The sequence below is a fragment of the Dactylosporangium sp. NPDC048998 genome (genome assembly GCF_043197855.1).
In the GTDB taxonomy this organism is placed as follows: Bacteria; Actinomycetota; Actinomycetes; order Mycobacteriales; family Micromonosporaceae; genus Dactylosporangium.
Map to the genome: position 1 here is coordinate 1 of NZ_JBICTV010000023.1, position 56,306 is coordinate 56,306.

Here is a 56,306-nt window from a genome sequence, read left to right on the forward strand (position 1 = left end):
GGCTGCCGCATACCAGCCAACTGGTGCGACAGCCACCACCTACGCCAATGGATCCGCGACCACGGCGAAACCAACATCGACAACCTCGTACTCCTGTGCCGATACCACCACGTGTGCATGCACGAACGCGGCTGGCAACTCCTCCGAGGACCACACACCGGCTGGATCTGGATCATCCGACCCGACGGACGACGATACGAACTCGGACCAAGCCAACCACGAGTCGACGAAACACCACCCCACAACCCGCGGCGTGAGTGACCGGCGTGGGTGATCAGTCCGGCGTGAACAGGCCCTGGAGGCCGACCAGGATCGCGATGATGCCGAACACCGCCAGCAGTAGCGCCGCGCCAGTCGGCGCCTCGGTGCCGCTCGGCGCGGGCCTCTGACGGCCGGTCAGGCGCTCCCACAGCAGCGCCACGCCCACGCCGATGCCCACGATCTCGAAGTGGAAGACCCGCGGCCCGGCCAGCAGGTGCGTGAGCAGATAGGCGCAGCCCACCGCGAGCGCGACGATGCCCACCACCCAGCCGTACGGCGCGGCGCGCTCGGCGAAGCGGCCGAGGTCCTCGCCGACCCGTGGCAGGCGGCGCAGCAGGCCGGCGGCGAGCAGAAACCCGCCGGCGATGTTGGCCAGGTCGAGCAGCAGCGCCAGGATCACGCCCGCAACCCTAGCGCCGAGATCGACGGACGCTCACCTCGCGTCCCGGATGGGGGCCCCGCGAAGCTCCCCCGGGCGCCGGTGGGCCTTGCGAAGATCGGCCAGACAAGATAGGCGCCAGAATTGTTGACAATCGTCCTCCAGCACTTCAAGTGCATATGTGCGTCGCTCGCCGGATTGTTGACAACCCACGGCGACGGCCTAGGCAGGAGGCCATGACGAGGACGGTGGTCGTGACGGGCCGCCGCGGGCGGACATCGCCGCGGCCGAGCGGCTCGGCGGGTTCGGCGTGGCCACCGTGCACGAGGCGCTCGGGCGGGCCGGCTACCTCGGGCCGGAGTTCCGCCCGGCGTGGCCCGGCGCGCAGGTCGGCGGCACCGCCGTGACCGTGCTGTGCTGGCCCGGCGACAACCTGATGATCCACGTCGCGGTGGAGCAGTGCCGGCCGGGCGACGTGCTCGTGGTCGCCACCGCCGCGCCGTCCACCGACGGGCTGTTCGGCGAGCTCTTCGCAGTGTCGCGGGGCACGCGGCGTGGTGCTGGCCACCGGCGTGCGCGACGTCGCCGCGCTGCGCGAGATGCGCTTCCCGGTGGTCCCGGGCGATCAGCGCGCAGGGCACGGTGAAGGCGACCGCCGGCTCGGTGAACCTGCCGATCGTGCTCGGCGGCCAGACCGTACATCCCGGCGACGTCATCCTCGGTGACGACGACGGCGTCATGATCGTGCCCCGCGCCGACGTCGACCGGGCACTGGTGGCCGCGCAGGCCCGCGTGGACAAGGAGGCGGCCAGCCGCGCCGCGTTCGCCGACGGCGAGCTGGGACTGGACCGCTACGGCCTGCGCGACCGCCTGCCGGGCCTCGGCATCGAGTACGTCAGCTACGACGAGTACCACTGCAATGGCTGACGGCTACGGCGCGGCGGGCGTGCGCTGCACCATGCTGCGCGGCGGCACCTCCCGCGGCCTGTATTTCGAGCCCGCCGACCTGCCCGCCGACCCGGCCGACCGCGACGACCTGCTGCTGCGCCTGATGGGCACCCCCGACCCGCGGCAGATCGACGGCCTGGGCGGCGCCACGTCGCTGACGAGCAAGGTCGCCGTCGTCGGCCCCTCGCGGCACCCGGACGCCGACGTCGACTACCTGTTCCTCCAGCTCGGCGTCGGCGAGGCCACCGTCAGCGACCGGCAGAACTGCGGCAACATCCTCGCCGGGGTGGGGCCGTTCGCGGTCGAGCGCGGGCTCGTGCCGGCCGGCGACGAGGAGACGAGCGTGCGCATCCGCATGTCAACTCCGGCAGCGTCGCGGTCGCCACCTTCCGCACCCCGGGCGGGCGGGTGGAGTACCGCGGCGACGTCGCGATCGCCGGGGTGCCCGGCACCGCCGGGCCCGTGGTGCTCGCCTTCACCGGCACCGAGGGCTCCGCGACCGAGGCCATGGCCGAGCTGGACGTGCCGGCGATGGTGCACGTTTCGGCGGTGACCAACCGTAACTTCCACGCCACCGGCTCGCACTACCTCAACGCCGACACCACCGCGTTCATGCAGCTGCTGCAGGCCGACCTGTTCGCCGAGTTCCCCGGCCTGCGGCTGGTGATTCCGCACGGCGGCGGCGCGGTGCCGTACCACTGGGGCCGCTTCCGCGGCCTCGCCGACATGCTCGGCCGCCCGCCGGTCGAGGAGTCGTTGCTGGGCAACGTCTTCTTCGACACCTGCGTCTACCACCGGCCGGGGATCGAGCTGCTGTTCGCCGTCGTCGACGCGGACAACATCCTCTTCGGCTCGGAGATGGTCGGCGTGGTCCGCGGGATCGACCCGCGGACCGGCCAACACTTCGACGACACCCGGCGCTATGTCGAGGCCCTGAATCTCGGCGACGAGACCCGCGCCAAGGTCTACGAGCACAACGCCCGCCGCGGCTACCCCCGCTACGCCGTGGGCGGCTGAACCGATGGGGCCGGGTACCCGGGCTGAACCTGCGGCACCGGGTAACCCGGCTGAACCGGCGGTGCCGCATAGCCCTGCTGAACCTGCGGTGCCGGGTAAACCGGCTGGACCGGCGGTGCCGGGTAACCGGGCTGGCCCTGCGGCGCGGACGGTGCCGGATAACCGCCCTGCACCGGCGCCGCCGCGTACGGGGCCTGCGGGTGACCAGGCTGCGGGTAAGCGGGCTGCGGCTGACCGGGCTGCGGCGCGAAGGCCGGCGCGCCCGGGACCTGCGGCGCGCCCTGGAACTGCGGCTGCGTGGACTCGTCGCGCCGCTTGAACGCGGCCCGCACGCCCCGGATCACCAGCAGCACCGGCATGATCAGAACCTTGAAGCTGATGAGGATCCAGCCGCCGAACAGCAGCACCCAGCCGGCCCAGATCGTCATGACCAGGCCGGCCACGATGCTGAACACCCGCCAGCCGATCTTGCTGCCCGGCAGCAGGCCGCTACCGATCGTGGCGAGGCCGCCGATTATGTAGAACAGGAGCAGCACGTCGCCGCCCGTACCGTTGAGATCCACGCCCAGTCCTCCCGTTGGGTCGATCCGCGACGTGAGACGGTACAAGACCTGGTCGCCGGCCGCTGTCCCGCGGCCGGCGACCCTCGAATCATCAGGACAGGCGGAAGTAGTCCAGGTTGAAGCCGCCGGTCTCGCAGTACACCGTGACGATCTGGTCGCCGGCCGGGAGCGTCACCGTGGCGTGCACCGACCGGTAGGCACCCCAGCCGCCGGTGTCGGGGACCGACGCCGTGGCGAGGACCTGGTTGCCCGCGTCACGGAAGGTGATCGCGTTCGCCGCATCGGCGCCGGTACCGTTGGCGACCCGCAACTCCAGGTCGTAGGTTCCCGCCTGGGCGACGTCGAGGCGGTACTGCAGCCAGTTGCCCGGCGCGGTCCAGCCCACGTTCTTGCCGCCGCTGGCCGCCGGGTTGTTCTCGACGAAGTTCGCCCCGCCGTCGGTCCAGCCGTGCTCGGCCACGTACGCCTCGGCCTCGACCTTCTCACCGATCGGCGCGCCGTGCGGGCGGACCGTGACGTGCACGGCGACCTCGTCGCTCGCCGCGCCGTCGGTCACCCGGAACTTCAGGTCCAGGCCGCCGGCGGTCGTCGGATGCAGGCTGACCTGACCGGTCGTGGCGTCGACGGTGACCCCGTCGGGCAGGTCGGCGGCGTAGAACGCGAGCGCGTCGCGGTCGCGGTCGGTGGCCCGCAGGCGGAACGTCGTGGTCGTGTACTGGTCGGCGACCACGTCCGGCACCGCGGCGAGCACCGGCGCGTGGTTGCCGCGCGGGCGCGGCAGGTCGGCGTGCCAGCGGAACGTCGCGTACGCCCCGGCCGGGACCGTCTCCACGAACTGCTTCCCGGCGAGCACGAACCGCACCGTGCGCTCGGCGGCGTTGGCGTTGCCGACGATCGCGACGAAGTCCTCGCCGTCACGGAACACGACGTTGCTCACCCCGCCGGAAGCGGCGCTGGACTCGACGCGGGTGTGCTGCGGCCCGAGGTACTTCGCGAACTGCCCCATGGCGTAGAGCTCGTCGCGCACCGAGTACGTGCGGGAGGTGGTGTCGACCTTCACCAGCCGGTCGGGCCACTTCGTGGTGGCCGCGATCTGGTCCCAGTCGACGTTGTTGTCCCGCAGCGGCGTCCAGTGCAGGGTGCCGCCGTCCTGGTCGGTCGCCTGCGCCCACAGCACGTAGGAGGAGGCGTCGAGCCGGAAGTAGCTCAGGATCGTGGCCGGCGACAGGTCGCTGGTCTCGGTCATGTGCACCGGCTTGCCGGTCTGCTCGTAGGCGTCGCGCATCACCGTGGGGTCGCCCCAGTAGGGGTGGAACGCGATCGCGTCCGCGGCCCGCCGCGCCGCCGGGTCGTTCAGGATGCGGTAGTAGTTCTTGGTCTGCGTGCTGTTCGGGTCGCGCCAGTCCCAGAAGTTGAAGTCGTGGATGTACAGCTGCACATCCCGCGGCAGATAACGCTTGATCGCGACGGCGAGCTTCTGCTGCTGTTCGACGCTGATGTCCATGGCCGGGTAGACCACGTCCATGCCGGGCTCGTTGAGCAGGGTCAGCGCGTCGACGCGGATGCCGTGGCGCGCGTAGGCCTCGACGAACTTCGCGTAGTAGCGGGCGAAGACGTCGATGCAGTCGTCGCGCAGCTTGCCGACCTGGTAGTGGTCGGTGGTGCTGCCCGGCTTGAGGGCGACCTCGCCGAGGAACTTGTTGTTCGTCTTCATCCACGCCGGGGCGCTCCAGGCCGAGGCGAAGAACGTGGCCCGGGGGTTGTACTTCTGGATCAGCTTGATGGTGTCGATGATGTGCAGGTCGACGTCGCGCTGGATGGAGAAGTACTTCAGGCCGAAGTCCTCGGTGACGCCGGCCGGCAGGTCGTCCTCGGACCAGAACGGCAGGTGCTCGATGAGGTCGGGGCTGCCGATGGTGAGCCGGAAGCGGTTCAGCCCGGCCCCGGTGCGGGGGTCGACGAGGAGCCGGACGGCGTCCTCGCGCTGCCGCGGCGTGAGCTTCCACAGGTTCGACACGCTCGTCTCGTCGAGCGAGAAGCCGATCCCGGCGTACCGCTGCCCGGTCCGGCTCGGATCGACGACGACCGTGACGTCGGCGGTGCTGCCCGAGGTGGCCGGCCCCTCCCCGACCCGGACCGCCGGCAGCGGCTGCCAGGCGTGTGCGGCGCCGGTCGAGTAGGTGCCGGTCACCACCTCGCCGCGGTGCGCCGGTGCCGCAGTGGCGGGCGCGGTCGCGACGAAGAGCGAGACCAATGCGGTTGAGGTCAGTGTGATGATGCGTCGCATGGCTTCCCCTGATGACGTGCGTGAATCCACTGGCGGGGTGGTGGGGTACCGCTAGAAAACACGTCGTGACAGGCGCATGTCAATGAATCGCTGTAACTTTTTTCGAGTCTTGGTGGAAGTTGTTTATGAAACACGCGTCAAACGGCGGCCGGCGCCGGCCCCGTGGAGCCGCGGACGACCAGGTCCGTGGCCAGTTCGACGTGCAGCGCGTCCAGCTCGTGGCCGGTCAGCATCCGGCTGAGCAGGCTCACCGCCATCCGCCCCATCTCGCCCAGCGGCTGGCGGACCGTGGTCAGGGCCGGGTGGGTGGCGCGGCTGACGTCGATGTCGTCGAACCCGGCCACCGATAGGTCGTGCGGCACCCGGATGCCGCGCTCGGCCGCGGCCTGCAGCGCCCCGACGGCCATCTTGTCGTTGAAGGCGACCAGCGCCGTGGGGCGGTCCGGCCGGTCCAGCAGCTCGGCGGCGGCGGCGCGGCCGGCCTCCACGGTCGGGTCGGACACCGTGCGTACCAGCTCGGGCGCCGGGTAGACGCCGACGCCGACCAGCGGGGCGGTGTAGCCGGCCAGGCGGTCGCTCATCGCCATCCAGTCCATCGGGCCCCCGAGCACGCCGACGCGGCGGTGGCCGAGCTCGACCAGGTGCGCCATGAGCCGCCGGGCGCCGGCGAAGTTGGCCGCCGACACCGCGGCGATGTTGCGCGGCGGCGCGGTGCGCGGGTCGACCACGACGAACGGGAACCCATGGTCGCGCAGCCGCTCCAGTTCCTCCTCCGGCTCCGGGGGCAGGATCAGGATCGCGCCGGTGACCTGGGGCCAGGCGGCGAGGGTGGGCAGCACCCCGGTGCGCCGCCAGGCGGACTCCCCGGCGTCGACGACCGCATGCATGCCGTGCACGTCGAGCGCCTCGGTGATCGCCGAGACGATGAGGCCGAAGTAGTCCGTCAGCACGTACGGGCAGCGCACGTAGACCCCGCTGTCGGCCTTCGGCACGCCGGCTCCCCGCCGCCGCGGCCCGCGCTGGCCCAGGCCGCCCATCGCCTGCAGCACGCGGTCGCGGGTCTGCGGCGCGACGTTGGCCCGGCCGTTGAGGACCCGCGACACGGTCGCGATCGACAGGCCGGTCTGGGCGGCGACGTCCCGGATCGTGACGCGCGTTGTTTCACTGCCGTGTTTCATCGACCGACAGCGTAACCCGCGCGCCGCGTTGAACCGTTCCGCCGTTTTGGCAGTACATCAGGTGTGACCGTCAGCCACGCCGACCTCGTCCGGCGCTACTACGACCGCAACACCGCCGCGTTCGACAAGCTGGGCCAGGGCGGGGCGTCCATCCACCGCGCGGTGTGGGGCCCGGGCGTGACGAGCCGGGCGGAGGCGTTCCACCACGTCGACGAGCTGATCCTGGCGGCGCTGCCGGAGGGCTTGAGGGGCGCGGACGGCACGGCCGAGCCGTTGGTCGTGGACCTGGGCTGCGGGCTGGGGGCCAGCCTGATGTACCTGGCCGGCCGGGCCCCGATCCGGGGCGAGGGCCTGACGATCAGCCCACGCCAGGCCGAGGGCGCGACCCGGCTGCTCGCCCGGGCCGGCCTGGCGGGCCGGGTCCGCTGCCGCGAGGGAAACTACCTGGACGTCCCCGACGACCTCGCGGGCTCGGCCGACCTCGTCTTCTCGATCGAGGCGTTCCTGCACAGCCCCGACGCCGGCGGGTACTTCCGCGAGGCCGCCCGCACCCTGCGCCCGGGCGGCCGCCTGCTGGTCTGCGACGACTTCCTCACCCCGGCGGCGGACTCGCCCACCCTCACGCCGCGCGCCGCGCGCCGCCTGGCCGAGTTCCGCGAGGGCTGGCGGGTCGGCTCGCTGCTGACCGTGGAGCGGGTCCGCGCCGCCGCGGCCGGGCACGGCCTCACCCTGGAGGACGACCTGGACCTCACCCCGCACCTGGAGCTGCGGCGGCCGCGGGACCGGTTCATCGCCGCCGTGGTCGCCGCCGGCCGCCCCCTGCGCCCGCGGGGCGAGTACTGGCGGATGCTCTCCGGCGGCGACGCCCTGCAGCGGTGCCTGCTCAACGGCGTGCTGAACTACCGTTTCCTGCGCTTCAGCCGCGGGTGAGCGACAGGATCGTGTCCATCGCCTTGAGCCGGTCGGCGCCCTTGCCGAGCAGGCCGTCGGGGACGATGAGCTCGTCGAGGCCGATCCCGCGGTACTCGGCGATCGCGTCGGCCAGCGCCTGCGGCGACCCGCCGATGACGGGCATCGGCATCTCCGGCAGCGGGCCGTCGACCACGACGAGGGCCTGGGCCGTGCGGGCGATCGCCTTCGCGTCGCGCCCCTGCGCGGCGCAGAACTCGTCGAGGACCGCGGACTTGTGCGCGATGACGCCCGGGTGGCCCCAGGTGTTCCAGACGTCGGCGTACCGCGCGACGATGCCCAGCATCCGCCGCTCGCCCCCGCCGCCGATGAGGATCGGCAGCGGGTCCTGGACCGGCTTGGGCTCGCAGACGGCGTCGGTGAGCCGGTAGTACTCGCCCTCGAAGGTGGTCCGCGGCCGGCGTAGCAGGCCGTGCAGCACCTCCAGCGCCTCGACGAACCGGTCCAGCCGCCGCTTCACCGGGGGCAGTTCGATGCCGTACTGCTCGTGCTCGTTGACCTGCCAGCCCGCCCCGACGCCGAGGGTGAACCGGCCGCCGGTCACGTGGTCGGCGGTCGCGGCCATGTTGGCGAGCACGGCCGGGTGGCGGTACGTGTTGCCGTACACCAGGCTGCCGAGCCGGACCCGGGGCACTGCGGCGCCGAGCGCGGCGAGCAGCGTGCCGCACTCCAGCATCGGGGCCATGGGGTCGCGGCCGGGCGCGTCGTTGGCCATGAAGTGGTCGGCGACGTAGACGCCGTCCCACCCGGTCGCCTCCGCGTGCCGGGCCACCTCGAGGATCTCGTCGTACCGCTGTCCGGCGCCGGGCCAGATCGAAAGTCGCATGCCTCCTCTATACCGCGACCGGACGGCCTGCGTCGGTCACCCTGCGGTGCGGCTCCGGCCTCGGCGGGGGGTTGTAACGTGGGTCGGGCTGTAGCGTGGGTCGAGCACGCCCCTTCTCCTGCCGTCGCGAAGGATGGTGTACGCCCGATGCTCCAACGTTCGCCCCGAATCCTCTCGGTGGTCTGGGGAACGATCGTCGCGGAGGACCTCGGCGCGGTGAAGGACCTCAAGGCCTGGCCCGGCGGCGCCCGCGAGTGGGACTGGGGCGAGACCGGGACGCGGCACTCCCCCGGCATCCAGCCCGCCGACGTCGAGGAACTGCTGGTCGCGGGCGCGACGACGGTCGTGCTGTCGCGCGGCATGGAGGAGCGCCTGGAGGTCGCCCCGGCGACGCTGGAGTTGCTGCGCGCAGGCGGCGTGGAGGTGCACGTCGCGGAGACCTCGGAGGCGGTGGAGATCTACAACGACCTGATCCCCACCGCCCCGGTCGGCGGCCTGTTCCACTCCACCTGTTGATCGAGGTCAGGACCCCAGGAAGATCGGGTTGGTCAGGGCCACCATCGTGTCGGCCGTGGTCGGGGTGGGCTGCTGGCGGCGGACCTCGGCCCGCACGTAGCGGGCGTTGCGCGCCGTCGTCGTCCACGTCACCGTCGCCGTGCCCTCGGCCAGCAGCATCGTCGCCAGGCGCTGGCCCTGGTCGGTGATGAACCGGGCCGCGCAGCCGGGTGCGCCGCTCACCTGCAGCGTCACGGTCACCGGCACGTCCTCGGCGACCCGCAGGCGCTGGCCGATGCCGGCGCTGCGGCCCCCGGCGGTGGCCGTGAACGACAGGTCGACGGCGGCCGACTCGGCGATCCACAGGCGGCCCGCGCGCACGCCGTCGAGGATGGCGCGGCGGTCGAGGCCCTCGGCGTACACCACGTTGTGCGGCAGGCCGACGACCTGCGGCTCGCTGTGGGCGTCGCTGTCGCCCACGGCCGGGAGCCAGGCGTCGTCGTGGCCGCGCTCGCGCACCGAGGCGACCAGCAGGTTGTCCCAGTTGGCCAGCACGGCCTCGTCGTCGAGCGTCCACGGGCCGTTCCAGACCTCGACGGCGTCGAGGCCGGCGTACCCGAACTTCCAGCCGCACGCGACGCAGGTGGCGAGCGGGTGCGCGGCGACCGCGAGGCCGCCGGCGCGGTGGATCTGCTGCACGAAGCGGGCCAGGGCGCCGTCGACCGCGCGGTACCGCCAGTCGATCCAGGTCCCGGCCGGCAGGCCGAGCGCGGTGAAGTGCCCGTTGCGGGTGGTGATCTCCTCTACGCCAAGACTGGCCCCGGAAGCTCCGCTAGGCGGGCCCAGCCAAGGCGCCGTCGATGACACCTGCCGCGCGGGCTGATCGAGCGCGAACACGGCGCCGTTGAGCGCGGCGAACGCGAACAGCATCCAGAGCCGGATGTCTCCGGCGGCGATCAGCGCGGCCTGCGCCGCGGCCAGGGCGGCGAAGACGACGTTCGTGGCGATGAGCAGCCGCCGCACGTCGACGCGGTCGACCAGGGCGCCGGCCCAAGCGCCGCCGAGCAGCGTCGGCAGGAACGTGAGCGCGGTGATCAGCGCGATGTCGATCGCGCTGCCGGTCATCTGCAGCACGAGCCAGGACTGCGCGACCGCCGAGGTCATCGTGCCGGACGCGGCGAACACCTGGCCGAGGAACCACTAACGGTACCGCCGGTCGCGCAGCGACTCGAACGCCCGCACCAGCCGGTTACCGGATGTCATCAGGCGGAGGCGCGCAGGATCAGCTCCGGGTTGAAGATGACCGATCGCGGCGAGCGGTTCGGCTCGCGGATGCGGGTGAGCAGCAGCTGCGCCATCTCGCCGGCCATCTCCTCGACCGGCTGGCGGACCGTCGACAGGGGCGGGTGGCACTCCAGGGCCGCGGTGCTGTCGTCGAAGCCGATGACCGCCACGTCGTCGGGGACCCGGCGGCCGGCCTCCTGCAGCACCCGCAGCGCGCCGTCGGCCATGAGGTCGTTCGCGACGAAGACGCCGTCCACGTCGGGCAGCTCGCTCAGCAGGCGGGCGGCGGCGCGCTCGCCGCCGGAGCGGGTGAAGTCGCCCTCGACGTGGGACGGCTCGAGGCCGTTGGCCCGGGCGGCCGTCTCGAAGGCGGCCAGGCGGTCCTGCGCGGCCGGCATGTCGAGCGGGCCGGTGATGGTGGCCAGGCGGCGGCGGCCGAGCGCGGCCAGGCGGTCGACGGCCAGCCGGACGCCGGCGCTCTGGTCGACGTCGACGTAGCTGATGCTGACCGGGTGCCCGGGGCGGCAGGACAGCACCACCGGCACGCCGAGCTCGACGAGCTGGCCGGGCAGCGGGTCGTCGACGTGGCTGGAGATGAGCAGCGCCCCGTCGACGTGGCCCTGCCGCAGGTACCGCAGCAGATGCGGCCTCGCGGGCGGGTCGGCCAGGAAGATGACGAGGTGGATGCCCAGCGGCCGCAGCACCTCCTGCGCGCCGGCGGTGACCCGGCCCAGGAACGGGTCGGTGAACATCCGGGTCAGGAACGGCGTGGAGTACCCGCGGTTCTCCGGCTCCGACACGACGAGCGCGATCGAGTCCGTCCGCCGGGTGACCAGCGAGCGGGCGGCCAGGTTCGGCACGTACCCGGTCGCGGCGATGGCCCGCTCGACCGTCCGGCGAAGCTCCGGGTCGACGGTCTGCACGCCGTTGATGACCCGGGAGACCGTGGCGCGTGACACCCCGGCGTAGTTGGCGACCTGCTCGAGGGTGGGCGGTCGCGAGTCGCTGCCCGTCATGGATGCCACGGTAGATCGTGCCCCGATGCGATGAGGAGCCGCGGGTGGACGGATCCGCATGTCACGTCCACCCGCGGCCGGTTCTGGAGGAGGAACTTACTTGTAGACCCGCACGTAGTCGACGTACATCCGCGACGGGAACGGCGTGGAGGCGTCGATCGGGCCGGGGAAGTCACCGCCCACGGCCAGGTTGAGGATGATGTAGAACTGGTGGTCGTACACCCACGGGCCCCGGGTCGCCTCGACGGTGTCCTTGTTGGCCACGAGGATCACCTGGTTGTCGACGCGGAACGTCATGTGCTTGCTGTCCCACTCGACCGAGTACACGTGGTAGTCCAGCGACAGGTCGACCGTGGTCAGCTTCTGGCCGTAGCCGCCGCCGCCGTTGTAGGCGGGGGCGTGCAGCGTCGAGTAGACGTCCGTGGTGCTCTTGCCGAGGATCTCCATGATGTCGATCTCGCCGTTGTACGGCCACGGGCGGCCCTGCAGGAAGTCGGCGCCCATCATCCAGAACGCGGGCCACAGGCCGTTGCCCTTCGGCACCTTGATCCGGGCCTCGACCCGCCCGTACTGCAGCGAGAACTTGTTGCTGGTGTTGATGCGGCCCGAGGTGTAGTCGCGGCCGCCCTGGGTCTCCTTGCGGGCCTCGATGACCAGCGAGCCGTTCTGGATGCTGGTGTTCTGCAGGTTGGTGTAGTACTGGATCTCGCCGTTCTGGCCGGTGCCCGGGTCGACCGTCCACTTGGAGGTGTCGATGTTGGTGCCGGAGTTGAACTCGTCGCTCCAGACCAGGTTGGTGGCCGGGAAGATCGGGTCGGCCGGCGGCGCCGGGGGCTGCACCGGGTTGCCGCCGGTGCCGTACACCTTGAACTCCCACAGCGAGTAGCCGTAGCCGTTGGAGCGCTGCGTGCCGTACATCCGCACGTAGCGGCCGTTGCCGTTGACGTTCAGGGTCTCCTTGAAGCCCTTGCCGGTCGTGGTGCTGTAGATGCTGGTCCAGTTGGTGGCGTCGTTGGAGGTCTGGATCTGGTACGACACGGCGTAGGCCGGGTCCCACTGCAGGACGACCTGGGTGATGTGGGCCTGGGCGCCGAGGTCGACGTAGATCCAGCCCGGGTCGACCCAGCCGTTGACCGGGCTCGTCGCCCAGCGGCTGGCGGGGTCGTTGTCGAACGCCTTGTCGGGCGAGCACGGGTTGCAGTTGGCGTCGTTCTGCCAGGTGGAGGCGACGGCCGGCTTGTTGTACGACAGCAGCACCGAGTTGCCGGAGTTGGTCGGCGAGGCGCTCGGGCTGGTCGGGGTGTCGTTGGTGGTCGACGGCACCCCGCCCACCCGGATCTGGAACTCCCACAGCGAGTAGCCCCACTGCGTGGCCCGCGCGGTGCCGTTCATCCGCACGTAGCGGCCGCTGCCGGTGACGCTGAGGTCCTGCACGCCGCCGGTGCCCGTGGTGGTGCTGTAGATCGTCGCCCAGGTGTTGCCGTCGGTGGACGTCTGGATCGAGAACGCCGTGGCGTAGGCGGTCTCCCAGTTCAGCGTGACGCCGCAGATCTGCTGCACCGACTGCAGGTCGACCTGCAGCCACTGCGGGTCGCCGGCCGCGCTGGACCAGCGGGTGCCGAGGTTGCCGTCGACCGCGGCCGAGGCCGGGGTGCCCGCGTTCTCGGTCGAGGAGGCGGTGGCCGGCTTGCCCTGCGCGGCGTTGGTGGTGCCGCAGCCGCCGGGCGCGGAGCCGCCGAACACCTGGAACTCCCACAGCGACACGCCGTACTGCGTGGCCTTCGCCGTGGCGTTGAGCCGCACGTAGCGCCCGTTGCCCGTCACGGGCAGGCTCACGTTGCCGCCGGCGCCCGTGGTCGTGGAGTAGATGCTCGTCCAGTTGGTGGCGTCGTTGGAGGTCTGGATCGTGAACGCGGTGGCGTAGGCCGCCTCCCAGTTCAGCGCGACCCGGGTGATCGACTGCTGGGAGCCGAGGTCGACCTGGAGCCACTGGGGCATCGAGAAGGCGCTGGACCAGCGGGTGCCGGCGTCGCCGTCGGTGGCGCTCGCGGCCGGGGTCGCCGCGCTCTCCGTGGACGAGGCGGTCGTCGGCTTGCCCTGCGACAGCAGGGTCTCGGCGGCGTTGGCGCGGGTCACGACCGTGACGATGTACGCACACAGCATGGCGGCCACCGCGAGCGCGATGACGCCGTAGCGCAGGGTGCGGCGGCTCGACACGGATCTGGCGGATCGATGGCCGGGGGCGGAGACCGACCAGTCCATGGATGACTCCTTCGTGGCGGGGGTGTTACGGCGGGGTGAGAGAGCGCTCTCTCAGAAAGCCACAATGAGCCCTCGGTCTACCCCTGTCAATGGCTGCGCCGGAATGGGAGAGCGCTCTCCAGACCAGGTGGAGCCAGGTGCACCCTGAGCCCAGCGGCCCGACGCAGCGCGGGAGCGCTCTCCGAGAACGCAAAAAGTGGGAGCGGCCGTGGCCGCTCCCACTCCTACCTGAGGCGTCAGGAACAGGTGAAGCTCGGGTCCGGGTTGGAGCCCGAGTAGGTCGCCTGGATGCCGAAGGTCGTCGAGCCGCCCGGCGCGATGGTGCCGTTGTACGAGAGGTTCTTCGCGGTCACCGACGTGCCCGACTGGGTCACCGTCGCGTTCCACGAGTTCGTGATGACCTGGTTACCGGAGAACTTCCAGCCGACCGTCCACGCGTTCAGCGTGCCGGTGCCGGTGTTGGTCACCTTGATGTCGGCGGTGAAGCCGTTGCCCCAGTCGTTCTTGGTGTAGGTGACGCTGCACTTGCCCGTGCCGCCGCCCGGGTTCGTGGGCGAGGTCGTGACCGGCGGCGTGGTAACCGGCGGCGTCGTGACCGGCGGCGTGGTCGGCGGGGTGCCGTCGGTCGTGACGCTGAAGTTGTTCACCGCCAGGCCCTGCCCGCCGGTCCAGGGCTCGAAGCCCGCCTGGATGCTGGTGAGGTACCAGCTGTTCTGGGCGTAGCCGCGGGACACCGCGTCGTTGAAGAAGGCGGCCGGCGCGAAGCTCGCCGAGCCGGCGCCCGGGTTGCGCACATACGAGACCACGTTCCAGCCCGTGTTGCCGAACCACACGTCCCAGGTGGCGCCGGCGAGGTTCACCGTCGCGACCTTCGAGCCGACCGGCTGCGGCGCGCCGGCGTGGTTGACCCACACCATGATCTCGGCGCCGGTGTTCTGCCCGTCGGTGCGCGCGGTCGGGTCGAACCAGACGTCGTACGCCGCGTCCCACTGCCCCGAGCCGGGGAAGCTCATGCTCACGCTGGTCTGGATGCCGGCGAAGCGGGAGTCGCTGACCCGCAGCGGCAGGATACTGCCGGAGCTGCAGTTCGCGTAGTGGCAGCCGTAGTAGACCGCCGGGTACGAGGCGGGCGCCCCGTTCGTCGGCACGTTGTGGTTGGCCTGCGAGATGCTGAAGCCGGTGCTCGTCACGTTGATGCACTGCGGCTGGGTGGTACCCCAGACGTTGTTCATCACGACGTACCGGCCGCCCTGGATCGTCGTCGATCCGTACTTCTCGCAGATCGTCGTGTCGGCGTGCGCCGCACCGGTGGTCAGCAGGACGCCGGCCCCGGTGGCCGCCAGGAGCCCGAGCGCGACAAGCCCGGCTCTGAATCTTCTCCTCATGGGTGATCTCCCTTCCATCGAGCACCATGAGTGCTGGATGGAAGGGAGGCGCGCCACAGGTGCGTTTTGGCGGATTTTGTACCGCAAGATCCCGGAAACTTACAGGGCCCGCTCCCGGCCGTATTCGCGCTGAACCGCTGCAGCCTGCGCCCGAGCCTGGTCGAAACATCGAAATGTTGACACGCCGAAACGCGGGCGTGCGCCCCGCGCCGCGTGAGGTCGTAGCGTCGAAGCCGTGGACGACGGCAGGACCTGGCGGGTCGGTGAGCTCGCCGGCAGCACCGGCCTCACGGTGCGCGCGCTGCACCACTACGACGAGATCGGCCTGCTGCGGCCGTCCTCGCGCAACGGCGCCGGGCACCGGCGGTACACGGCGGACGACGTGCGGCGGCTGCACCGGATCCTCGCGCTGCGCGGCTTCGGCATGTCGCTCGGCGAGATCGCCGGGGTGCTGGCCGGCGGCAACGACCCGCGCGAACTGGTCCGCCGCCAGCTGGCGCAGGTCGAGGCGCGCATCACGGTGGCGCGCCGGCTCGAGCGGGACCTGCGCGGCGTGCTCCGGGCGCTCGACGAGGCCGCCGAGCCGCCGGCCGCGACGCTCGTCGACGTCATCGAAGGGATGGTCACCATGCAACGCCCGCTCACCCCCGAGAAGCTGCAGGAGCTCAACGAGCACCGCCGCCGCATGACGGAGGGGCTCTCGCGGGAGGAGCTCGCCGAGATGGCCGAGAGCCGCCGGCACCACCACGAGCAACTCACCCCCGAGGAACGGGCCGAGCTGCACCGCCGCCTCCGGAGCAGCACGGGGGCGCTGTTCCCGTCCGACGCCTGAGCGGGTTTGTTCGACCCCCGAAAAAACGTTGCGGGCATCGATCGGCTTTGCCAGGCTCGACCCTCGTGGCACTCGTGGAGGCACGACAACTGACCAAGGTCTTCCGCCGGCCGGAGAAGGACCCGGGCCTGCGGGGGGCCGTCAAACACCTCTTCACCCGCCGGTTCACCGACAAGGTGGCGGTGGACCACGTCGACCTGTCGATCGAGGCCGGCGAGGCGGTGGCCTACGTCGGGCCCAACGGCGCCGGGAAGTCGACGACCGTCAAGCTGCTCAGCGGCATCCTGGTGCCGACCTCGGGCGAGGTGCGCATCGACGGGCTGTCGCCGCGGCGGGACCGCACGGCGGTGGCGCACCGCATCGGGGTGCTCTTCGGCCAGCGCACCCAGCTGTGGTGGGACCTGCCGGTGTCGGAGTCCCTCGCGGTGCTGCGCGACATCTATGGCATCGACCACGGCACGTACCGCAAGCGCCTGGCCCGCTTCGACGAGGTGCTCGGCCTCGACGAGGTGCTGCCGGTGCTCGGGCGCAAGCTGTCGCTGGGCCAGCGCATGCGCGCCGACCTCGCCGCCGCGCTGCTGCACGCGCCGCCGGTGGTCTACCTCGACGAGCCCACGATCGGCCTGGACCTCGCGGTCAAGGACCGGGTCCGCGAGTTCTTCCGCACGGTCCGCGACGAGGGCACGACGGTCATGCTGACCAGCCACGACCTCGGCGACATCGAGGGCTTCTGCCGCCGGCTGGTCATCATCGACTCGGGCCGCATCATCTTCGACGGCGACCTCGACGCGGTGAAGGACGCCTTCGCCCGCGAGCGGATCCTCAATCTGGAGACCGAGACGGCGCTGCCGCTGGAGCGGGTCCGCGCGGCGCTGCCCGGCGCGGTGGTCGAGCCCGGCGAGACGCCGACGCAGTTCTCGGTGCGCTTCGACCGGTTCGCCATGACGGCGGGACTGGCGGTGACCGCGCTCGCGCCGCTGACCAACCTGGTCGACTTTCACGTCGACGAGCCGTCCATCGAGGACGTCATCCGCCGCGTCTACTCCGGCGAGCTGCAGCTGGAGCGGGCGTGAGGGCGAGCATGAGGGCGTACCGCGCGCACGCGCGGGCGGCGGCCCTGTCCGCCCTGGCGTACCGCGGCAGCTTCCTGCTCTCCCTGGGCGGCGTCGGCTTCCAGCTGGTGGCGCTGCTCGCGGTCTGGCGGGTGCTGCTCGGCGACGGCGGGGCCGCGCAGGTCGGCGGCTTCGACTGGCCGCACATGCGCAGCTACCTGCTCGTCGCGTTCGCCTCCGGCGCGCTCGTGGGCACGTTCGTCGACTTCCGCATGTCGTTTCGCATCCGCTCCGGGCTCGTCGCGCTCGACCTCGTCAAGCCCGTCGACTACCAGCACGCCCGGCTGTGGGAGACGGTCGGCGGCGTCTGGATCGAGCTGGCCGTCGTCGCCCTGGTGTCCGGGGTGTCGATGCTGGCCGGCGGCGTGCCCGACCTGCCGCCGGGGCCGGAGCTCGCGCTGTTCGCCGCCTCCATGGCGCTGCTGGTGCCGCTGAAGTTCGTCGTGGTGTACCTCAGCACGCTCACCTGCTTCTGGACCCAGAACTTCATCGGCGTGCTGTGGGCCCGCCAGGCGATCACGGCGCTGCTGTCGGGCGCCCTGGTCCCGTTGGCGTACTTCCCCGGCTGGCTGGCGACCGCGGCGCAGTGGTCGCCGTTCGCGGGCCTGACCTCCACGCCGGCGCTCATCTTCGTCGGCCAGGCCTCCGGCCGGCACGCGCTGCTGCTCGTCGGCGCCCAGCTGGCCTGGCTGCTGCTGTTGTGGTTCGCCGCCCGCGCGCTGTTCGGCCGGGCGCTACGCCAGCTCACGGTACACGGGGGTTGACAACGATGCGGCTGCTGCGGCTCTATTTCCGCCTGCTCGGCGCGCACCTGCGCTCGCTGCTGGAGTACGAGGGCGACTTCTGGATCATGATGGTCGGCACGGCCCTCATGCAGGTCGTCAACATCGCCTTCCTGTCGGCCGTCTTCGCGAAGGTTCCGGCCATCAACGGCTGGTCGTTCTGGGCGGTGGTGGCGATGTTCGCCATGGTCGCCATCGCCGAGGGCGTCGGTTCACTGTTCTTCGAGGGCATGTGGAACATCGCCTGGCAGATCAACCAGGGCGACCTCGACTACATGCTCGTCCGGCCGTACCCGATCGTCCTGCAGGTCAGCAGCATGCAGATCGGCATCAACGGCCTGAGCAACATCGTGACCGGCGGCCTCATGCTCGGCGCCGCACTGTCCCATGTGGACGTCGACTGGTCGCTCGCCCGTATGCTGCTCGGCGTCGTGGTCGTCCTGTCCGCGATCGCCATCAAGGTGGCCATCAACCTCGCCACCAACGCGGCGGCCTTCTGGATGCAGAGCCCCGGCCCGCTCTTCGCGATGGCGGTACACCAGGCCGGCGATCTCGCCCGGTTCCCCATCTCCGTCTACCCGCTCGCGCTGAAGGCGGCCCTGGGCTTCGCCCTGCCGTTCGCGTTCGTGAGCTTCTTCCCGGTGAGCTTCCTGCTCGGCCACGGCCGGGCGTGGGTGGGGCTGCTGACCCCGCTCGTCGCGGCGTACTGTCTGGTCGTGAGCGGCTGGATCTTCTCGCGCGGCCTGCGCCGCTACGAGAGCGCGGGCAACTAGATGTCGCGGTGGCGGCGGCGGTACCACGGCCTGGTCACCCGCCTCTACGGCCCCGACCGCGACACCACCTGGCTGACCTGGATCGGCGACGAGCGCGTCGCGGTCGGCAGCGTCCCCACCGCCGCGACGATCGGCCGCCTCGCCGGCCAGGGCGTCACGCACGTGGTCAACTGCCGCTCCGGCCCGCAGACCTGGATCTCGCAGGACCTGGCCGTGGAGCGCGCCATCTTCGGCGCGGCCGCGGTCGCCCACGCCCCGATGCACGACCACGGCCGCCCGCAGCCCCCGGGCCGCTGGTCGCCCGCCGCCGAGTTCGCCGCCACGGTCCTGGACGCCGACCCGGCGGCGCGCGTGCTCGTCCACTGCCAGCAGGGCCGCCACCGCTCGGCGATGCTCGCCTACGCGGTGCTGCGCCTGCGCGGCCACTCCCCCGCCGCCGCGACGGAGCTGATCACGACCCACCGCACGGAGGCCCGCCTCCTCGATGCCTACACGACGAGCGTCGAGCGCTGGCTCACCACCCGCGCCGGGACCTGACCGCCCGCACGGGGCCGGGGCCGCGGCCGCCGCCGTTGTGGACGACCGCGTCGTCGCGGGCGCCGCGCTCACGGAACGTGACCAGTGCCTCGGCGCGCAGCACGTCGGTGCGCGCCGCGACGCCGCGGTACCGGACGCATCGGACATCGGTTCTGCCGGGCATGACGACGACCGGCACCACCCTTACCGCGGATAGCGGTCCGGTTCCAGGCGATCTAGCGTGCTGAATGCCGGGCAGGCTTCGTGGACGACATCGATGTGGGAGCGGGATGCGGCGTTGGACTCAACGTCCTCTGGTGCGCGGCATCCTGAGGACGCTCATCGGTACCGTTGGCCTCGGCGTCGCCATCAACCTCGTCAGCGCCGAACTCAAGATCGATGTCCGCTGGTCCGTCGCGATGCTGCTCGCGCTGTTCGCGGCCCTCGCCTACGTCGAGTGGGACAAGGTGCCGGTGGACGGCCGGGGGACGGATGACCATCCCGTCGCGCCGCTTGAGCCGACGCCCCCCGCCCCGCCGATACGATTCGTCAGCCCCGGATCGGTCATGGAGCGGCTGCGGCACGCGTTGACAGGGTCGGCCGACGGGATCCGCTCGGTGAGCCTGTGGGGTATGAGCGGCATCGGCAAGACCACGCTCGCCCGGATGATCGCCAACGAGACCGGCCTGTTTCCCGGCGGCGTGTTCTGGGGCGACCTGCGGGTCGAGCGGGATCTCGTCCCGCTGTTGGAGGGCTGGTTGCTGCGTGGCGGCCTGAACGTGGGCCCGAGACCGGCCGCCGAACTCGTCGACCGTGTGCGCCAGCTGTTGCGCGTGCGGGCCGCCGCCGGCCGGGTCCTGGTCGTGCTCGACGACGTCTCCGCCGACGTCGCGGCGATGCTGCCATACGTGGAACGGCTGCTGACCCCCGGCGCGTCCCTGCTGATCACGACCCAGGACCGGCCGTTGGCGATACGCCACACCGCCGATGTGATCGAGGTGCCGCTCCTGTCCGACGACGAGGCGTACAACCTCTTCCACAGGATCTGCGGCGCGCCGCGCGATGACGCGGTGGAGCAGATCCTTCGGATCGCGCAGGGCCAGCCGCTGGCGATCACCATCGCGGCGAACCAGGCGGCGGTGGTCATCCGCCGTGCCGACGGGGTGCACCGCCTGGCCGCGGACATCGCGGCGAACGTCGCCGGGGCGCTCGCCGAGACCGAGGGCATGCCGGGGGTCACGAGCACCGCCCTGGTCGCGTACCGCCGGCTCGCCCGACCGCTACGCCGGGCCTTCCGCGCCGCCGGAGCCCTCGCCGAGGGTCCCTTCACCGCTGAGGACGTCGCCGTGCTGCTGCGGCTGCATGCCCTGCCGGGACCGCTGCAGCGGTTGCTGCTGGCCGTGCGCTCGCCCTTCGCGGCCGTCGGCTTCAGGCCTCTCGTACCGGTGCACCGCCGCCGGGCGACCACCCGCGCTCATCTCGAAGTGCTCACGTACCTCGCGCTCGTGACCGTCGAAGGCGACGGCTACTCGATCCACCCGGTGCTGCGCAGCTTCAGCCGAACCCAGGACCGGCGGCGCCGGTTCCGGGTGGTGTTCCGGCGGTTCTGCGTGGCCTACTCCGACGCGCACGCCAACGGCACCGAGTACTCGATGATCGCGCTGGAGCGGCAGCGGCGCAACCTGCTCGCCGCTACGCGCGAGGCGCACGTGGACCGGCGCTGGTCGGACGTGGTCGCCCTGGTGCAGAACCTGAACTCCCCCGAGCACCCGTTCCTGGAGACCCGTGGCCTGCCGCACGACGAGCGGGAGACGCTCACCCTCGGCGTCGACGCCGCCCGCCGCCTCGGCGACACGCTTACCGTGGCCGACTTCACCGGCAACCTCGCGATCCGCCTTGCCGGCGTCGGCCGCCTCGACGAGGCCGCCGACGGATACCGTACCGCTGAGGCCCTTTACCAGAAGTTGCGCAAACCGAGCCAGGTGGCGTTGGCCCGGTTCCACCAGGCGCGCATCGCGCACAAGCGCGGGGACCTCGAGGAGGCCGAGCGACTGTACTGGTTGGCCCTTCGTACCAGTACCACCGACACTCCCGCCCCGCACGACTCACGCATCGTCGGCGTCCTCGGGTGGCTGGTCCGCCGGATGCGTGGCGAGGACGCCGCCAGCCGGTTCCACCGGCAGGTCGGCACCGACCACGAACGCCACAACGTCGGCATGGAGAGTCAGGCGTACGAATACCTGGGACTGCTGGCCGAGGAACGCGGCGACACGGCCGAAGCGGGCCGATTGTTCGCGGCGGCCGCGGACCGGTCCGTCCGCAACCGCCGCCGCACCCACCAGTTCCGCAACCTGGGCCACATCGCCCGGCTGTCCCTGGCCGCGGGCAATAGCGCCGAAGCCGAGGAAACACTGCAGTCGATGGTGGGCCACCTGCCGGAGATCGCCTACCCGGCCGACTACGCGCGTGCCGCCGAAAGCGCGGCGCGCCTCGCCGCCGCGCTCGGCCATCTCGACCAGGGGCGGGCCCTATTGCGCGACGGCCTGCGGGCCGTGGAGCGCCTCGGCGGCGTGGGCCGGGCCGCCGCCGCGACCGCACTCGCTCAGTATCTGCTGGAACACTACTCGGACACAGATCGCGACGAGGCCGAGCAGCTGGCCCGCGAGGCGCTCGAGTTCTACGACGCCAACCCGGGCATGGCTGCCGACGCCGTCGCCGATCGCCACGTCCTGGCCTCCCTGCGGCTCCAACGCGAGGACTACGACGGCGCCTACGCCGAGCTGGCCCTCGCGGCGCAAGCAGCACGACAGGCGAACAGGCTCAGCGATCTGCTCGTCGTCCAGCAACAGCTATGGCCCGTCGAGCAGGGCCGCGGACGACTGGCACACGCCGCGGCCGTCCTCGGCGACTGCGTAGAGCTGGCGGGCCGATTGCATCGTCCCGACGCCCTCGCCGACGCGCAGCTGTGCCTCGCCGAGATCGAGCTCCAGCGCGGCCGGACAGAGTCCGCCCGGCTCGCACTCGAACAGCTCACCGCGGCGGCGCACGACCAGGCCGGCATATTCGGCGTACGAGTGCTGGCGGCTCGCGTGCAGCTGGCCGTCAACCGCATGGCGCTGGACGAGGCGGCTGCGCACGCCGATGAGCTGGGCCGCCAGGCCGACGCCGGAGGCGATCCGGCCGCCCGCATCCTCGCCGCCGACCAACTGGTGTCCATCGCCCGGGTACGCGGCGACACCGCCGCCGCGCTCGCCGCGCTCGACTCCAGCGACGGGCTCACCGCCGCCGGGCCTGCCGACCCCGCCACGCAGGCGGTTCGGCTGGCGAACCGCGCCGTCGTCGAGCTGGACCGCACCCGGCTCGCCACCGCCACCACCCTGATCGGGCAGGCAGCGCGCGCCGCTACCCGGCATGTGCCGTTGCGTACCTGGCTCACCGAGGTGGCCGCCGACGTCGACCGCGTGGCCGGGCGGTGGGATGCCGCGATCGAGGCGTACCGGGGTCTGGAACGCGTGCACGCGCGGGCGGGCAGCATCGGTGGGCGCGTGGCGGTGGCGATCAACCTCGGCGACATCGCGGTACGTGGCCACGATCCGTCCTCCGCGCTCGTTCATGTGCAGCTGGCGCAGACGCTCGGCGCCCAGGCCGGCCTCATCCTGCCGATCTTCACCGGCCACGTGCTGCTGGCATCCGCGCATCAGCAGCTCGGCGACCTCCCGGCCGCTCGCCTGCACGCCACGACCGCTCTGCTCATGGCCCGCCGTAGCGGCTCGCCGCTGCTGCTCGCGCAGGCGCACATCTGCCTGGCCCGGCAGGCGGTGCATGAGCGGCGGTTCAAGCTGGCCGCGACGCACCTTGCCCGGCTGCGTCACGCGGCATCGGTCACAAAGCTCAACCACCTGCGGATGAGCCTGCTCGACGTCAGCGGCCGGCTGGCGCAGGAACGCGGCGACCCGGCCGGTGCCCGCGCACATCACGAGAAGGGGCTGCTGCTCAGCAGGCGGCTGGGCACCGCCGCAGAGGAGGTCGAGGCGCTGACCTGCCTCGCCGAGGCGGACCGGGCGCAGGGCGACGCCCCGGCGGCGAAAGAGCGCTACCGCGAGGCACTTGCCCGGATGGACGCGCTCGGCGCGGCCGCCCGATGCTGGCGCGACCAGGTCCTCGGCAGCGTCGGCGAGCTTTAGGAGACGCGTGGCTGAGCGAGCGCGCCATCGACGAGGCGTGGCCATGCGGGCAACGGGTACCAACGAGACTGCCCTCGTCGTCGCGGCGCAGGCCGGCGACGGCCGGGCGCGCGACTAGCTCGTGGCGGCGTGCCTGCCACTGGTGTACACGATCGTGCGGCGCGCGCTGGCGGGGCACCCGGCCGCGGTCGACGACGTCGTGCAGGACACGATGCTGCGCGCCCTGCGGCAGCTGACCTCGCTGCGCGAGCCGGAGAGCCTGCGCGCCTGGCTGGCGGCGATCGCGGTCCGGCAGGCCGGTACCTATCTGCATCGCGAGCGCGTCGCGGCCGGGCGCACCGCGACGCTGAACGACCTCGACGGCGTGCCCGACGCCGACGACTTCGAGGATCTCACCATGCTGCGGCTGGAGCTGTCCGGGCAGCGCCGGCAGGTGGGGCGCGCGGTCGGCTGGCTGGAACCCGGCGACCGCGTGCTGTGGTCGCTGTGGTGGCTTCGTCGAGGCCATCGGCGGTTAGGGCCGGTACTTCCGCTCCTGGACCGCCACGAGCCTCACCGGCGCCTGGACCGCGCTCGCCGCGACCGAGTCCAACCCGTTCGCCGGGAAGAGCAACGTCACCTTCCCCGGCGGGGCGTGGACCAACGACATCAGCCACGGCGAGATGGTCCGCGCGAGCAACGACCAGACGCTGACCATCAGCCCCTGCCGGATGCAGTACGTCTACCAGGGCCGCGACCCCGGCTCCGGCGGCGACTACGGCGAGCTGTCGTACCGGATGGGCCTGCTCACCCAGACCAACTCCACCTGCTGAACGGGGCCGGACCGAGACCGGGCGCTCCCGCTTTCGTGGCGGCGGGGGCGCCCTCGCGGCCAAGAGATTCGAAGAAGTCATGAACTGTGATTGTTCACATGATGGAATGTTTGACGAGTCAGCTATGTTGTAGCCCGCGAGGACCGGGGACCAGACGGGTCGCCGGGAACGGGCGAAGGCGGGCGTTCGAGATGCAGTTCGGAGTGTTCACCGTCGGTGATGTCACCCAGGACCCCACCAACGGGCGGGTGCCGACGGACGCGGAGCGCGTCAAGGCGATGATGACCATCGCGCTCAAGGCCGAGGAGGTCGGGCTCGACGTCTTCGCGCTGGGCGAGCACCACAATCCGCCGTTCGTGCCCTCGTCGCCGACCACCATGCTCGGCTGGATCGCGGCGCGCACGAGCCGGCTGCGGCTGTCCACCGCGACCACGCTGATCACGACCAACGACCCGGTCAAGATCGCCGAGGACTATGCGATGCTGCAGCACCTGGCCGACGGCCGGGTGGACCTCATGATGGGGCGCGGGAACACCGGGCCGGTGTACCCCTGGTTCGGCCAGGACATCCGCAACGGCATCGCCCTCGCCGTCGAGAACTACGCGCTGCTGCGCCGCCTGTGGCGCGAGGACGTCGTGGACTGGGAGGGCAACTTCCGCACGCCGCTGCAGGGCTTCACGGCCACGCCGCGGCCGCTGGACGGGGTGCCGCCGTTCGTGTGGCACGGCTCGATCCGCAGCCCGGAGATCGCCGAGCAGGCCGCGTACTACGGCGACGGCTTCTTCGCCAACCACATCTTCTGGCCCAAGGAGCACACGCAGCGCATGGTCGAGCTCTACCGGCGCCGCTTCGAGCATTACGGCCACGGCTCGGCGGACCAGGCCATCGTCGGCCTCGGCGGGCAGGTGTTCATGCGCAAGAACTCGCAGGACGCGAAGAACGAGTTCCGGCCGTACTTCGACAACGCGCCGGTCTACGGGCACGGGCCGTCGCTGGAGGACTTCACCGCGCAGACCCCGCTGACCGTCGGCAGCCCGCAGGAGGTCATCGACCGCACGCTGAGCTTCCGCGAGTACGTCGGCGACTACCAGCGCCAGCTGTTCCTCCTCGACCACGCCGGGCTGCCGCTCAAGACGGTGCTGGAGCAGCTGGACATTCTCGGCGAGGAGGTCGTGCCGGTGCTGCGCAAGGAGTTCGCGATCGGCCGCCCGGCGCACGTGCCGGACGCCCCGACGCACGAGTCCCTGAAGGCCGCCCTCGCCCAGAAGGCGGACGCATGACCATCAAGCGCTCGATCGTCGCGGTCGCCGCGGGCCTGAGCCAGCCGTCGTCCACGCGGATGCTGGCCGACCGGCTCGCGGCCGCCGTGCGGCAGAAGCTCGATGGCGAGATCACGGTGCGGGTGTTCGAGCTGCGCGACGTGGCGCACGACATCACCGACCACCTGCTGACGGGCTTCCCGTCGCCGGCGCTGAAGGAGGTCATCGACGCGGTCGCCGCGGCCGACGGCCTGATCGCCGTGTCGCCGATCTTCAACGCGTCGTACAGCGGGCTGTTCAAGTCGTTCTTCGACGTGCTCGGCGACGACGTGCTGCGCGACAAGCCGGTCCTGCTCGGCGCGACCGGCGGCACCGCGCGGCACTCCCTCGCCCTGGAGCACGCACTGCGGCCGATGTTCGCCTACCTGCACGCGGTGGTGGCGCCGACGGCGGTCTTCGCCGCCACCGAGGACTGGGCGGCCGGGGGCCGCGACACCCGAGACACCCGGGACACGCTGCACGAGCGGATCGCCCGGGCGGGCGCCGAGCTGGCCGCCCTGGTGGCCGCCCGCGAGCCGGTCACGGTCAAGGACCCGTTCGAGCTGACCACCTCGTTCGAGGACCTGCTGGGCGGTCAGGGCCGTTCGGTCACGAACGACCTTCGCCTGTAGTCATGATCCACACGGGGAGGTCGTCGACCGTCAGGTGCTCGGCGACCTCGAAGCCCGCCGAGCGGTAGACGTCGACGTTGCGCGGGTTGGACGTCTCCAGGTAGGCGGGCAGCCCGTCGGCCGCCGCGCGCGCCAGCCCGGCGGCCATGACCGTCCGGCCCAGGCGCCGGCCGCGGTGGTCCGGGTGGGAGGCGAGCACGCCGAGGTACCAGTGCGGAAACCTCGGCATCCGCCGGTGCACCACCGCCTGGTAGCGGCCGAACCGGCCGTCCTGCGCCCGGTCTGGCTCGTCGAGGCTTCGCGCGGACCGACCCAGACCAGGCGGCGCCCAGTCTGGCTCGTCGAGGCTTCGCGGTGACCGACCCGGACCAGGCGGTGGCGGATGCCCGGCCCTGTCCCCCGCGGGCGAGCGTGGCGGGTCCCACATGGCGACGGCCGCGCCGCCGTCGGCGATCCACACCGTGCCGTGCCCGACCCGCAGGTCGAACAGGTGGCCCGCCATCGCGGCGGCCTCGGCTGGGTAGGTCTCGTCGTCGGGCAGGAACCACCGCACGGCGGGGTCGGCGGCGAACGCGGCCACGAAGGTCGCGACCGCCGCGTCCCGGTCGGCCGGCGTGGCGACGCGGATGCTGGGCTGGCTCACTGATGAGGTCACTTTCGACAGGTATGCGTCGATGGCGTCGCGGTTGCGGGACAGGCACGCGATCCGGGAGTCCATGCGGTCGCGCTCGTGCCGCAGCAGCTCGACCACCTCCGGCCCGGCGCCGGAGATCGTGATGCTACAAGGATTGTCCAGGCAGGGCAGCACGTTTTTGATCAGGCGGGTGGGCAGACCGGCCTCGAGCAGGCCGCGGATCTGCTGGACCCGGTCGACGAGGTGCTCGCCGTAGTCGCGGTAGCCGTTGTCCAGCCGGGCCGGGGTCAGCAGGCCCTGCTCCTCGTAGTACCGCAACAGCCGGGCCGGGGTGCCGGTGCGGGCCGACAGCTCGCCGATGCGCATGTGACGTGCCTCCCACGCGTTGACCTTCACACTAGTGTGAAGGTCCGAGGATGGCGAGCATGCCCCTCGTCGTCCTGTCCGCGGCCCAGTTCCTGCTCGCCCTGGACTACTCGATCGTGTACGTCGCGCTGCCAGGAATCGCCCGCGACCTGCGCCTCGACCTGTCCGCCGCGCAGTGGGTGGTGAGCGCCTACGCGGTACCGTTCGCCGGCTTCCTGCTGCTCGGCGGCCGGCTCGCCGACCGGGTCGGCGCGGGCCGGCTGTTCCTGGCCGCGACCGTGCTGTTCGGCGCGGCGAGCGCGGCCGGCGGCGTGGCCGGCGACGGCGCGACGCTGCTGGCCGCCCGGGGCGCGCAGGGGATCGCCGCGGCGCTGCTGCAGCCGGCGATCCTGGGGCTGATCGGCGCGCGGTTCCCGGCCGGTCCGGCCCGCACCCGGGCGCTGTCGGTGTGGGGCGCGGTCGGGGCGTCCGGGCTGGCCGCGGGCGTGGTGCTGGGCGGGGCCCTCACGCGGTACAGCTGGCGCTGGACCTTCCTCGTCAACATCCCGGTGACCGTGGCCTGCGCGGCCGGCGCCGCGGTGTGGCTGCTCTCCGCCGCCCGGGCGCGCCCCGAACCGATCCCCCTGGCCGCCTCGCTGCTGGGTACCGGCGCCTCGTTCGGCGCGGTCCTCGGGCTGACCCTCGGCGGGGCCCGGGGCTGGACCGACCCGGCGACCATCGGCACGCTCGCCGCGGCCGGGGCGCTCGCCGCGGCCTTCCTCGTGACGCGGCGCCCGGCGGCCCGGCCGGCGTCGCTGCGCGTGGGGGCGGCCGCCGCCGCGCTGTACATGGCGAGCGTCGGCTCGGAGTTCTACGTCGTGACGCTGATGCTGCAGGATCGCGACGGCTACTCGCCGCTGCGCGCGGGCCTGGCGTTCCTGCCCCTGGCGGCGCTCGTCACGCTCGGCAGCTCGCTCACCGATCGCCTCGTGCGCCGCCTCGGCGCGACCCGCACGCTCGGCTCGGGGTTCGCGCTCGCCGCGCTGGGCCTGGCGTGGCTGGCCCTCGCCGCGGGCCGGGGCTACCTCGCCGGGGTGCTGCCCGGCCTGCTGGTCAGCGGCCTGGCGCACGGCATCGTCTACACGTCGATGTTCAACGTGGGCGGGCGGGACGTGCCGGCCGACGAGCAGTCCTCGGCCGGCGCCGTCATGACCACCGCGCAGTACCTGGCCGGCGCCGTCACGGTGGCGGTGCTGACCCTGCCCCTGCACGGCGGCGCCTACGCCACCGCCTTCTGGTGCACGACCGCCGCGGCGGTCGCCGGAGCGCTGGTGGCGCTCCGGCGACCCCGAGCAGCTCGACAAGACCGTTAAGCCGTGTGTTCCTTCTTGTCGCCGGCCCACTCGACGTGGAAGACGCCGTCGCGGTCGGTGCGGCGGTAGGTGTGCGCGCCGAAGTTGTCGCGCAGGCCCTGGATCAGCGAGGCGGGCAGGCGCTGCGCGCGCAGGCCGTCGAAGTACGCCAGCGACGACGAGAACGCCGGGGTCGGGATCCCCGCCTGGGCCGCGGCCACGACGACCCGCCGCCAGCTGGGCACGCCGGCGTTGACGGCCTCGGCGAAGTACGGCGCCACCATGAGGCTCTTCAGGCCCGGGTTCTCGTCGTAGGCCTCGCGGATGCGGTTGAGGAACCGGGCCCGGATGATGCAGCCGCCGCGCCAGATCGAGGAGACCTTGCCGCGGTCGATGTCCCAGCCGTACTCCTCGCTGCCGGCCTGGATGTGGTCGAAGCCCTGCGCGTAGGCGACGATCTTCGACGCGTAGAGGGCGGCGCGCACATCCTCGACGAACCGGTCCCGGTCGGTGATCTCCAGGCCCGCGACCTCGGTGCCGAACGCCTCGCGGGCGGCGGCGCGCTGGTCGGCGTGGCCGGACAGCGACCGGGCGAACGTGGCCTCGGCGATGCCGGTGATCGGCACGCCCAGGTCGAGCGCGCTCTGCACGGTCCAGCGGCCGGTGCCCTTCTGCTCGGCCTGGTCCAGCACGATGTCGACGAACGCCTTGTCGGTGTCGTCGTCCACGTGGGCGAGCACGTCGGCGGTGATCTCGATGAGGAAGGACTCGAGGTCGCCGGTGTTCCACGTGCGGAAGATGTCCGCGATCTCCGCCGGGGTGGCGCCCAGGCCGGCCCGCAGCAGGTCGTACGCCTCGGCGATCAGCTGCATGTCGGCGTACTCGATGCCGTTGTGGACCATCTTGACGAAGTGCCCGGCGCCGTCGGGGCCGATGTGCGTGCAGCACGGGGTGCCGTCGACCTTCGCCGAGATCTTCTCGAACATGGGGCCGAGGGTCTGGTACGACTCGGGGGAACCGCCCGGCATGATGCTCGGGCCCAGCAGGGCGCCCTCCTCGCCGCCCGACACGCCGGTGCCGACGAAGTGCAGCCCGTGCCCGCGCAGGGCCTGCTCGCGGCGGCGGGTGTCGGCGAAGTGGGCGTTGCCGGCGTCGACGATCATGTCGCCCTCCTCCAGGAGGGGGACGAGCTCGTCGATCACGGCGTCGGTGGGGCCGCCGGCCTTGACCATGATGATGACGGCCCGCGGGCGGGCCAGCGAGGCGACGAAGTCGGCCATGGACTCGCTCGGCACGAACGTGCCCTCGTGCCCGAACTCGTCCACCAGGCGGCGGGTGCGCTCGTAGGAGCGGTTGTGCACGGCGACGGTGTAACCGTTGCGGGCCAGGTTCCGGGCCAGGTTGCGGCCCATCACGGCCAGGCCGGTCACGCCGATCTGTGCCAGGTCGGACATCTGCGATGCACCTCATCCACTCGAGCTGAATCTCGCCCCGGCCCGGACGACCACAACCCCGTGATCACGGTACGAAGCGCGCGTCGGACCAGGCTACTCGCCTACTGTCCCGCCTCCCCACGGCGCAGGTGGCCGGTTCCAGCCATCAGGACGGGCGCAGCAGGTGCTTGCGCATGCGCCGCGCTTACCCGCCGCGAGGGTGCGGTCAAACAATCCGCCTCAGCGGGCGCGCACGCCGTCCAGGGCCACGGCGAGCACCCGCTCGCGCTGGGCGTCGTCGACGTACCCTCCGGCGGTGAGCCCGGAGATGAGGCGCAGCAGGTCGTCGGAGCTCACGTCCCGGCGGGCGACGCCGGCCTCCTGCGCCCGGGTGAGCAGCCGGTCGGCCGCCTCGTACATGACGTCGCGGGCGCCGCGGATCATCTCGGAGTCGCGGTTGATCTCCTCGTAGATGGCGCGCTTCGTCGCGACGTACCCGACGAACCGCTGCAGCCACATGGCGAGCGCGTCCCACGGCGCCAGCCCGGCGACGTCGTCGGCGGCGCGGCACAGCGCCCCGATCTCGTCCATGTAGACGGCGTCGAACAGGTCGCGCCGGGTGGGGAAGTTGCGGTACAGCGTGCCGATGCCGACGCCGGCCCGGCGCGCGATCTCCTCCAGCGACGCCCCGGTGCCGTGCTCAGCGAAGGCCTCGCGCGCGGCCGCGATCAGCGCGTCGAAGTTGCGCCGCGCGTCCGCCCGCTGCGGCCGCCGCGCACCCGCCTGCGTCTGCATGACACCGTCACCTTATATCGGAGGTACTCCTCCACTTTACCACCTCCCCACGGCTCAGTTGGCGCCCGGGGCGATGACCCAGGCCGGGTACCGCGCGGCGAACTCCGCCAGCCGGTCGTCCCGGGCGGCGGCGAACAGCTCCGCGGTGGTGGCGTCGAGGCTCTCGTAGTCGCGCCCGTCGCGCTGCTCGGTGCGGTACCGCACACCGTTGGTGCGCAGCAGCGTGAGATCGCCCGGGCCGATCGCGCGCAGCCGGACGATCCAGTCGGTGACCGAGGCCCCGTTGCCGTCGAAGGTGAGCGAGTCCCCGACGGCGCTCAGCGCACGGTTGAGCGCGATCGCGTTGGCGATCACCCCGGCCGAGGTGATCTTCTCCGCGAGCGCGCGCGGGAGCTGCTGCTGGTGGCGCTGGCGGCCGTAGTCGCCGTCGGGGATGAGCTCTCGCTGGCGCACGTAGTCCAGGGCCTCCCAGCCGGCGAAGTGCCGGCAGCCGACGTGGTACACCTGGGCCCGCACCCCGGTGATCTTCTCCGGCCGGAACGAGGGCGGGATCAGGCGGTACGGCGGGGTCTCCCGCCCCTGCGCGTCCCACCCGACGCGCACCGAGGTGGTCTCCTCGTCCACGCACAGCTCGACCCCGCCGACGGCGTCCACGACCTTGCGCCGGTGCCGTGGCCGGGTATCGCCACCCGGGTGTCGCGGGGCAGCGAGATGAGGTACGCCCGGTCGCCCACCTCCGTCACGTGCACCACGATGACCGTGTCGGCGCGCGAGGTCGCCGGTCCTCCTCCGGCCGGGCGTCGAGGCCGGCGAGCAGGATGTTACGGCCCGGCTCGGCATCCAGCCCCGCGGTGCGGCCGGCGCCGGGGGCGACCGGCCCGGCCGGCACGCGCGGCGCGGACTCGATGGTGATCTGCCGGGGCGGGCCCGAGCGGTCCCGGCCGGTGTCGCCGAGCAGGTCCGCCTGATCCACCGTGCCGGCATAGTGCTGCCAGGTCAGGGTGCCGCCGAGCGTGACGGACAGCACGACGGCGGCCGCGACGAGCCACGCCTTCACGAGTGTCCGATCGGCGCGTGCCTGGCCGACTTGAGCCGGGTTCCGTCGTCCCGGTACCCGTACCGGTGGCGCAGCGGCACGGTGACGGCGCCGGTGAGGTAGCGGTGCCGGGGTGCCATCGCCGTCGCCCACTCGTCGTCCAGGCGCAGCGGCACCGGCCCGGAGCGCAGGCGCATCGGGTTGCCCGACACCTGGTGGGTGCGCGGCACCACCACCTCGCCGCGCTCACCCACCGGCGGCTTGGCCGCGGGCACGCCGCCGAGGTCGGTGATCGCGCGCAGCGTGCCCTCGGGGTCGGCGACCAGGTCCTCGTACCAGAAGTGCAGGTACGGCAGCCCGGACCGGCGCGCGATCCGCCCGGTGGCGAGGTTCCAGGCCGACCAGTACAGCGCCGTGAAGCCGGGGTGCATGCGCGGCATCCGGGCGCCGCCCGGGGCGTCGGGGTCGTGGCGGTGCCGCTGTCGACCACCGCCCGCGCGCCGCTGACGGCCGCGACCGCGCGGTAGAGGCGCTCGAGCGTCTCGTAGTACCACAGCAGCCGGTCCGCGTCCGGCGGGCTGGCCGGCCTGAGCGGCAGCCCCGGCAGGTGCCGGGTGCGGAACCGGCGCGAGGCGGCGTCGAGGGCCCGCACGGTCCCGTCGTCCGGCATGCCCCCGAAGGCCTCGCCGAGCACCCGGCGCCAGAACTCGCAGGAGCGCAGCGGCGTGCCGCAGCTGCACCGCCGGTTCTGCAGCAGCCCCCGCTCCCACAGGAACTTGATCTCGCCGACCCCGACAAGGCCGGGCACCCGGGCCAGCAGGCTCTCCGCGAGCGTGCTGCCGCTGCGCCCCCAGCCGGCGAGGTACAGCACGCGGGTCGTCGGACTCGGGTCGCTGCGCACCCTTAGGAAACATACGACATGTCCGCTTAGTTACTGATTTCCGCAGGTACGGGCGGGTGAGCGCGACCCAGGACACATGTGTTCTGTCACGTTCGGCGTAGCAGTGGACCGCCGCGGGGCGGATGATCGGGGCTCCATCGATGTCCCAACGATGCAGTCCCGGGCCGGCGGGACGGCCCCATCCGCCAAGACCGAGCCGCCCCGCTGCTCCCCTCCCCGCGCAAGCGCTCAGTGAGGAGCCAGTCCATCATGTCGCATGACACGCTCACCAGGTCCGTCGTTTTCGCCGTGACGCTCGCGGCGCTCTTCGTCGGCCACTCCCTCGGCGACCACATCGCGCAGACCGACCACCAGGCGGCACTGAAGTCCGGCACGGGCGCCGCCGCGTGGCGGGCCCTGGCCGGGCACCTGATCGGGTACCACCTCACCGTGACCGCCGTGCTGCTGCTCACCGCCGCGGCGCTGCGGCTGCCGCTCTCCCCGCTGGGCGTGTGCGCGGGCCTGGCGTTCTCCGCGGCGACGCACGGCCTGCTGGACCGCCGCTGGCCGGTGCGGGCGGTGCTGCGGGCGACCCGCTCGCCGGAGTTCGCCGAGACGACCTCTCCGATTTCCGGGATGTACGCCGCGGACCAGTCCCTGCACCACCTCGCCCTGCTCGGCACCGCCCTGCTGATCGCCGCCTTGTAGCAGCACCCGCGCCTTTCGGCACTCACCGTTATTTCACGAAATGTCGCATAAGTCCGGTCGCGGAGCGGCCGGACTTATGCAGCTTCACGCCCAGCACCGCCGCCGTCGAGCGACAGTGAGCGGGGGCACAGTTGAACGCGTTCAGATTTACGCCTACCTTGTTGTTGAACACGTTCAAGCTCTCCCCCGGAGGCTGGAGATGGACCTCAAGCTCGGCACCTACCTGCTGTACCTGCTGGTCAGCATCGTGCTCACGGTGTGGGTCGCGCGGACCCTGCTCAAGAACGGGCAGGTGTTCCTCGACGACGCGTTCGAGGACGAACGCCTCGCCCACTCCGTCAACCACCTGCTCGTCGTCGGGTTCTACCTGCTCAACCTCGGCTACGTCGCGGTCGCGCTGAAGATCGGCCAGCCGATCCTGGACGGCAGCGAGGCGATGGAAGCCCTCGCCATGAAGATCGGGCTCGTGCTGCTCGTGCTCGGCGGCATGCACTTCTTCAACCTGTTCGTCCTGAGCCGGTTCCGCCGCCGCCGGATGCTCGAGAAGGCCGCCCCGCCCGTCGCGCCGGCACGGATGCTGGGCCCCGGCATGCCGCTCCCGGTGGGTCCGGTCCCGGTGGCGCCGTACCCGGTGGCCCCGATGCGAGCGGCCGCCCCGCCGCCCCCCGCTCCCGGCCGCGGCCCGGCCCGTCCCGCGCCGGACGACCTCGAACCACCTCGATGATCACCCGGCTGACCGTGCTGTACGACGCGAGCTGTGGACTGTGCCGCACGGCACGGGCCTGGCTCGCGGCGCGGTCGCAGATCGTCCCGCTGGAGTTCGTCGCAGCGGGCTCAGACGAGGCGCGCCGCCGGTATCCGGCGCTCGACCCGGCCGAGACCCTCGCCGACATCACGGTGGTCGCCGACGACGGCGGCGTGTACACCGGCGACGCGGCCTGGCTCATGTGCCTGTGGGCGCTGGATGGATATCGGGGGCTGGCGGCGCGCCTCGCCCAGCCGCACCTGCGGCCGCTCGCCCGGCAGGTGGCCGCCTCGGCCGGCTCGCTGCGTCAGGCCCTGCGCAGCAAGGACTTCGCGCAGGGCTGGGACGTGGGCTGGGACGACGGCTGGGCCGCGGGACGCAGGACAGGCGGCAGATATCGTCAGGACTGTGGTGGAACCTGCGACGCCTGACATGAGCACCGGACCGGACCGGACCTCCGAGCGCGGCGAGCAGACCAAACGGTTGATCGTCGACACGGCGGTCCGGTTGTTCCGCGACCAGGGCTACGACAAGACCACGATGCGCGGGATCGCCCAGGCGGCGGGGCTGTCGGTGGGCAACGCCTACTACTACTTCCCGTCCAAGGACCACCTGGTCCAGGAGTTCTACGCCACGGTGCAGGCGGACACCGCCGCCGCCTGCGCCGATCGGCTGGCCCGGCCCGGGCCGTTCGACGAGCGGCTGCGGGTGGCGTTCGGCGCGATGGTCGAGACGATGGCGCCGTACCACGCCTTCGCCGGCAAGTTCATCAAGATCGCCGTGGAGCCGGGGTCGCCGCTCAGCCCGTTCAGCGCCGAGTCGGCCCCCGCCCGCGAGCGCTCGATCGGCACCCTGCGCGACGTCGTCGAGGGCTCCACCACGAAGATCGACCCCGAGCTGCGCGTCGACCTGCCCGAGCTGCTGTGGCTGTGCCAGATGGGCATCACGCTGTACTGGGTGCACGACTCCTCCCCCGGCCAGGAGAAGACCACGCTGCTGGTCGACCGCGCGGTGCCGCTCATCGACCGGCTGGTCTCGCTGGCCAGAATGCCCGTGCTGCGCTCGCTCAACCGCGAGGCCCTGAAGTTGTACCGCATGTTGCGCTGATGGTCACCCCCGTAGTCGGACGGTAACCATTTGTTCAGCGTCAGCGTCAGCGTCAGCGTTCGCCGATCGACGGATCCTGGGGTAGCGTCGGCTCGCATGGCGACCTTGCAGGGCGTTCGCACGGCCGCCGACCACGACGCGGTCATCACCGAGATCGAGCAGGCCGAGGGCTACATTGCATCGATCTGCTTCAAAACCGGTCCACCCGCGGCGGTCGGTGTCGAACTCGAGTTCACCGTTCACGAACGCGACGATCCCTCCGCTACTCTGGATCGTGACCGGCTCTGTCAGGCGCTCGGTGACCATGCACCGGCGACCCTCCGGGCCGACAGCCCGGCGCTCCCGCTGCGACACGGCGGCAGCGTCACCCTCGAACCCGGCGGCCAGGTGGAGATCTCCAGCCGGCCGCACGCCTCGCTGGCCGACCTCCACGCGGCCGTCGGCGCCGAAATCGAGCAGCTCACCGCGATGTTCGCGGGGGCCGGGCTCATCCTCGGCGAGACCGGCGTAGACCCGCACCGCACGCCGCGACGATTACTCTCCACCCCCCGGTACGACGCGATGGAGGCCGCGTTCGACCGTCGGGGCATGTCCGGAAAAATCATGATGTGCTCGACGGCGGGCCTGCAGGTCTGCCTCGACTCCGGCCCGGCGCCGGAGCTGGCCGTGCGCTGGGCCGCCGTACACGCGGTCGGACCCCCGCTGCTGGCGCTGTTCGCCAACTCGGGGCGCTTCGCCGGGCGCGACACCGGCTGGGCCTCCGCCCGGCAGCGGGCCTGGCGCGGCATCGACCCGTCCCGCACCCGGCAGGTCCGCACCGGCGCGGACCCCGCCGCCGCGTGGGCCCGCTACGCGCTGGACGCGGCGCTGCTGTGCGTCCGCCGCCCGGACGGAGCCTGGGACACCCCCGCGGGGGTGACGTTCGCGGACTGGATCCGTGGCGCACTGGGCCCGAGACCGACGTACGCCGACCTCGACTACCACCTCAGCACCCTCTTCCCGCCGGTCCGCCCGCGCGGGTACCTGGAGATCCGCTACCTCGACACCCAGCCCGGGCGCGGCTGGTTCGCGCCCGTGGCGCTGCTGCACGCCCTGCTCGCCGACCTGGCCACCGTCACGCGGGTCCTCGAGCTGTGCGCGGCGGCCGCCGGGCGCTGGGTGCAGGCGGCCCGCGACGGCATGGCCGATCCGATCCTGGCCGGCGCGGCCAGGGCCGTTCGCGAAATCGCCCTGGAGCGGCTGGACCTGCCGCCGCTCCTGCTCGACGACGTCGTCGAAGGGAGTACACGCAATGGCTGACCTGAGGGAACGCGTCGCGCGGGAGCTGGAGCGGTCCCGCCGCAGATCCGCCGGGCTGACCGAGGCCGTGGACGACGGCGACCTGGTCAGGCAACACTCGCCGCTGATGTCGCCGCTGGTCTGGGACCTGGCGCACATCGGCAACCAGGAGGAGCTGTGGCTGGTGCGCGACGTCGGCGGCCGCGACCCGGTCCGCGCGGACATCGACCACCTCTACGACGCCTTCAAGCACCCGCGCAAGGACCGGCCGGCGCTGCCGCTGCTCGGGCCGAAGGAGGCGCGGGCCTACGTCGCGACCGTGCGCGACAAGGCGCTCGACGTGCTGGAACGGGTACACCTGGAGGGCAGGAGGCTCACCGAGGACGGCTTCGCCTTCGGCATGATCGTCCAGCACGAGCAGCAGCACGACGAGACCATGCTGGCCACGCACCAGCTGCGGGCCGGCACCCCGGTGCTGTCCGCGCCCCCGCCACCACCGTCCACTGTGGACGTCGGCGGCGAGGTGCTGGTGCCCGGCGGGCCGTTCACGATGGGCACGTCGACCGAGCCGTGGGCGCTGGACAACGAGCGGCCGGCGCACGTGGTCGACGTGCCGGCGTACTACATCGACGCGGCCCCGGTCACCAATGCGCAGTACGCCGAGTTCATCGACGCCGGCGGCGCCCCGCCGCTGCACTGGGTGCGCGACCCCGGTGGGTGGCTCGCCACCGAGTTCGGCCGCACCGCGCCGATCGTGCCCGGCGCGCCGGTGGTGCACGTGTCGTTCCACGAGGCGAGCGCCTACGCGGCGTGGGCCGGCCGGCGGCTGCCGACCGAGGCGGAGTGGGAGAAGGCGGCACGGTGGGACCCGGCCAGCGGCCGCTCGCGCCGATACCCGTGGGGCGACGCCGATCCCGGCCCGCAGCACGCGAACCTCGGCCAGCGGCACCTGTCCCCCGCACCCGTCGGCGCCTACCCGGCGGGCGCCTCGCCGCTGGGCGTGCACCAGCTCATCGGCGACGTGTGGGAGTGGGTCGACAGCGACTTCGCCGGCTACCCGGGGTTCACCGCGTTCCCGTACCGCGAGTACTCGGAGGTGTTTTTCGGCCCCGAGTACAAGGTGCTGCGCGGCGGCTCGTTCGGCACCGACGCGGCCGCGTGCCGGGGCACGTTCCGCAACTGGGACTACCCGATCCGGCGGCAGATCTTCAGCGGCTTCCGGACCGCGCGCGACGCGCGCCCCGGGGAGTCCGCCTAGTGTGCCGCCACGTGGCGTACCTGGGCCCCCCGATCCCCCTGGCCGAACTGCTGTTCACGCCGCCGCACTCGCTGTCCCGGCAGTCCTGGGCGCCCCTGGACATGCGCGGCGGCGGCACCATCAACGCCGACGGCTTCGGCATCGGGTGGTTCGAGGACCCGAAGAGCGAGGAGCCCATACGGTACCGCCGGGAAAGTCCACTGTGGAGCGACGCCGGACTGCCGGCGCTGGCCGCGGCGGCCCGCTCCGGCGCGATCCTGGCCGCGGTGCGCTCGGCGACCGTCGGCATGCCCGTCACCGAGTCGGCGGCCGCCCCGTTCACCGCGGGCCGCTGGCTGTTCAGCCACAACGGGGTGATCGCGGGCTGGCCGGACAGCGTGGCCGGCGTCGCCCGCGGGCTGCCGGTGCGCGACCTGCTGACACTGGAGGCGCCGACCGACAGCGCACTGCTGTGGACGCTCGTGCGCGCCCACCTGCGCGCCGGCGACCCGCCGGCGACGGCGCTGTCGGCGGTCGTGGCGCGGGTGAGCGCCGCGGCGCCCGGCTCGCGCCTCAACCTGCTGCTCACCGACGGCGAGACCATCGCGGCGACGGCCTGCGGCCACTCGCTGTCCTACCTCGCGCGCGATACGTCCACTGTGGATGCGAGCGTGCTCGTCGCCTCCGAGCCGCTCTTCGGCCACCACGGCTGGATCCCCGTCCCCGACCGTGCACTGCTCGTCGCGAACCCGGCGTCCGCGACCATCACAGCGATGGAAGGTGTTGCACCGTGACTGTGCCGGATCTCGATCTCGACGTATACCTGACCGACGAAGACCTCGCCGCCGCCCTGCGCGAGGACGCCCGCACCGGACTCACCGCGACGCCGAAGTGGCTGCCGCCGAAGTACTTCTACGACGCCCGCGGCAGCGCGCTGTTCGAGGAGATCACGCGGCTGCCGGAGTACTACCCGACCCGCGCGGAGCGCGAGATCCTCGCCGACCGGGCCGGCGCCATCGCCCGCGTCACCGGCGCCAAGGTCCTGGTGGAGCTCGGCTCCGGCTCGTCGGAGAAGACCCGCCTGCTGCTCGACGCGCTGCGCGAGCACGGCACGCTGGGCTCGTTCGTCCCGCTGGACGTCTCGGGCGCGGCGCTGCGCGACGCGCTCGGCCAGCTGCACGCGGAGTACCCGGACCTGCACCTGCACGGCATCGTCGCCGACTTCGTCAACCACCTGGAGGTCCTGCCGGAGTCCGGCACCCGCCTGGTGGCGTTCCTGGGCGGCACGATCGGCAACTTCACGCCGGCGGAGCGGACCCCGTTCCTCGCCACGCTGCGCGCCCGGCTCTCCCCGGGCGAGTGGCTGCTGCTGGGCGCCGACCTGGTGAAGGACCCGGCGGTCCTGGTACCCGCGTACGACGACGCGGCGGGGGTGACGGCGCAGTTCAACCGCAACGTGCTGCACGTGCTCAACCGCGAGCTGGGCGCGGACTTCGACCCCGGCTCCTTCGCCCACGTGGCATTGTGGGACGAGGCCGACGAGTGGATCGAGATGCGCCTCCGGGCGACGCGGCCGATGACGGTACGCGTGACGGGCCTGGACCTCGACGTGCCCTTCGCCGGCGGCGAGGAGCTGCGCACCGAGGTGTCGGCCAAGTTCCGCCGCGACGGCCTGACCGCCGAGCTCGCGACGGCCGGCTTCGCGGTGCGCGACTGGTGGACGGACCGCGCCGGCCGGTTCGCCCTGACCCTGGCCGCGGCCGTGTAGCGCCCTCGGCGACGCGCGGGGTTTCCGTGATCACGGAGTGAACGTGCCGCTCCTTGTCCATCTCCACTCCGTGATCACGGCGAACGCGTCAGCATGCGCCGGCCGAGCGCAGCCGCAGCCGGTTCGCGGCCGCGGCGGCGTTGTGGCGCTGGCGGTCGGCGTCGGCGGCGAGCGCCTCGGCGCCGTCGTCGGTCAGGCGGTAGTACCGCCGGCTCCGGCCGTCCACGACCTCGGCCCCCTCCGGTTCGACGAGCCCCTCGGCGGTCAGCCGCTCCAGCGCCGCGTACAGCGTCCCCGCCGGCAGCACGACCCGGCCGCCGGAGAGCTCCGCGACCTCCCGGATCACGGCGTACCCGTGCAGCGCCCGCACCGCTAGCGCGGTCAGGATCAGGAAGGTCGGCTCCCGCATCGGGGTCATGCCGACCAACCTAAAAATGATCTCTGTACCCGTCAAGAAGCCCGGGGCCTGCTCCTGCGCGGCGCGGTGCCGGGGCGATCGGCGCGACGTCCATCCGCGGCGCGGGGGCGGCGCGCCTCGGAACATGCTCCGACGGCTGGTACGCCGCGGGCGGGTGGGGCTGGTACGACTCCGGTCCGCCGAACTGGCGCGCGGCCGGGTGCGGCCGGGGCGGCGGCAGGTGGACCGGCCGGGCCGAGCGCGCCGCGACGCGGCGCACCGTGCCGATCACGCCCCGGACGAGCAAGACGGGCGGCGCCAGCAGCACGAGGGCGTTGATGATGATCGTGCCGCCGAACATCAGGAGCTTGGCCGCGTGCAACCACGCTATGCGAGGAGATTGTCGCGCCTTGTCAGCAGATCGGCCGGCCCGGCGGTACGACCTGGGGACGCGTCGGAAATCTGTCGCGCGCCTCACCCCGGCGAGGGCGGTGCGTGGTCGGGGGATCCATCGGGTACACAATGGTGCATGACCGCCGCGCCCCCCGTCGTCGCCGATCGTTACCGCCTCCTCGAGTCCCTTGGCGCCGGCGGCATGGGGCGGGTGTGGCGCGCCCGCGACGAGACGCTGCACCGCGACGTCGCCGTCAAGCAGATCGTCCTGCCGCCGGAACTGCTCGACAGCGCGCGGGACGTGGCCATGGAGCGCACGCTGCGCGAGGCGCGGGCGGCGGCGCGGCTCAGCCACCCCAACGTGGTGCGCGTGTACGACGTGCTGGCGGCCGCGGGGCAGCCGTGGCTGGTGATGGAGTACGTCCCGTCCCGCTCCCTGGACCAGGTGATCCGCAACGACGGCCCGCTGGAGCCGCGCCGGGTCGCCGAGATCGGGCTCGCCGTCCTCGACGCGCTGCGGGCCGCGCACCGGGCGGGCGTCGACCATCGCGACATCAAGCCGGGCAACGTGCTGCTCGCCGACGACGGGCGGGTCGTGCTGACGGACTTCGGCATCGCCCGGGTCGAGGGCGAGGGCCACGTCACGCGCACCGGGCTGGTGCTCGGCTCGCCGGAGTTCATCGCCCCGGAGCGGGCGCGGGAGGGAGTCGCCGGCCCGGCGGGCGATCTGTGGTCGCTGGGCGCCACGCTGTACACGGCGGTCGAGGGCCGCTCGCCGTTCGGCCGCGGCTCGGCGATGGAGACGCTGACCGCGCTCGCCTCGGAGGAGGCGGACCCGCCGCAGCGCGCGGGCGCGCTCGCCCCGGCGCTGCGGGCCCTGCTGCGCAAGGATCCGAAGACGCGGGCCGACTTCGCACAGACCGAGGAGCTGCTGCGCCGGGCGCTGGTCCGCAGCGAGGCCCCGAAGCGCCGCCTGTCGTGGCTGGGCGGCTGGGGCCGCGGCGGCGCGGAGCCGGTCACGCCGGTCCTGCCGGCGCAGCGCGCACCGCTGACGAAGCCGGAGCCGCCCGCACCACCGGTCGCGCCACCGCCCACGGAAGCCGAGCCGGTCGCGGACGCCGAGCTGCCCGCGGACACCGAATCGTTCGCGGACGCCGAACCGATCGCAGACACCGAACCGGTCGCAGACGCCGAGCCAGCCGTGCAGGAGGCGGCCGCGATGCTGGCGCCCCCTGAGCCCGAACCCGCGCCTCAGCCCGAACCTGAACCTCAGCCCGAGCCCGAAGCCGAGGCGTCCGCGATCCTGGCGCCCCCTGAGCCCGAGCCTGAACCGCAGCCCGAGCTCCAAGCCGAGCCTGAGCCGGTGGTCGCGGTCGACGCCGAGCAGGGCACGGTCGTCGTGCCGAGGACGCCGTTGCGCAAGCCCGAAGCCAGGACCCCGGTCAAGGTGGCGGCGCCGGACATCATCGAGTCGCCGCCGAGCGCTACCACCCCCGAACAGCGCCGGCGCCGGCTCGTCCTCGGCGGCGTGGGCGCCCTGCTCGTCGCGGCGCTGCTGGTCTGGCTGGCGGTGGGCACCGATGGCGGCGACGACCCTCAGTCGAAGGGCTCCGACGTGACGCAGACGACCGCGGCCGCCGAGGTCCCCGCCCCGACCGGCCCGAGCGCCTCCCCGAGCGCGGCCGCCCCCGGCGACCCGCGACCGTCGTCGCCGCCCCCGCCCACCGGCACGACGGAGCGCAGCCTGCCCCCGCTGCCGCAGGGCTGGATCGACTACCACGACCCGAGCGGCTTCTCGGTGTACGTGCCCGCCGGCTGGCGGCAGTCGAAGGACGGCTCGATCGTGTACTTCCGCGGCAACGGCCGCACGCTGGGCATCGACCAGTCCGACCACCCGAACCCCGACCCGGTCGCCGACTGGCGCGGGCAGGAGCAGTCCCGCGTGGGCCACGGCGACTTCCGCAACTACAAGCAGGTCCGCCTCGAGCCGGTCGACTACTTTATCAAGGCCGCCGACTGGGAGTTCACGTTCGACGGCAGCTCGACGAGGCAACACGTCAACAACCGCGGCGTGGTCGCCACCCAGAACAAGGCGTACGGCTTCTGGTGGCAGACCTCGGACTCGGAATGGGCCGCCGCCCGGCCGGACCTGCAGCTCGTCTTCGACAGCTTCCGCCCGGCCCAGTAGCCCGCGCGTAGCGCGGGACGGCCGGCCCGGCGGCGCGGCGCCGGAGCCACTCGATGGGGGCCCGCCGCAGGATTCGATCACGGCCGGCGCCGCCGCCGGACTATCGTGGCCGGATGTGGCAACCCGACGAGCCGGGCGTGCTCCGGCTGCCGTCCGGCCGGCTGATCCGCGGGCGTGGGCTGCGCCGGCCACCCGCCGAGGTGGATCCGCAGTACGGCCTGTATCTGCTCGGTAAGCCGCCGCCCGACCCCGGGTGGCCGTACGCGTGGTTGCGCTGGCCCGATTTCCGCCTGCCCGCGGACCGGACGGCGGCCGCGGCCGCGTTCGCGGAGGCGCTGCGGCGGGCCGGCGACGAGCGGGTGGAGGTCGCCTGCCACGGCGGCCGGGGCCGCACCGGCACGGCCCTGGCCTGCATCGCGGTCCTCGACGGCGTGCCGGCGGGCGAGGCGGTCGCGTACGTCCGCCGCCACTATCACCCGCACGCCGTCGAGACGCCGTGGCAGAGGCGCTACGTGGAACGGTTCAGTTCGCGGCCTTGAGCAGCGCGTCCATCGTGTCCGGGCCGAAGGCGCCGCCGATGAAGGAGGCCACCCGGGCCAGCGGCATGCTCGCCATCAGGCTGAACATCTCCGGGTCGGCGGCCGACTGCGCCATCGTGCCCCCGCCGGCCGCGGCCATCGCGGCGAACGCCTCGGTGAGGGCCTGCGCGCCGCGCGGGTCGGCGAACCACTCGGCGATCGTCGACTCGGCGGTCAGCGCCCGGCGCTCGTCGTCGCCGGCGACCGCGACGGTCGCCTCCACGCGCAGGTCGCGCGAGGACGCGCCGACGGCGACCGTGTACTCGCCGGCCTCGACCACCCAGCGGCCGAGGTCGACGTCCCAGTACGCCAGGTCGGCCGGCTCGACCGTCAGCACCACCTCGGCCGACTCCCCCGCGGCCAGCGGCACGTTCGCGAACGCCTTGAGCTCGCGGGGCGCGCGGCGCACCCGCGAGGCGCCCAGCGAGGTGTAGACCTGCACGACCTCGCGGCCGTCGCGCGGGCCGGTGTTGGCGACCGTGACCCGCACCTCGAGCCCACCGTCCACCGTGGACACCGAGAGGCCGGAATAGGCGAACGTGGTGTAGGACAGGCCGAAGCCGAACGGGTAGGCGACGTCCTGCTCGCGGGCGTCGAAGCCGCGGTACCCCACGTGGATGCCCTCGCCGTAGCGCACGTGGCCCTGCTCGCCCGGGAAGTCGAGGTGGGATGGGTGGTCGGCGAGGCGCAGCGGGATCGTCTCGGTGAGCCGGCCGGAGGGGTTGACCACGCCGAAGAGCACGTCGGCGATCGCCCCGCCGCCGGCCTGGCCCAGCAGCCAGCCCTCGACGAGCGCGGGCACGGCGGCGTCCCACGGCGCGGTGCGCACCACGGCGCCGTTGGACAGCACGACGATCGTGCGCGGGTTGGCCGCGGCGACCCGCTCGATCAGCGTCAGGTGCGCGGCGGGCAGCTCGAGCGAGGTGCGGTCCGAGCCCTCGGTCTCCTCCTCGGAGCCGGCGAAGACGATGGCGACCGAGGACTCGCGGGCCAGGGCCGCTGCCGCGTCGGGGTCGTCGTAGCCGGGCGCGAAGCGCACGGTCCCGGTGGCCTGCGCGGTGATCTCGTCCAGCGCGTTGTCCAGGCGCGTCGGGTTGATGAGCGAAGAGCCGCCGCCCTGGTACCGCGGGGTGCGCGCCTGCTCGCCGATGACCGCTATGGAGGACTCGTCCGGCGACAGGGGCAGCAGCCCGCCCTCGTTCTTGAGCAGCACGATCCCCCGGCCGGCGACCTCGCGGGCGAGGGCGTGGTGCGCGTCGGCGTCGTAGGTGGAGCTCGGCACGACATTCGCGAGCGCCCGCCGTACCAACGACTCCACGCGAGTGGCGGCGGTCTCCAGCGCCGCCGCGGGCAGCGACCCGTCGCGGACCGCGGCGGCCAGCGCCCGGTCGCCGACATCGTCCGGGCCGGGCATGGTCAGGTCGAGGCCGGCGCGCACCGCCTCGACGCGGTCGACGACCGCGCCCCAGTCGGAGACGAGCACGCCCTCGTAGCCCCACTCGTCGCGCAGCACCTCGGTGAGCAGCCAGCGGTTCTGGCTGGCGTAGACGCCGTTGATCCGGTTGTACGAGCACATGACGGTCCACGGCCGGGCGCGCCGGACGACCCGCTGGAAGGCGCGCAGGTACAGCTCCCGCAGCGTGCGCTCGTCCACGTCGGCGCTGACCCGCATGCGGTCGGTCTCCTGGCTGTTGATCGCGAAGTGCTTGAGCGAGGCGCCGACGCCGCGGCTCTGCAGGCCGGCGACCCACTCGGTGGCCAGCACGCCGGTGAGGATCGGGTCCTCGGAGAAGTACTCGAAGTTGCGCCCGCCCAGCGGCGTGCGCTTGAGGTTGATGCCCGGGCCGAGCAGCACGGCGACGTCCATGGCGCGGCACTCGTCGCCCAGCGCCTCGCCGACCCGGCGGATCAGCTGCGGGTCCCAGGTGGAGCCCATCGCCACGGCGGGCGGGAAGCAGGTGGACGGCTCGCTCGCCAGCAGGTCGAGGCCCTCGCCGACGACCTGCTTGCGCACGCCGTGCGGGCCGTCGGTGACCATCGCCGCGGGCACGCCGGCGACCGCCTTGGTGTGCCAGAAGTCGGCGCCGCTGGTGAGCGCGGCCTGCTCCTCGATCTCCATGACGGCGGCCCCTTACCGAGTACTTAGTAGGTAGTAACTAAGGCGTAACATAGACCCGCGAGACTCGCCGGACAAGGGGAGGTGGCACGGATGGCACGGCGCGAACGGTCGCGGCTGCCGGCGGAGCAGCGCCGCCGGCAGATCATCGAGGCCGCCACCGCGCTGGTCGCCGAGCGCGGCTTCTGGGGCCTTTCGATGCAGGACGTCGCCGACGAGTGCGGGCTCACCGTGCCGGGGCTGCTGCACCACGTCGGCTCGAAGGACGGGCTGCTCGTCGCCGTGCTCGAGCACCGCGACGCCGAGGACCGCCGCTCGATCGGCGAGCCGCCACCCGCGGGCCTGCGCGAGCTGTGCGCGGCGCTGGTGCGCCGCAACGCCACCCAGCCGGAGATCGTGCGCCTCTTCGCGGTGCTGGCCGCGGAGTCGCTCACCCCGGACCATCCGGCGCACGACTACTTCGCGGCCCGCCAGCGCGGCGTGCTCGACTCCCTGACCACGCTCGCGAAGCCGGTCTCCGAGCGCCCCGAGGTCCTCGCCCGGCAGATCGTCGCCACCATGGACGGGCTGCAGCTGCTGTGGCTGCGCGCGCCCGGGGACGCCGACCTGGTCGCCATGTGGGAGGAGGCGGCGGAGGTGCTGTTCGCCGGCTTGGCCGGGTAAACAGGGCGGAAGACCGCGACGTCGCGGTCGCGCCGCCGGTCGGTCACGCCCTGAGCAGCGGGACGATCGCGTGCCGGGGCAGGTCGAGCAGGCGCGCGTCGAGGCGGTCCGGGCGGCCGATCGCCGCCGCCGCGCGGGCCTGTGCCTCGGCCCGGCCCAGCGCCGGGTCGGCGCGCAGCAGCGCCTCGCGCAGCACGTTGCCGGCCTTGCCGTGGGCGTGGGTGAGCAGCCACCCGGCGACGCTCGGCGTCGACCCCGGCGGGCGCAGGGTCGCCTCGACCGTCGCCTGCCGCGGCCCGGGGGTGCTGCGGCGCAGGCGCAGGTCGTACTTCGCGCCGACGAGCTCGCGCAGCGCCGCCTGGGCGGCCTCGTCGCGCAGGTCGGGATGGTTGTTGGGCACCAGCAGCGTCACCGACGGGGCGTTGAGCGCGAGCAGGACCCGGGCCAGCCACGGCCCGGGGTCGCCGGAGAGGTCGACGGTGACCTCCTCGGCGCCGAGCGGGCCGCCGCCGAGGATGCGGGCCGGGCCGCGCGCCGCGGCGCCCTCCAGGGACTGCCCGCCGTGCGTGTAGATGTTGGCCGAGCTGCCGGAGCCCGCCAGCCGGTCGAGGCGGCGGTCCAGGACATGCCAGGTGTTCGCGGTTGGGCGGCACACGTACAGGTCGCTGGCGCTGCCGACGGCCTGGGCGCCGTGGTAGCGGTTGAACGCCGGCAGCATCGCCTCGATGACGAGGTCGAGGTCGAGCACGGCGCGCTGCACCTTCAGGCCGAGCGCCGGGGTCAGCGGGCTGAATCCGTACGCCATGACCAGCCGGCCGTTGACCCGGTCGCGCAGCGCCTGCGCGCCCCGGCCGAGGAACAGCTGCACGCCCTCCGGGGTGTACGGCGGGTCGGTGAAGATCAGGTCCGCGCTGCCGGCGACCACCGGGGGCAGCCCGAAGCGCAGGTCGGCGTGGTAGCAGGCGATTCCGGCGCCCTGGCCGTCGATGTAGGCCAGCAGCCGCTCGTCGACATCGACGACGGTGATCTCGGCGTCGGGGCACGCCTTGCGCACGGCGAGCGAGGTCAGGTCGTGGTCGCCGACGCACACCAGCCGGGCGCCGGCCAGGTCATAGGTCTCCGCCAGCCAGTGCGCCCGGCGCCGCGCGGTCTCCGCGGTCGCCGAGACGTGGTCGAGCGCCTGGTCGGGGGCGGGGGCGGCGGCGATGAGCTCCGCCATCCCGGACACCTCCGGGGTGTGGTGCAGCGCGTCGGCGGCGAAACGTTCACGGTACGCCGGCCGGATCGACGGCAGGAGGGACAGTCGCCCGCCGCTGGAGCGCACGTGGGCCCCGGCCGCCCGCAGGAGCGCCTCGACCGTGCGCCGCGGGACCGCGAAGTCGCGGACGAGATCGTCGAGGGTCGCCGGCGGGTCCTCGGTGAGCCGGGCGATGATCTCGCGCAGGCGGCGCCCGGCGATCCCGGATTCCGAGACGACGGCGGCGACCAACTCGATCGGCTCGGCTTCCACCCGCGAACTTTAGCACCGCCCCATCAAGTTACCGATTGATCACCCAGCGCGACTCCGCAGTTAAAAGTTAACGAGGAGTAGCGGTGGGTGGGGCTTTCGATCTACGGAGCGCGAGATTTCCGGCGTGTTTCGCCCCTCGAAGTACAGGGTGGGAGCGAGGGTGGCGCTGAGGAATCGACTCTTGTCCAAACGTTGATAGATGTGTGATCGTCCTGGCATCGCTGCAAGTCGATGCGGACGGCAGGCCGGTCAAACGGCGCGCACCCCGGCCAACCAGACGCTTCGACATGCGCGTGTCTCCATTGGTTCCGGCGCACCCCGTCAAACATTCCCCGGTGGGGTGGGTCGTTGCTGAAAGAAGGCACCCTTGAAGTTCTCACCACGGTTCGCTACAGCGGCCGGAGTGTTCGCGGTCGGGCTGGTAACAGCCGGCACCGCCGCGGCCGTGCAAGCCTCACCCCCATCGCCGTCCGCAGGAGGCGTCGAGGTCTCCAACGCCGCCGCCGCCCTGTCGGTCGACTCGTTCGTGAAGAACCGGCCCACCGTGATCCAGCCCAGCACCGACGACGCCTACGTGCAGAAGTCGGTCACGGCCTCGGGCAACGCCAAGTACATCGCGTACGAGCGCACCTACAAGGGCCTGCCCGTCGTCGGCGGTGACTTCGTCGTCGTCACCGACAAGTCCGGCGCGACGAAGTACACGTCGGTGTCGCAGACCAGGGCGATCGGCAACCTCTCGACCACCGCGAAAATCAGCTCCGCGGACGCCGAGGCCGTCGCCCGCAAGCAGCTGACGACGGTCAACAACGTCGAGGGCACGCGGCTCGTCGTATACACGCTCGACGGTGCGGCGAAGCTCTCCTACGAGACCACGCTGTCCGGCACCGGCGCCGAGGGCCCCAGCCGGCTCACCGTCGACGTCGACGCCGCCAGCGGTGCCGTGCTCAACACCACCGAACACGTGATGCACGGCACCGGCACCGGCTGGCTCAACGGGACGGTGACGATCAACACCACGCTGTCGGGCAGCACGTACAGCATGAAGGACCCGACCACCACGAACCTGTCCTGCCAGGACGCGGCGAACAACACCACGTTCACCAAGTCGACCGACACGTGGGGCAACGGGGTCGGCACGAACAAGGAGACCGGCTGCGTCGACGCGCTGTACGTGGCGCAGACGGAAGTCAAGATGCTGTCGCAGTGGCTCGGCCGCAACGGCATGAACGGCACCGGCGGGTCCTGGCCGATCCGCGTCGGCCTGAACGACCAGAACGCCTACTACGACGGCACGCAGGTCCAGATCGGCAAGAACACCGCCGGCCAGTGGATCAGCTCCCTCGACGTCGTCGGCCACGAGATGGGCCACGGCATCGACGACAACACGCCGGGCGGCATCTCCAAGGGCAACACCCAGGAGTTCGTCGCGGACACGTTCGGCGCGGCCACCGAGTGGTTCGCGAACAACCCGAACGACACGCCGGACTACCTGGTCGGCGAGAAGGTCAACCTGGTCGGCAGCGGCCCGATCCGCAACATGTACAACCCTTCCGCCCTCGGTCACGACAACTGCTACTCCAGCAGCACGGGGACGCAGGAGGTCCACGCGGCCGCCGGCCCCGGCAACCACTGGTTCTACCTGGTGGCGCAGGGCTCGGCCGGCAACGGCCAGCCGGCCAGCCCGACGTGCAACGGGCTTGCGGTCACCAACCCGCTCGGCATCCAGAACGCGATCAAGATCATGTACAACGCGATGCTGATGAAGACCTCGTCGTCGTCGTACCTGAAGTACCGCACCTGGACGCTGACCGCGGCCAAGAACCTGTTCCCGAGCAGCTGCACCGAGTTCAACACGGTCAAGGCCGCGTGGGACGCGGTGTCCGTGCCGGCGCAGTCGGGCGACCCGACGTGCACCGGCGGCACCACGCCGCCGCCGACCACGACCGCTCCGCCGACCACGACGCCGCCCACCGGCTGCTCGGGCCAGAAGCTGCTCAACCCCGGCTTCGAGTCCGGCTCGGCCTCGTGGGCCGGCGACACCGGCACGATCGGCCAGTGGGCCAGCTCCGGCCAGGCCGCGCACGGCGGCACGTACGCCTCCTGGCTGGACGGCTACGGCTCGACCCACACCGAGCAGATCAACCAGTCGGTGACGATCCCGGCCGGGTGCTCGGCGACGCTCACGTTCTACGTGCACATCGACTCGGCCGAGACGACCACCACGACGGCGTACGACAAGCTGACCATCTACGCCGGCACGACCGTCCTGGGCACCATGTCCAACCTCAACAAGGCGTCGGGCTACCAGCTCAAGAGCTACAGCCTCAACGCCTTCGCGGGCCAGACGGTGAACATCAAGTTCAGTGGTACTGAGGACTCCTTGTACCAGACGTCGTTCGTCATCGACGACACGGCCGTCACGCTGAGCTAGCCAGTACCGCACATCGGGGGCCCGGGCCGCGCGTCGCCCGGGCCCCTCCGCGTGTCAGGGTCGTGTCAGGGTCTACGGTGTCCGCAGCGCGATCGCGATGCCGACCACCGGCGGCCGGCGCAGCCGCAGCAGCCGGGTGAGGAAGTTGCCGGCGCGCGACAGGAAGTACTTGCGGGCCACGTACCCGCGCGCGGCCGCGGTGCCCGCCTCGTCGAGCAGCCGGGCCGTCCCGGCGGCGGTCGGCGCCCCGGGCCTGACCCGGCCGCGCACGTCGCAGACCGTCACCGAGACCCGGGCGTCGTTGCGGATCCGCCGGACCTTCCAGGCGTCGGCGTTGGACACGACGAACAGCTCACCGTCGTGCAGCGCGTGCCAGACGGGCGTGGCGACGCCGGTGCCGTTCTTGCGATACGTGGTCAGGCTGACGTACCCGGCCCGGCCGATCTCCTCCACCACACTCATGCCTCAAGCGTACGGACCGATCATGGTCCGTTCGGCCGGGCCCGGCGCACCGGGCGGCCGTCGCGGCCTCGCCGATTCAGATGCTCATCCACCCCCTGGGCTCCCTGCGGGCGGGCCCCGCCCCGTACGCTCGTCGCGGCGCCGCCGGCGCACGGTTCGTTCGCCGCGATGCCCCGGCCCCGCGGCCCGGTCGACAGGCGGGAGGTGTCCGGCATCCTCCAGTTCCACATCCTGGGCCCGCTCGAGGTCGCCAACGCCGGCGGCCCGGTCGACACGGGCACCCCGAAGCAGCGCGCCGTCCTGGCCATGCTGGCGACCCAGCCCGGCCGGATCGTCTCCGTGCAGCGGCTCATCGACGAGCTGTGGGCCGACGAGCCGCCGGAGCGGGCCATCGCGTCGCTGCAGGCGTACGTCTCGCGGCTGCGCCGGGCCCTCGAGCCGGGCCGCACCTCGCGCGACCGCTCGGCCGTGCTGGTCAGCCGCGCGCCCGGCTACCTCCTGCAGGTCCCGCCCGACTCCGTCGACGCGGCCCGGTTCGCCGCCGCCGTGGAGCACTCCGTCGCGGAGCTGGCCGTCGACCCGGCCGCCGCGCTGCGCACGCTGGGCGCGGCCCTGGAGCTGTGGCGCGGCGACCCGCTGCCGGAGCTCGGCGAGTCGGCGCTGGCGCGGGCCGAGCGCAGCCGCCTGTCCGAGCTGCGCCTCACCGCGATGGAGCAGCACTCGGAGGCGCTGCTGGCCCTCGGCCGCGCCGCCGAGGTGGTGTACCGCAGCGAGGGCGCCCTCGCCGAGGCGCCCTACCGCGAACGCCTGTGGGGCCAGCTCATGCTCGCCCTGTACCGCTGCGGCCGCCAGGCCGACGCGATGGCGGCGTACTCGCGGGCGCGCGCCGGGCTGATCGACGAGCTGGGCATCGAGCCGGGGCCGGCGCTGCAGCAGCTGGCCCAGGACATCCTGCGCCAGGCCCCGCACCTGACCCTCGCCGCAGCCACCGAGCCGATCTCCGCCGCGCCCACCCCGGCCGGCCCGATCTCCGCCGAGCCGACTTTCGCCGAGCCGACCTCTGCCGCACCTATTGCTGCCGCGCCTCTCGCTGCGGCACCGATCTCCGCCATCGCGCCGGCTTCCGCCGCTCCGACCTCGGCCGAGCCTGTGCCCATTTCCCCCGGCGTTCCGGACATTTCCGAAATGTCGGTTGAAGGGCCCGGCCCGGGCGCTGCGAGCGCCGTGGGCGCTGTGGGCGCTGTGGGGGTCGCGGACGCGGTGGGTGCTGTGGGTGCGGTCGAGGCCGACGCGCTCGTCGGGCGCGATGACGAGCTGCGCACCGTGGACCGGCTGCTCGCCGAGGCGGCCGCCGGGCGGGGGCGGCTGCTGCTCGTCTCCGGCAGCCCCGGCATCGGCAAGTCCGCGCTGCTGCGGGAGGTCGCCGCCCGCGCCGAGCGGCGGGCCGGCGGCCTCGTCGGCACCGGGACCGGCGTGGACGGCGACGCGCCGCCGGTGTTCCTGCCCTGGGCGCAGATCCTGCGCGGGATCGCCACCTCGACCGAGGGCGGCGCCGCGGCGGCCCTGGCGGCGGCGTTCGCGCCCTACGGGAACCTGCCCGCCGTGCTCGACCCCACGCTCGGGGAGATGCTGCCGCTGCCCGCCGCCGAGCGGCTCGCCGATCCCGAGATGGCGCGGTCCCGGCTCTTCCAGGGCATCGTCGACGGGCTGTTCCGCCTCGCCGCCCACGCGCCGCTCGTGCTCGTCGTGGACGACGCGCACTGGCTCGACGCCCCGTCGACCGTGCTGCTGACCATGTTCGCCAAGGCGCTGCGGCGCGGCCGGGTGCTGCTCGCGGTCGGGTACCGGGAGGCCGAGCTCGCCCCCGATGCGCCGCTGGCCGGCGTGCTCGCGGAGCTGCTCGCCGATCCGGCCGCGGTGCGGCTGCCGCTGCACGGCCTCGAACCCGGCGCCATCGCCGCACTGGCGCGCTCGGTGACCGGGAGCGACGTGCCGCCGGAGACCGTGGCGATACTGGCCGACCGCACGGGCGGCAACCCGTTCTTCGTCGTGGAGCTGCTGCGCGTGCTGGAGGCCGAGCACACGCTGTCGCCCGAGCACGTGCCGGTGCGCGTCCAGGAGGTCGTCCGGCGCCGGCTCGCCAAACTGCCGGGCCAGGTCAACGCCGTGCTCGCGGTCGCCTCGGTGCTGGGGCGCGACGTGCCGGTGCCGGTGCTGCGCGAGGTCGTGCAGATCGACGAGCTGGCGCTGTTCGACACACTCGACACCGCCGTGGTCAGCGGGCTGCTCACCGCCACCGACGACCCGGGACTGCTGCGCTTCTCGCACGACCTGGTGCGCCAGACCGCGTACCAGGACCAGGGCCCGCTGCGCCGCGCCCGGCTGCACGCCCGGGCGGCGCAGGCGCTGCGCGACACCGGGCTGGGCACCGCCGCGCAGCTGGCCGGGCACCTGCGGGAGGCGCTGCCGGTGCTCTCGCCCTTCGACGTGGTGCCGGCGCTCGCGGAGGCGGCCGGCGAGGCCTACGAGCGGACCGCGCACGAGCAGGCCTCGGCGATGCTGCAGGAGGCCCTCGAGGTGCTGCACCGCGCCCCGCCCGGCGAGCGGCGCGACGTCGCCGAGCTCGACCTGCGCATCCGGCTCGCGTACATGCACCAGGCGACCGACGGCTATCTCGCGCCGTTCGTGGCCGGGCAGTACGCCGCGATGGAGCCGCTGCTGCTGCGCCTGCGCGGACGCCCGGTGCTCGACGTGCTGCCGGCGCTGTGGGGATACGCCTCCTTCCACACGGCGGCGGGGGACGTGCAGCGCGCCGTGTCGGTGGCCCGCGCCCCCGCGCAGCAGGGCGGCGACCCGTGGGCGGCGCTCGTCGCCGAGGTGCACGAGGGCCACGCCGCGCTCACCGTGCTCGACCTGCCCCGCGCGCACCGGTGCTTCGAGACCGCGCTCGAGGCGCTGCCCGGCGGCGACCTGCGGATCTTCCCGATCGTCAACTGGGACCCGATCGTCGGTGCGCACGCGCCGGCCGCGATCGCCTGCGGGCTGCTCGGCGACGACGACGCGGCGCAGGCGCACCTGCGCGCCGCCCGGGAGCGCGCCGCCCGGGTGGGCGAGCTGTTCCTGGACATGTACGTCGCGCACTTCGTGGCGGTCGTGGCCGCCGACCGCGACGACCCGGTGGCGGCGGGCGCGGCGGCCCGCGAGACGCTGGCGCTCGCGGAGCGGGGCGGGCATCCGGAGTACCGCAGCCTGGCCGGCCTGGTCCTGGGCTGGGCGGAGGTGCGCACGGGCGCCACAGGTGGCCTGGAGCGGATGGCCGCCGCCCGCGAGCACCTCGGCGACGCGATGCGTCGCTTCGGGCGCCTCGAGGCGCTTTTCGCCGACGCGCTGCTCGCCCTGGACCGGCGCGACGAGGCCGCGGCGGTGGCGGGCGCGGCGATCGAGCGCGGCCTGCCGGGGCAGAGCGGGTTCGCCGAGCCCGACCTGCGCCGCATCCGCGCCCTCGCGCTGCGCGACCTCGAGGGCGCCGGCGAGGCGCTGCGGCTCGCCCGGGCGCTGCACCACGCCCCGGCCACCGAACGCGCCGAGGCCGCCGTCAGCGCGCTGCGATAGGGAGAACCCGCTCGTAGCAGACGGAGAGCGCCGAGCCCTCGTAGACGCCGAAGAGCGGGATCCGCCGGAGCCGGGGGCCTACCCGCCGGCCGTTCAGGAAGAGATGCTCGACGCCGGGTTGGAGGCCTTTGGGTTGCAGATCTCCACCCGGTGACCGGCCGCTTTCCACCCGTGGGTGGCGGTGCCGCGGCCGCCCGGTCCATACCTTCGAGGGCATGAGCCTCACCACCGCGCTGATCGCCCTCGCCGTCGTCGTCCTCCTCATGGTCCGCCGGTTCCTCGGGGAGCCCCTGGGGGCCCGGCGCCTCATCGTCCCGCCGCTGATCCTGATCGTCATGGGCGCGTACACCCTGTCGAAGATCGACCTTGCCGCCAGCGTGCACCACGCGGTCGTCGACGGGGCCGTCCTCGGCACCGGCGCGGTCGTCGCCGTGCTCGGCGGCCTCCTACGGGGCCTGACGGTCCGGGTCTACGTGCAGGACGGCCACGTCTGGTACCGCTACACGCTGCTCACCGTCGCCGTGTGGATCGGCCTGATCGCGCTGCGGATCGGACAATCCTTCGCCGGCCACGCCCTCGCCGCCGACCAGGACCTCATGAACGCCGGCCTGCTGCTCGTCCTCGGTCTGAGCTTCCTCGGCGAGGCGGCGATCGTCGGGCGGCGGGCGATCGCCACCGGCGCCCCGTTCGCGCCCCGCGGCTCCCGGCGGGCCGCCCGCGCCAGCGCCGGGCGCCCGTGACCGCCGAGCCTGTGACCGCCGAGCCCGTGACCGCCGAGCCAATGGCGCAGACTGGTCCGGTGCTCACCGTCACCGACCGCCACATCGCCTGGTGGCGCCAGGTCCGCAGCCTGGTGTTCCTGGCGCTCCTGACCGTCGCGATGTTCCAGGACGAGCCCCGGCCGGGCCTCACCGGCCGGGGCCTCGCCCTGCTCGCCGGGGTCGTGGTGGGCGGGGCGGCGTGGGCGGCGATGGCGCTGCGGGCCGGCGCCGAGCGGATCCAGGTGTACACCGTGACCCTGTGCGCCCTGTCCGGCCTCTGGCTGGTCGCGGTGCACGCGCCCGGCTTCGCGCCCTGTTACGTCATCGCCGCCGTCACCATCGCCGCCGCGTCGCTGCCGCCGGTGCGCGCCGCGATGCTCACCGGCGCGTTCGCGGTGGCGCTAGCGACGACGCTCGGCATCACCGGCGCGTCGATCGAGGTGATCACGATCTGGACCGGGGCGCTGGTGCTGGTGCTGCTGCTCGGGATCGTCCGTCAGCAGCGCGACGCCCGCGTCGAGCAGGCCCGGCTGCTGGCCGGCGAGCAGTCCCGCGCCGCAGCGCTCGCCGAGCGGGCCCGCCTCGCGCGCGAGATCCACGACGTGCTCGCCCACTCGCTCTCGGCGCTGTCGGTACAGCTGGAGACGGCGGCGGCGCTGCTGGAGCGGGACCGCACCGCCGACGCCGCGGTCATCGTGGACCGGGCCGGCCGGCTGGCCCGCGACGGGCTCACCGAGACGCGCCGGGCGGTCAGCGCGCTGCGCGGCGACCCGGTGCCGCTGCCCGAGCTCGTCGGGGAGCTGGCCGCCGGCTACCGGGCCGACCTGGACGCGCCGGCCACGTTCGCGGTCGAGGGCGAGCCGCGGGAGGTCAGCCCCGAGGCCGGGCTGGCGCTGTTCCGCGGTGCGCAGGAGGCCCTGACAAACGTGCGCAAGCACGCGCCGGGCAGCGCGGTCGCCGTGCGGCTGGAGTACTTGCCCGAGGCGGTCCGGCTCACGGTGCGCAACCGGGGCCCGGCCGGCCCGCCGGCGTCCGGGCTGTCCTCCGGCTACGGGCTGACCGGCCTGCGCGAGCGCGCGGAGCTCTCCGGCGGCACCGTCGAGGCCGGCCCGTGCGACGACGGTTGGCTGGTGGATGTGAAGATGCCGGCATGACCATTCGGGTTGTCGTGGCGGACGACCAGACGGCGGTGCGCGAGGGGCTCGCCGTCATGCTCGGCCTGCTCGACGACGTCGAGGTGGTCGGCGAGGCGGCCGACGGCGAGCAGGCGCTCGAGCTCGTCGCCCGGCACCGGCCCGACGTGGTGCTCATGGACCTGCGGATGCCGCGCCGCGACGGGGTCGAGGCGACCGGGCTGATCCGCGCCGGGCACCCGGGGACCCGAGTCGTGGTGCTCACCACGTTCGCCGACGACGAGCACATCCTCGCGGCGCTGCAGGCGGGCGCGCTGGGATACCTGACCAAGGACGCCGGCCGGGTGCAGATCGCGCAGGCGGTGCGCGCCGCGGCGGCCGGCCAGTCGGTGCTCGATCCGCACGTGCAGCAGCGCCTGCTGGCGGCCGCCGTCCAGGGCCGGCCACCGTCCGCCGTCGACCCGCAAGCGCCCGCGACCCCGCTGCCCGACGGTCTCACGGTGCGCGAGGCCGAGGTGCTGGGGTTGATCGCGGCGGGCCTGTCCAATCGCGAGATCGCCCAGCGCCTGTTCGTGACCGAGGTGACGGTCAAGTCGCACGTGAACCGGCTCTTCGCCAAGACCGGCGTGCGCGACCGGGCGCAGGCCGTGCGGTACGCGTACGAGCACGGCCTGACCTCCTAACTCTCGGCCGCCAGCGCCGTCAGCACCGCGGCGGCCGGGCCGTCCTTCGCGTGCCGGAACCCGGTGCCCGCCCACAGGTTGACCCGCTCGGCGTCGCCGGCCGCGGCCGCCGCGCGGCGCAGGGGTGTCGTCAGGTGGTGTACCGCCGGATAGCCCAGCGGCGCGCGCTCGTGGTACCGCCGCACGAACAGGTTGCCCAGCGCCCGCGCCGGCCGCCCGCTGAACGCCCGGGTGACGACCGTGTCCGCTG

General features: G+C 72.9%; 52 protein-coding genes and 3 pseudogenes (1 of these 55 running past the window's edge). 33 read left to right on the forward strand and 22 right to left on the reverse strand.

The window, feature by feature from the left end; all coding sequences use genetic code 11:
- Positions 1-274: 274 nt before the first annotated feature.
- The gene (locus ACGFI8_RS34710; protein ID WP_392811078.1) at positions 275-661 is read right to left on the reverse strand and encodes a hypothetical protein; all 387 of its coding nucleotides are present in this window, start codon (positions 659-661) and stop codon (positions 275-277) included.
- A 289-nt stretch (positions 662-950) separates the two neighbouring features.
- Here ACGFI8_RS34710 and ACGFI8_RS34715 point away from each other — a divergent pair, with 289 nt between their 5' ends.
- From ACGFI8_RS34715 to ACGFI8_RS34730, 4 genes and pseudogenes are all read left to right on the forward strand, one after another.
- Positions 951-1,286: a hypothetical protein gene (locus ACGFI8_RS34715; protein ID WP_392811080.1), complete on the forward strand. Its 336-nt coding sequence runs from the start codon at positions 951-953 to the stop codon at positions 1,284-1,286.
- Positions 1,283-1,567: a hypothetical protein gene (locus ACGFI8_RS34720; protein ID WP_392811082.1), complete on the forward strand. Its 285-nt coding sequence runs from the start codon at positions 1,283-1,285 to the stop codon at positions 1,565-1,567. The genes ACGFI8_RS34715 and ACGFI8_RS34720 overlap by 4 nt, the downstream gene beginning before the upstream one ends.
- A gap of 31 nt (positions 1,568-1,598) precedes the next feature.
- Positions 1,599-1,883: pseudogene (locus ACGFI8_RS34725) on the forward strand (PrpF domain-containing protein); the annotation flags it as partial.
- Between the two features lie 113 nt (positions 1,884-1,996).
- Positions 1,997-2,605 (forward strand): amidohydrolase family protein, encoded by a 609-nt coding sequence (locus ACGFI8_RS34730; RefSeq protein ID WP_392811083.1) that lies wholly within the window; start codon positions 1,997-1,999, stop codon positions 2,603-2,605.
- On the opposite strand, the gene ACGFI8_RS34735 is transcribed toward ACGFI8_RS34730, so the two are convergent.
- The 3 genes from ACGFI8_RS34735 to ACGFI8_RS34745 all read right to left on the reverse strand — a co-directional run bounded on the left by ACGFI8_RS34735 (position 2,587) and on the right by ACGFI8_RS34745 (position 6,633).
- The gene (locus tag ACGFI8_RS34735) at positions 2,587-3,168 is read right to left on the reverse strand and encodes a hypothetical protein (protein ID WP_392811085.1); all 582 of its coding nucleotides are present in this window, start codon (positions 3,166-3,168) and stop codon (positions 2,587-2,589) included. The genes ACGFI8_RS34730 and ACGFI8_RS34735 overlap by 19 nt on opposite strands.
- A 91-nt stretch (positions 3,169-3,259) precedes the next feature.
- Positions 3,260-5,455, reverse strand: a complete 2,196-nt coding sequence (locus ACGFI8_RS34740) for a carbohydrate-binding protein (RefSeq protein ID WP_392811087.1) — start codon at positions 5,453-5,455, stop codon at positions 3,260-3,262.
- 137 nt (positions 5,456-5,592) lie between these two features.
- A complete protein-coding gene (locus ACGFI8_RS34745; protein ID WP_392811089.1) occupies positions 5,593-6,633 on the reverse strand; it encodes a LacI family DNA-binding transcriptional regulator in 1,041 nt (346 codons plus the stop codon).
- A 63-nt stretch (positions 6,634-6,696) separates the two neighbouring features.
- Between ACGFI8_RS34745 and ACGFI8_RS34750 the strand changes: the two genes are divergently transcribed.
- The gene (locus tag ACGFI8_RS34750; RefSeq protein ID WP_392811091.1) at positions 6,697-7,563 is read left to right on the forward strand and encodes an SAM-dependent methyltransferase; all 867 of its coding nucleotides are present in this window, start codon (positions 6,697-6,699) and stop codon (positions 7,561-7,563) included.
- Here the strand turns inward: ACGFI8_RS34750 and ACGFI8_RS34755 are convergent.
- Positions 7,550-8,428 carry a TIGR03560 family F420-dependent LLM class oxidoreductase gene (locus ACGFI8_RS34755; RefSeq protein WP_392811093.1) on the reverse strand — a complete coding sequence of 293 codons (879 nt, stop codon included), beginning with the start codon at positions 8,426-8,428 and terminating at the stop codon, positions 7,550-7,552. The two genes, ACGFI8_RS34750 and ACGFI8_RS34755, sit on opposite strands and share 14 nt — an antisense overlap.
- A 147-nt stretch (positions 8,429-8,575) precedes the next feature.
- Between ACGFI8_RS34755 and ACGFI8_RS34760 the strand changes: the two genes are divergently transcribed.
- Positions 8,576-8,944: an MTH938/NDUFAF3 family protein gene (locus ACGFI8_RS34760; protein ID WP_392811094.1), complete on the forward strand. Its 369-nt coding sequence runs from the start codon at positions 8,576-8,578 to the stop codon at positions 8,942-8,944.
- 6 nt (positions 8,945-8,950) lie between these two features.
- Here ACGFI8_RS34760 and ACGFI8_RS34765 read toward each other — a convergent pair whose 3' ends face one another.
- The 4 genes from ACGFI8_RS34765 to ACGFI8_RS34780 all read right to left on the reverse strand — a co-directional run bounded on the left by ACGFI8_RS34765 (position 8,951) and on the right by ACGFI8_RS34780 (position 14,870).
- Positions 8,951-10,108 (reverse strand): CehA/McbA family metallohydrolase, encoded by a 1,158-nt coding sequence (locus ACGFI8_RS34765; protein ID WP_392811096.1) that lies wholly within the window; start codon positions 10,106-10,108, stop codon positions 8,951-8,953.
- 77 nt (positions 10,109-10,185) lie between these two features.
- On the reverse strand, positions 10,186-11,223 hold the full coding sequence (locus ACGFI8_RS34770) for a LacI family DNA-binding transcriptional regulator (protein WP_392811098.1): 1,038 nt from the start codon (positions 11,221-11,223) through the stop codon (positions 10,186-10,188).
- 96 nt (positions 11,224-11,319) lie between these two features.
- Positions 11,320-13,485 carry a discoidin domain-containing protein gene (locus ACGFI8_RS34775; RefSeq protein ID WP_392811100.1) on the reverse strand — a complete coding sequence of 722 codons (2,166 nt, stop codon included), beginning with the start codon at positions 13,483-13,485 and terminating at the stop codon, positions 11,320-11,322.
- A gap of 236 nt (positions 13,486-13,721) precedes the next feature.
- Positions 13,722-14,870, reverse strand: coding sequence for a cellulose binding domain-containing protein (locus tag ACGFI8_RS34780; protein ID WP_392811102.1), 1,149 nt, complete (start codon positions 14,868-14,870; stop codon positions 13,722-13,724).
- Positions 14,871-15,105: 235 nt separating this feature from the next.
- Between ACGFI8_RS34780 and ACGFI8_RS34785 the strand changes: the two genes are divergently transcribed.
- From ACGFI8_RS34785 to ACGFI8_RS34805, 5 genes are all read left to right on the forward strand, one after another.
- The gene (locus ACGFI8_RS34785; RefSeq protein ID WP_392811104.1) at positions 15,106-15,702 is read left to right on the forward strand and encodes a MerR family transcriptional regulator; all 597 of its coding nucleotides are present in this window, start codon (positions 15,106-15,108) and stop codon (positions 15,700-15,702) included.
- Between the two features lie 65 nt (positions 15,703-15,767).
- A complete protein-coding gene (locus ACGFI8_RS34790; protein ID WP_392811105.1) occupies positions 15,768-16,775 on the forward strand; it encodes an ATP-binding cassette domain-containing protein in 1,008 nt (335 codons plus the stop codon).
- Complete coding sequence (locus ACGFI8_RS34795) at positions 16,772-17,578, forward strand: ABC transporter permease (protein ID WP_392811106.1); 807 nt, start codon at positions 16,772-16,774, stop codon at positions 17,576-17,578. Before ACGFI8_RS34790 ends, ACGFI8_RS34795 begins: the two co-directional genes overlap by 4 nt.
- 5 nt (positions 17,579-17,583) lie before the next feature.
- Entirely contained in the window at positions 17,584-18,369 is a 786-nt protein-coding gene (locus ACGFI8_RS34800) for an ABC transporter permease (RefSeq protein WP_392811107.1), read from the forward strand.
- Complete coding sequence (locus tag ACGFI8_RS34805) at positions 18,370-18,906, forward strand: hypothetical protein (RefSeq protein WP_392811109.1); 537 nt, start codon at positions 18,370-18,372, stop codon at positions 18,904-18,906.
- On the opposite strand, the gene ACGFI8_RS34810 is transcribed toward ACGFI8_RS34805, so the two are convergent.
- Positions 18,884-19,069 carry a hypothetical protein gene (locus tag ACGFI8_RS34810; protein ID WP_392811110.1) on the reverse strand — a complete coding sequence of 62 codons (186 nt, stop codon included), beginning with the start codon at positions 19,067-19,069 and terminating at the stop codon, positions 18,884-18,886. The genes ACGFI8_RS34805 and ACGFI8_RS34810 overlap by 23 nt on opposite strands.
- 133 nt (positions 19,070-19,202) lie before the next feature.
- On the opposite strand from ACGFI8_RS34810, the gene ACGFI8_RS34815 reads away from it, so the two are divergent.
- The 5 genes and pseudogenes from ACGFI8_RS34815 (at position 19,203) to ACGFI8_RS34835 (ending at position 25,811) form a co-directional block, all read left to right on the forward strand.
- On the forward strand, positions 19,203-23,069 hold the full coding sequence (locus ACGFI8_RS34815) for an NB-ARC domain-containing protein (protein WP_392811112.1): 3,867 nt from the start codon (positions 19,203-19,205) through the stop codon (positions 23,067-23,069).
- Positions 23,070-23,190: 121 nt separating this feature from the next.
- Positions 23,191-23,379, forward strand: a pseudogene (locus tag ACGFI8_RS34820) (RNA polymerase sigma factor); the annotation flags it as partial.
- 187 nt (positions 23,380-23,566) lie between these two features.
- Positions 23,567-23,881, forward strand: a pseudogene (locus ACGFI8_RS34825) (non-reducing end alpha-L-arabinofuranosidase family hydrolase); the annotation flags it as partial.
- A gap of 191 nt (positions 23,882-24,072) precedes the next feature.
- Positions 24,073-25,161, forward strand: a complete 1,089-nt coding sequence (locus ACGFI8_RS34830; protein WP_392811115.1) for an LLM class flavin-dependent oxidoreductase — start codon at positions 24,073-24,075, stop codon at positions 25,159-25,161.
- A complete protein-coding gene (locus tag ACGFI8_RS34835) occupies positions 25,158-25,811 on the forward strand; it encodes an FMN reductase (RefSeq protein WP_392811117.1) in 654 nt (217 codons plus the stop codon). The genes ACGFI8_RS34830 and ACGFI8_RS34835 overlap by 4 nt, the downstream gene beginning before the upstream one ends.
- Here ACGFI8_RS34835 and ACGFI8_RS34840 read toward each other — a convergent pair.
- A complete protein-coding gene (locus ACGFI8_RS34840) occupies positions 25,789-26,811 on the reverse strand; it encodes a GNAT family N-acetyltransferase (protein WP_392811119.1) in 1,023 nt (340 codons plus the stop codon). The genes ACGFI8_RS34835 and ACGFI8_RS34840 overlap by 23 nt on opposite strands.
- Positions 26,812-26,870: 59 nt before the next feature.
- Between ACGFI8_RS34840 and ACGFI8_RS34845 the strand changes: the two genes are divergently transcribed.
- On the forward strand, positions 26,871-28,163 hold the full coding sequence (locus ACGFI8_RS34845; RefSeq protein WP_392811120.1) for an MFS transporter: 1,293 nt from the start codon (positions 26,871-26,873) through the stop codon (positions 28,161-28,163).
- Here the strand turns inward: ACGFI8_RS34845 and gndA are convergent.
- The 5 genes from gndA to ACGFI8_RS34870 all read right to left on the reverse strand — a co-directional run bounded on the left by gndA (position 28,160) and on the right by ACGFI8_RS34870 (position 31,846).
- Positions 28,160-29,596: an NADP-dependent phosphogluconate dehydrogenase gene (gene gndA / locus ACGFI8_RS34850; RefSeq protein ID WP_392811121.1), complete on the reverse strand. Its 1,437-nt coding sequence runs from the start codon at positions 29,594-29,596 to the stop codon at positions 28,160-28,162. The genes ACGFI8_RS34845 and gndA overlap by 4 nt on opposite strands.
- Positions 29,597-29,815: 219 nt before the next feature.
- Entirely contained in the window at positions 29,816-30,370 is a 555-nt protein-coding gene (locus ACGFI8_RS34855) for a TetR/AcrR family transcriptional regulator (protein ID WP_392811123.1), read from the reverse strand.
- A gap of 54 nt (positions 30,371-30,424) precedes the next feature.
- A complete protein-coding gene (locus ACGFI8_RS34860) occupies positions 30,425-31,024 on the reverse strand; it encodes an LCP family protein (protein ID WP_392811124.1) in 600 nt (199 codons plus the stop codon).
- An 85-nt stretch (positions 31,025-31,109) separates the two neighbouring features.
- Positions 31,110-31,427, reverse strand: coding sequence for a hypothetical protein (locus tag ACGFI8_RS34865; protein ID WP_392811126.1), 318 nt, complete (start codon positions 31,425-31,427; stop codon positions 31,110-31,112).
- The gene (locus tag ACGFI8_RS34870) at positions 31,424-31,846 is read right to left on the reverse strand and encodes a hypothetical protein (RefSeq protein ID WP_392811128.1); all 423 of its coding nucleotides are present in this window, start codon (positions 31,844-31,846) and stop codon (positions 31,424-31,426) included. Before ACGFI8_RS34870 ends, ACGFI8_RS34865 begins: the two co-directional genes overlap by 4 nt.
- Positions 31,847-32,556: 710 nt before the next feature.
- Between ACGFI8_RS34870 and ACGFI8_RS34875 the strand changes: the two genes are divergently transcribed.
- The 8 genes from ACGFI8_RS34875 to egtD all read left to right on the forward strand — a co-directional run bounded on the left by ACGFI8_RS34875 (position 32,557) and on the right by egtD (position 39,129).
- Entirely contained in the window at positions 32,557-32,994 is a 438-nt protein-coding gene (locus tag ACGFI8_RS34875) for a DUF3307 domain-containing protein (RefSeq protein ID WP_392811130.1), read from the forward strand.
- A gap of 199 nt (positions 32,995-33,193) precedes the next feature.
- Positions 33,194-33,718, forward strand: a complete 525-nt coding sequence (locus tag ACGFI8_RS34880; protein WP_392811131.1) for a hypothetical protein — start codon at positions 33,194-33,196, stop codon at positions 33,716-33,718.
- Complete coding sequence (locus ACGFI8_RS34885; protein WP_392811133.1) at positions 33,715-34,170, forward strand: thiol-disulfide oxidoreductase DCC family protein; 456 nt, start codon at positions 33,715-33,717, stop codon at positions 34,168-34,170. Before ACGFI8_RS34880 ends, ACGFI8_RS34885 begins: the two co-directional genes overlap by 4 nt.
- 1 nt (position 34,171) lies before the next feature.
- A complete protein-coding gene (locus tag ACGFI8_RS34890; protein WP_392811134.1) occupies positions 34,172-34,846 on the forward strand; it encodes a TetR/AcrR family transcriptional regulator in 675 nt (224 codons plus the stop codon).
- A gap of 96 nt (positions 34,847-34,942) precedes the next feature.
- Positions 34,943-36,145, forward strand: coding sequence for an ergothioneine biosynthesis glutamate--cysteine ligase EgtA (gene egtA, locus ACGFI8_RS34895; RefSeq protein ID WP_392811137.1), 1,203 nt, complete (start codon positions 34,943-34,945; stop codon positions 36,143-36,145).
- Complete coding sequence (gene egtB / locus ACGFI8_RS34900) at positions 36,138-37,382, forward strand: ergothioneine biosynthesis protein EgtB (protein ID WP_392811138.1); 1,245 nt, start codon at positions 36,138-36,140, stop codon at positions 37,380-37,382. Before egtA ends, egtB begins: the two co-directional genes overlap by 8 nt.
- A complete protein-coding gene (egtC, locus tag ACGFI8_RS34905; RefSeq protein ID WP_392811140.1) occupies positions 37,382-38,155 on the forward strand; it encodes an ergothioneine biosynthesis protein EgtC in 774 nt (257 codons plus the stop codon). Before egtB ends, egtC begins: the two co-directional genes overlap by 1 nt.
- 2 nt (positions 38,156-38,157) lie before the next feature.
- Positions 38,158-39,129: an L-histidine N(alpha)-methyltransferase gene (egtD, locus tag ACGFI8_RS34910; protein ID WP_392811273.1), complete on the forward strand. Its 972-nt coding sequence runs from the start codon at positions 38,158-38,160 to the stop codon at positions 39,127-39,129.
- An 88-nt stretch (positions 39,130-39,217) separates the two neighbouring features.
- Here egtD and ACGFI8_RS34915 read toward each other — a convergent pair whose 3' ends face one another.
- The gene (locus tag ACGFI8_RS34915; protein ID WP_392811141.1) at positions 39,218-39,547 is read right to left on the reverse strand and encodes a PadR family transcriptional regulator; all 330 of its coding nucleotides are present in this window, start codon (positions 39,545-39,547) and stop codon (positions 39,218-39,220) included.
- 10 nt (positions 39,548-39,557) lie between these two features.
- Entirely contained in the window at positions 39,558-39,908 is a 351-nt protein-coding gene (locus ACGFI8_RS34920) for a hypothetical protein (RefSeq protein WP_392811143.1), read from the reverse strand.
- Between the two features lie 147 nt (positions 39,909-40,055).
- Here ACGFI8_RS34920 and ACGFI8_RS34925 point away from each other — a divergent pair, with 147 nt between their 5' ends.
- Both ACGFI8_RS34925 and ACGFI8_RS34930 read left to right on the forward strand, forming a co-directional pair.
- On the forward strand, positions 40,056-42,107 hold the full coding sequence (locus ACGFI8_RS34925) for a protein kinase (protein ID WP_392811145.1): 2,052 nt from the start codon (positions 40,056-40,058) through the stop codon (positions 42,105-42,107).
- Positions 42,108-42,220: 113 nt separating this feature from the next.
- Complete coding sequence (locus ACGFI8_RS34930; protein ID WP_392811146.1) at positions 42,221-42,646, forward strand: protein-tyrosine phosphatase family protein; 426 nt, start codon at positions 42,221-42,223, stop codon at positions 42,644-42,646.
- On the opposite strand, the gene ACGFI8_RS34935 is transcribed toward ACGFI8_RS34930, so the two are convergent.
- Positions 42,630-44,804, reverse strand: a complete 2,175-nt coding sequence (locus ACGFI8_RS34935; RefSeq protein ID WP_392811147.1) for a glycoside hydrolase family 3 C-terminal domain-containing protein — start codon at positions 44,802-44,804, stop codon at positions 42,630-42,632. The two genes, ACGFI8_RS34930 and ACGFI8_RS34935, sit on opposite strands and share 17 nt — an antisense overlap.
- A 90-nt stretch (positions 44,805-44,894) precedes the next feature.
- Between ACGFI8_RS34935 and ACGFI8_RS34940 the strand changes: the two genes are divergently transcribed.
- Positions 44,895-45,464, forward strand: a complete 570-nt coding sequence (locus ACGFI8_RS34940) for a TetR/AcrR family transcriptional regulator (RefSeq protein ID WP_392811149.1) — start codon at positions 44,895-44,897, stop codon at positions 45,462-45,464.
- A gap of 43 nt (positions 45,465-45,507) precedes the next feature.
- Here the strand turns inward: ACGFI8_RS34940 and ACGFI8_RS34945 are convergent, their stop codons facing one another.
- Positions 45,508-46,974 carry a bis-aminopropyl spermidine synthase family protein gene (locus tag ACGFI8_RS34945; RefSeq protein ID WP_392811151.1) on the reverse strand — a complete coding sequence of 489 codons (1,467 nt, stop codon included), beginning with the start codon at positions 46,972-46,974 and terminating at the stop codon, positions 45,508-45,510.
- 367 nt (positions 46,975-47,341) lie between these two features.
- Between ACGFI8_RS34945 and ACGFI8_RS34950 the strand changes: the two genes are divergently transcribed.
- The gene (locus ACGFI8_RS34950) at positions 47,342-49,405 is read left to right on the forward strand and encodes a M4 family metallopeptidase (RefSeq protein WP_392811152.1); all 2,064 of its coding nucleotides are present in this window, start codon (positions 47,342-47,344) and stop codon (positions 49,403-49,405) included.
- A 72-nt stretch (positions 49,406-49,477) separates the two neighbouring features.
- Here ACGFI8_RS34950 and ACGFI8_RS34955 read toward each other — a convergent pair whose 3' ends face one another.
- Positions 49,478-49,867 carry a PPOX class F420-dependent oxidoreductase gene (locus ACGFI8_RS34955; RefSeq protein ID WP_392811154.1) on the reverse strand — a complete coding sequence of 130 codons (390 nt, stop codon included), beginning with the start codon at positions 49,865-49,867 and terminating at the stop codon, positions 49,478-49,480.
- 204 nt (positions 49,868-50,071) lie between these two features.
- Between ACGFI8_RS34955 and ACGFI8_RS34960 the strand changes: the two genes are divergently transcribed.
- From ACGFI8_RS34960 to ACGFI8_RS34975, 4 genes are all read left to right on the forward strand, one after another.
- Positions 50,072-53,479, forward strand: coding sequence for a BTAD domain-containing putative transcriptional regulator (locus tag ACGFI8_RS34960; RefSeq protein WP_392811155.1), 3,408 nt, complete (start codon positions 50,072-50,074; stop codon positions 53,477-53,479).
- 215 nt (positions 53,480-53,694) lie between these two features.
- Complete coding sequence (locus tag ACGFI8_RS34965) at positions 53,695-54,219, forward strand: DUF1453 domain-containing protein (RefSeq protein WP_392811157.1); 525 nt, start codon at positions 53,695-53,697, stop codon at positions 54,217-54,219.
- An 11-nt stretch (positions 54,220-54,230) separates the two neighbouring features.
- On the forward strand, positions 54,231-55,394 hold the full coding sequence (locus ACGFI8_RS34970; protein WP_392811158.1) for a sensor histidine kinase: 1,164 nt from the start codon (positions 54,231-54,233) through the stop codon (positions 55,392-55,394).
- Positions 55,391-56,056, forward strand: coding sequence for a response regulator (locus ACGFI8_RS34975; RefSeq protein WP_392811159.1), 666 nt, complete (start codon positions 55,391-55,393; stop codon positions 56,054-56,056). The genes ACGFI8_RS34970 and ACGFI8_RS34975 overlap by 4 nt, the downstream gene beginning before the upstream one ends.
- Here ACGFI8_RS34975 and ACGFI8_RS34980 read toward each other — a convergent pair.
- Positions 56,053-56,306, reverse strand: the 3' portion of a protein-coding gene (locus tag ACGFI8_RS34980; RefSeq protein ID WP_392811160.1) for a nitronate monooxygenase. It continues 790 nt past the right edge of the window; the window shows 254 of its 1,044 coding nt (coding positions 791-1,044); its start codon lies beyond the right edge, outside the window; it ends in the stop codon at positions 56,053-56,055. The two genes, ACGFI8_RS34975 and ACGFI8_RS34980, sit on opposite strands and share 4 nt — an antisense overlap.

Bases quoted from the DNA above. Each gene is read 5' to 3' on its own strand.
- ACGFI8_RS34935 (WP_392811147.1), bottom strand. From the start codon at position 44,804: ATGGAGATCGAGGAGCAGGCCGCGCTCACCAGCGGCGCCGACTTCTGG.
- ACGFI8_RS34780 (WP_392811102.1), bottom strand. From the start codon at position 14,870: ATGAGGAGAAGATTCAGAGCCGGGCTTGTCGCGCTCGGGCTCCTGGCG.
- ACGFI8_RS34870 (WP_392811128.1), bottom strand. From the start codon at position 31,846: ATGCCGCGCATGCACCCCGGCTTCACGGCGCTGTACTGGTCGGCCTGG.
- ACGFI8_RS34745 (WP_392811089.1), bottom strand. From the start codon at position 6,633: ATGAAACACGGCAGTGAAACAACGCGCGTCACGATCCGGGACGTCGCC.
- ACGFI8_RS34915 (WP_392811141.1), bottom strand. From the start codon at position 39,547: ATGACCCCGATGCGGGAGCCGACCTTCCTGATCCTGACCGCGCTAGCG.
- ACGFI8_RS34975 (WP_392811159.1), top strand. From the start codon at position 55,391: ATGACCATTCGGGTTGTCGTGGCGGACGACCAGACGGCGGTGCGCGAG.
- ACGFI8_RS34810 (WP_392811110.1), bottom strand. From the start codon at position 19,069: ATGCCCGGCAGAACCGATGTCCGATGCGTCCGGTACCGCGGCGTCGCG.
- ACGFI8_RS34740 (WP_392811087.1), bottom strand. From the start codon at position 5,455: ATGCGACGCATCATCACACTGACCTCAACCGCATTGGTCTCGCTCTTC.
- ACGFI8_RS34930 (WP_392811146.1), top strand. From the start codon at position 42,221: ATGTGGCAACCCGACGAGCCGGGCGTGCTCCGGCTGCCGTCCGGCCGG.
- ACGFI8_RS34775 (WP_392811100.1), bottom strand. From the start codon at position 13,485: ATGGACTGGTCGGTCTCCGCCCCCGGCCATCGATCCGCCAGATCCGTG.
- ACGFI8_RS34965 (WP_392811157.1), top strand. From the start codon at position 53,695: ATGAGCCTCACCACCGCGCTGATCGCCCTCGCCGTCGTCGTCCTCCTC.
- gndA (WP_392811121.1), bottom strand. From the start codon at position 29,596: ATGTCCGACCTGGCACAGATCGGCGTGACCGGCCTGGCCGTGATGGGC.
- egtB (WP_392811138.1), top strand. From the start codon at position 36,138: ATGGCTGACCTGAGGGAACGCGTCGCGCGGGAGCTGGAGCGGTCCCGC.
- ACGFI8_RS34800 (WP_392811107.1), top strand. From the start codon at position 17,584: ATGCGGCTGCTGCGGCTCTATTTCCGCCTGCTCGGCGCGCACCTGCGC.
- ACGFI8_RS34830 (WP_392811115.1), top strand. From the start codon at position 24,073: ATGCAGTTCGGAGTGTTCACCGTCGGTGATGTCACCCAGGACCCCACC.
- ACGFI8_RS34835 (WP_392811117.1), top strand. From the start codon at position 25,158: ATGACCATCAAGCGCTCGATCGTCGCGGTCGCCGCGGGCCTGAGCCAG.
- ACGFI8_RS34770 (WP_392811098.1), bottom strand. From the start codon at position 11,223: ATGACGGGCAGCGACTCGCGACCGCCCACCCTCGAGCAGGTCGCCAAC.
- ACGFI8_RS34890 (WP_392811134.1), top strand. From the start codon at position 34,172: ATGAGCACCGGACCGGACCGGACCTCCGAGCGCGGCGAGCAGACCAAA.
- ACGFI8_RS34955 (WP_392811154.1), bottom strand. From the start codon at position 49,867: ATGAGTGTGGTGGAGGAGATCGGCCGGGCCGGGTACGTCAGCCTGACC.
- ACGFI8_RS34755 (WP_392811093.1), bottom strand. From the start codon at position 8,428: ATGCGACTTTCGATCTGGCCCGGCGCCGGACAGCGGTACGACGAGATC.
- ACGFI8_RS34925 (WP_392811145.1), top strand. From the start codon at position 40,056: ATGACCGCCGCGCCCCCCGTCGTCGCCGATCGTTACCGCCTCCTCGAG.
- ACGFI8_RS34855 (WP_392811123.1), bottom strand. From the start codon at position 30,370: ATGCAGACGCAGGCGGGTGCGCGGCGGCCGCAGCGGGCGGACGCGCGG.
- ACGFI8_RS34845 (WP_392811120.1), top strand. From the start codon at position 26,871: ATGCCCCTCGTCGTCCTGTCCGCGGCCCAGTTCCTGCTCGCCCTGGAC.
- ACGFI8_RS34760 (WP_392811094.1), top strand. From the start codon at position 8,576: ATGCTCCAACGTTCGCCCCGAATCCTCTCGGTGGTCTGGGGAACGATC.
- ACGFI8_RS34840 (WP_392811119.1), bottom strand. From the start codon at position 26,811: ATGCGCATCGGCGAGCTGTCGGCCCGCACCGGCACCCCGGCCCGGCTG.
- ACGFI8_RS34805 (WP_392811109.1), top strand. From the start codon at position 18,370: ATGTCGCGGTGGCGGCGGCGGTACCACGGCCTGGTCACCCGCCTCTAC.
- ACGFI8_RS34885 (WP_392811133.1), top strand. From the start codon at position 33,715: ATGATCACCCGGCTGACCGTGCTGTACGACGCGAGCTGTGGACTGTGC.
- egtA (WP_392811137.1), top strand. From the start codon at position 34,943: ATGGCGACCTTGCAGGGCGTTCGCACGGCCGCCGACCACGACGCGGTC.
- ACGFI8_RS34880 (WP_392811131.1), top strand. From the start codon at position 33,194: ATGGACCTCAAGCTCGGCACCTACCTGCTGTACCTGCTGGTCAGCATC.
- ACGFI8_RS34940 (WP_392811149.1), top strand. From the start codon at position 44,895: ATGGCACGGCGCGAACGGTCGCGGCTGCCGGCGGAGCAGCGCCGCCGG.
- ACGFI8_RS34875 (WP_392811130.1), top strand. From the start codon at position 32,557: ATGTCGCATGACACGCTCACCAGGTCCGTCGTTTTCGCCGTGACGCTC.